Below are 57,671 nucleotides of genomic sequence, written 5' to 3' on the forward strand. Positions count from 1 at the left end.
ATGAATTCAACAGATTGACGGGTCTTCTTGTTTAATGTGAGTTAGAGAGCTGAAGATATTCGGTCTTCTTTTTCCAGGCAGCCCACTTTACCCATGATTACATAAAGGGCATGCTTAGGACAAAGGGGCCGGGAAAATTGTGTGTGAATTTTATGTCAATTGTTTCGAGTGGTAATTCACAAGAATAGCGTTGTTGGGTTTCAAAGCTCTTGGACCACAGTCCTCTTAAGGGACTGCATAAGAAAAAAGGAGGCGTTATATAATGTCTAGGGTTGGGTTCTTGCGTAAGTGTTTAGTTCTCATGTTGGTTGTTTTATTTTTAAGCAGCGCCATTGCGGCAAGCGCGAAAGCGCCGGAATACAAATGGCGTTTTGGGCAGACTTCAGTTCGTGCTTCTCAGGGAGAGTCCTACAAGCTTTTCTGCGAATTAATTGAGAAATATAGTGATGGCCGGATTCAGGTTGAATTTTTTCCTGACAACCAGCTTGGTACTCTTGAGGAGATTTTCCACGCTGTGCAGGATGGGGAAGTTGAAATATGCGGAGTTGCTCCTTATGTAAACTTGGTTCCCGGTGGGATGTTCAACTGGATGCCTTGGACAGTGGAGTCTTGGGAAGAGTGCAAGATGGCTTTCTCCCGTCCCAACGGATGCCTGTATGTGCCCATGGAAGAAGCAATGAACGAAGTTGGCATGCACGTTCTTTTCACCGTTTCCCAGGGATCTTACGGTATTGGAAACAATGTTCGCCCCATTAAGACTCCAGAAGATTTTAAAAATCTGAAACTGCGCGTTTCTTCTTCTCTTGGCTGTGTAAGAGGACTTCAGAACATGGCGGCCGGCACAGGCATGACTGTAGAAACTGTTCCATGGGGAGAGCTTTATAACGCTTTGTCTCGCGGTGTAGTTGATGGATGCTGGTCTATGTGGCCTTCTCTTGTTGAAGAGCGCCACTATGAAGTTTTGAAATATTACACCTCTCTCGACTGGATGTGGGATGCCAACCAGGTTGTCATCAATAAAGACATTTGGGACGGACTTTCTGATGATCTTAAGGCCGCTATAGAGAAAGCCGCTTTAGAGGCTGAAGAGCATCAGTATGCAATTCAGGAGCGTATGGCAGATGAATTCCAGGATTTCCTGAAAAAGCAGGCCAACTTTGAAATTTATTACCCCACAGACGAAGAGAGAACTGCATTCCGCGAAAAAGCGAACATGCTGAGCGTTTGGGAAGAACTTTGCACTCCTTGGCTTGACAAACATTATCCTGGCCAGAACATGACACAGAAAATTCTTGACGAACTTGCGGCAAACAGGGAAAAAGTTTTAGCTGGAAAGAAATAGATATAAAACAAGGAGGCGGCCCTCAGGCTGCCTCCTTGTTTCATCCATTGTTTACTTGCTGTAATTTTTTAGATCTGTTCCCCTCAGTGGAACCCCCTTTTTGTTCAGGGGGCAAGACTCTCTGCAATATTGGGGGGAATTGCACTTCGATAGAGAAGGAAGTGTTACCATGAAAAAATTTTTTTCGCACTTAGAGAAGGTAGAGTTTATCTTAGGTTCTATAGGGCTTTTGGCAGCAATAGTTCTTACTTTCTGTCAAGTAGTCAATCGGTACTGGTTGCATTTCGAAATTATGTGGATTGGTGATTTTGCGCTTTATATCTTCATTTTCACAATTTATATTGCTATCCCCTATGGTGCGGCTCTGAAAACACATATTGCTGTCGATATTCTCCCCGATCATTTTTGCGGGGATGACAGGGCGAAAAGGGCGATCTTCGATATCGTTAAGAGTTCTGTCACCATCCTTATGGTGCTTTCTATTAGTAGTCCTGTTCTGAGAGTTGCTAAAAGAGCGTATAGATACCCAGAGTATGCGACTCTTGTTCGCTGGTTCAATATGAGCTGGCTTATTTACGCAATGGCAGCAATGATCGTTTTGGTGATTCTCCATTATGGTTGGCATGTAGCTTGTGATGTTTACGAGTTAAAACAACTCCGCTGGATTTCAGTAAATGAAGGGGAGGCAAAATAGATGTTAGACCTTGGTACGGTGACCACGCTGATTGCTTTTCTTGTGGGGATCGTTCTGGGTTTCCCCATAGGGTGGCTTTTTATAGGTTCAACGGCTTTAGGCCTTTTTGTTATGGGGAGCCCTACGGTCTTTATGGCAAATGCTTTTTTCCATTCGTTAGACTCGTCTACGATTATGGCTATAGCGTTTTTTGTTTTTTCAGGAGCGTTGATCTCAGAGGCAGGATTGGCAGATCGCATTGTCAACTTTTCCTATTCACTGGTTGGGCGCCTCAGAGGTGGTCTTACGGGCGTAGGTATTGTTGCGACCCTATTCCTTAGTGCTTTAACAGGATCTTCTGTTCCTTGCATTGCGGCGCTGATTCCATTGCTGGTGCCGCGGCTGGAGAAGTTTGGCTACAGAAGGGTGTATACGACAGCTCTTCTTTGTTCTTCAAGCTATTTGGGATATTTGATTCCCCCCAGTGTCCCTGCAATGATCTATTGTCTTCTGGCGGGGCAGTCTGTGGCAGCCCTTTTTCTGGCCACTGTCTTTCCGGGGCTCTTGCTGGCTATTGGTTACGGGATACTGAACTACTTTATGGTGGGGCGCTATACGTTTGAAAGCACAGAGAAGCCTTTGCTCCCCACGACTTTTGAAGAGTCTCTTAAAGATATATTGTGCACAGGCAAGGCTGCCATTCCGGCGCTTGGTTGCCCAGTGCTGATCCTCGTTGGTATCTATGGCGGAATCTTTACTCCTAACGAAGCTGGCGGCATTGCCGCAGTATACTGTCTTTTGATAGGCTGGTTTGTCTACCGTGAGCTTACGAATGCCAAGCTGAAGAAGGCTCTATCCAGTACTGTAGGTACTTTTGGTATGACTACTTTGCTTCTTGCCGGCGGAACAATCCTTACTCGCTATCTCACTCGTCAAGGTGTAGCTCAAGAAGTAGCTGACATCATGTTGAACATGTTTGAAAACAAATATCTCATTCTCCTCATGTTAAATATCTTCCTTTTAATTCTGGGTATGTTTCTCGATGGCATTCCCATTTTGATCCTCGTTGTCCCCTTGGCACTTCCCCTTATGCAGGAGCTCGGCATAAACTTGGTGCACCTTGGAGCCATGATGGTTGTCAATGTGGGAATAGGAGTCATGACACCGCCCTTCGCTATGTCAATCTTTGTTGGTTCACGACTGGCAGAGGTACCAGCTGCAGAATTAACAAAAGCGATGATGCCATTTTTGTTCCTTGTTTCTATACCAGTATTGCTGCTGACTACATATATTCCAGCATTGTCATGCTGGCTTCCAGAAATTCTTTTGGGATCATCCATAGTGGGACCATGGTAATTCTGAGAATGGGAAATTTTGTTGAGGGGAGGTTCTATTTTGTTTGATATTTTAATTAAAAACGGTACCTGTTATGCAGGAGACGGAAAAACTGGTTTTGCTTCTGATGTGGCTATTGAGGCAGGTGTTATAGCGGCAATAGGCAATCTGCAAAATGTAGAAGCAAAGCGGGTGATCGATGCTCAGAATTTAGCAGTAGCCCCAGGATTTATCGACACCCATAGCCACTCTGATCTTGTTGCTCTTGTAGAACCTGAAATTGCAAATAAGACGACCCAGGGAATAACCACAGACATAATAGGACAGGATGGAATGTCTCTTGCCCCAGTTAAGACGGAGTATGTCGGAACATGGAAAAAAGTCATGGCTGGCCTGGAAGGGCAATATGAAGTGGAGTGGGATTGGCTTAGTTCTGCCGAATACCTCTCTCGGTTAGATGATCAGCCTCTTGGGCCCAATCTTGGTTATCTTGCTCCTTATGGAAATATACGTATGTGTGTTGTGGGTCTCGACAATCGTCCAGCTACAAAGGACGAAATCGTAAAAATGCAAAATCTTCTGGAAGAAGCCATATTAAATGGAGCGATGGGTTTATCTACAGGTTTGATCTATCCTCCCTGCAGTTACGCTTCAGAGGATGAAATAGCCGAGCTTACAAAGGTGCTTACTAAATATGGTCTTCCTCTGGTGATTCACCAGAGAAGCGAGGCAGATTATATATTGGAGTCCATGGACGAGGTAATAAGGATCAGCCGAAAATCTGGCTGTCCTATTCACTTCTCTCACTTTAAGCTCTGCGGCAAGAAGAATGCTCATCTCTTTGATGCTGTAATGGAGAAACTGGAAATAGCATCCAGAGAAATCTCAGTTTCCTTTGATCAGTACCCTTATACCGCTGGGAGCACGACGTTCAGCGTCATTCTTCCTCCTTGGGTTCATGACGGAGGCGCAGATAAGGCACTAGCTCGTTTGGCCGATCCCGTGGCCCGTGAACGGATGAAACGGGATATTCATAATGGCATTCCCGGATGGGATAACTTCATTGATTTTGCGGGAATGGAAAATATATCTGTAACTTTCGTTAAAACTGACAAAAATGCCGATGTAGTAGGCAAGAATATGATCGAGATCGGCAAGTTGAGAGGGAAAGATCCACTTGACGCGGCTTTTGATGTTCTTCTTGAGGAAGAAATGGTGGTAGGGCTGGTTGATTTTTACGGCTATGAGGAGCACATTGAAAAAATTCTCGCCCACCCCCTTCAAAACGTTTGCACCGATGGAATTCTTGGAGCCCACCCTCATCCCAGGGTATATGGTTCTTTCCCCAGAGTGTTGGGAAGTTATGTGCGGGAACGTAAGATTCTGGATCTTCCTACGGCGATTCACAAAATGACCGGACGCCCCGCTTCAATTTTCAAGATGAAAAATAGAGGTCTTCTCAAAGAAGGTTATGCGGCAGATATCACAGTCTTTGACCCCGAAACCGTTATCGACACCGCGACTTACGAAAATCCAAAGCAGTTTTCCAAAGGAATTCCTTACGTCATGGTAGGCGGAAAGCTCGCAGTTGATGATGAAGTAGTTATGAAGGGGAAATCGGGACGAGTGGTTAGGTTTGAAGGTTAGGCAACTGGTTCAATAGTTTTATCCCAGTTTCTGTGAGGAGGTAGTTTTTTAATGGCTATGGAGTGGCGTGAGTCCCTTGTTTCTTTATGTAGAGAAATGATACGCCGGCCCAGTCTTTCCGGGCAGGAAAAAGAAATGGCTGATTTTGTAGAACAGAGGATGATAGAACTAGGTTTTGACTCTGTAGAGCGGGATCATTATGGAAACGTTTCAGGGCGCATTGTTCTGGGCAGTGGCGGGCGTCGAATACTTTTTGAGGGACATATGGACCATGTTGATATAGTGGATCCCTCCAAGTGGACCCACGACCCCTTCGGTGCGGAAGTAGTTGATGGATGTATATATGGAAGGGCAACATCAGACATGAAGGGAAACCTTGCCGCTTCCATCATGGCGGCAGCCTTGATAAAAAAAGAAAAGGCAGACCTTAACGGTGAGATCATAGTTGCGGGCTCTGTCCATGAAGAGTGTTTTGAAGGGGTTGCTTCCGAGGCCATAGGCAAACGGTGGAATCCTGACTGTGTTGTTATCGGTGAGGCGTCCTCTCTAAATCTTAAAAGAGGGCAACGTGGCCGCGCAGAAGTTGTTTTGGAAACTTACGGCAAATCAGCCCACTCATCTAATCCAGAGGTAGGTTTGAATGCCGTCAAGGCTATGGTTCCTCTTCTTTCTGCTATTGAGCATGAGTTTGAGCCCAAAGAACAGCCGGTTCTTGGCAAGGGAATCCTTGAGTTGACAGATATCATCTCTTCTCCTTATCCTGGAGCCAGTGTGGTGCCGGAACGCTGCCGTGTAACCTATGACCGCCGGCTTCTGGTTGGCGAGACGGATACAGAGGTTTTGGCCCAGATCCAGAAGATTATTGATGAAGAGAAGGGGCGCAATCCCCAGCTCAAGGCAAACGTATCCCTTGCGGTTGGAAGGGAAACCTGTTATACAGGCGATTCTATAGAAGCCACTCGTTACGCACCAGGATGGCTTTTCCCTGAAGATAACTGGTTTGTGGCCGCAGCCATGCGCGGTTTGCGCGAGGCAGGTTTGAACCCAGAGCTTTCTCACTATGCTTTCTGTACCAATGGCAGCTACTATGCTGGAAAAGCGGGAATCCCAACCATAGGTTTTGGCGGTTCCTTGGAATCTCTGGCCCATGTGGTCGATGAGTATATAGAGATAGACCAGCTTGAGAAGGCCTGTCTCGGCTATATGGGAATTATCCGTTCTGTGTTGGGATAAAAATATAACCAAATCTACGGAAAGTAAAAGCATAGACGTGCGTTGACAAAACGCACGTCTATGCTTAATTGGGTATCCTGCCCAATCCTATAATGACGTTGTCTAATGTTTTGTAAGCTCTTCCTCGAAAATTTGGGATGAAAGCTATTGACCATCACGATTGGTATGATGGACAATATTCCTGTTATTATTGGCGGCCCTTTCTCCCTTTAATGGTAGATTTTCTGCCATCTCTTCTTGAATTTAATCCCCTATATCTGGAGAAGCGTCTTGCGCACTGCGGCCTCCAACTTTTTATGAAACCTCAGGTGTAAAAGAGAGGCGATGGCTGTGTATGACCTTGTCATCAAGAATGGGTTAATTGTAACCGAGCACGGCTGTTTTCAAGGGGACGTAGCTTTGTCCGGAGAGACTATTGCTGCCATAGGACAGGGCCTGGTGGGTCTTCGTGAAATTCCAGCGGAGGGAAAGCTTGTGCTCCCTGGGGGAATAGATATTCATACCCATATGGCACTGCCAGTTGCGGGGACTTGCTCCAGTGATGATTTTTATACAGGGACCATAGCGGCAGCCTGTGGAGGGATAACAACCATTGCTGATTTCACAGTGGGGAGTCCGGATACGACGTTACAGCGAGATTTGGAAACAAAAATGGAGCTGGCTCGTGATGCAGTGGTTGACTATACTCTTCATTGCGAAATAGTGGGTTGGCATAATAGCCGCATTGATGAAATGCGAGATGTTAACCTTCACGGAGTAGGAAGTTTTAAATTCTTTACAGCTTATGGGGATTCGGGACGGAGAACTGATAATGGGTCTCTTTTTGAAGCATTGCGGGTCATCTCATCCCTTGGCGGCGTAGCTTTTATTCATGCAGAGGATGACGAAATAATAGGGCGACTGGAAAAAAGACTTTCAAAAGAAGAGTGGGGGGAGATGAAAAGCCTCTTAAAAACTCGCCCAGATATTTGTGAGGGGTTGGCTATTTCTACAGTGTCCTGGTTGGGCAGACAGACAGGGGCACGTATTCATATAGTTCATTTGAGCTCTGCTCTGGGGCTTGAAGAAGTTATTCGGGCTAGAAGATGGGGTACGCGCATTTCCACAGAGACATGTCCCCAATATCTGATGCTTACAAAAGAAGTTTATGGGCGCTCTGATGGACATCTTTTTTCGGCGAGCCCAAGTTTGAAAACTGAACATGACCGCATAAGCCTTTGGAAGGGGCTTTTAGATGGAGATATAGACCTCATTGCTACAGATCATTGCCCCTTTACAATAGAGCAGAAAAAGTGGCGGGGCTCTTTTAAGACGTTGCCTTACGGTCTGCCGGGAGTTGAAACATCAAGAACCCTTTTGTATTCTGAAGGAGTACGAAAACAAGGCCTTTCCCTTTCTGACTTTGTTCGTTTAACGTCAGGAGCTCCGGCAAGGCTCATGGGACTTTTTCCTAGAAAGGGAATTCTTGCCCCTGGGGCAGATGGCGATGTTGTTATTTTTGATCCTGAAAAGAAGTGGGTTGTCTCAGCTGCCGATCTGCATATGGCGGTGAATTTCTCTCCTTATGAAGGTTTCCCTGTTGTTGGAAAAACATGGTGCACTATTTCCCGGGGGGAGATCATTGTGGAAAACTGCGAATATATGGGGATGAAAAAAAGAGGACATTTCCTTCAAAATAAGAGAGAGACGGGAGTGTGAGGGTATGGGGAAAAGGATTCTTGTCGCACTGGGAGGCAATGCAATTTTGCAGCCTGGTCAAAAAGGAACGGCGGCGGAACAGGTAACAAATATTGATAATACTGTAAAGCAGCTCATAGATGTTGTTGAAAAAGGGTATGAGTTAGTTTTGACCCATGGAAATGGCCCTCAGGTGGGGGCCATTTTGATACAGCACGAGATGGCAAAGGAGGCAATTCCTGCCATGCCTCTTGATTTCTGTGGGGCAGAAAGCCAGGGTCTTATCGGATACATGCTATGTCAGAGCATACGCAACGAATGTGCCGGGCGGGGACTCAAAAAAGAATCTGTTTGTATTATCACTCAAGTTGAAGTGGACCCTCACGATAAAGCATTCAGAAATCCTACGAAGCCTGTTGGCCCCTTTTATACTCAGGCGGAAGCGGAACAGCGTATAGCTGAGCGGGGTGAACGCTGGATCGAGGATGCTGGAAGGGGCTGGCGAAAGGTAGTCCCCTCCCCAGAGCCTAAGGGAATTGTAGAAAAAGAAGTGATACGCGATCTTGTAGACCAGGGAACGGTTGTAATTGCCTCTGGTGGCGGTGGCATCCCTGTCTGTCGTAACGATCAGGGGCAATTATATGGTGTTGAGGCTGTTATAGACAAAGATTTAGCTGGCGAGCGGCTTGCTCTGGATGTAGGTGCGGATATCTTCGTAATATTAACAGACGTTTCTCACGCAATTCTTCATTACAACACCCCCCAGCAGAAACCTTTGGAGAAGGTAACTCTGGAAGAAATGAAAAAATACATAGAGGAAGGGCATTTCCGAGCTGGTTCAATGGGACCGAAAGTGCGGGCTGCACTCAACTTTGTAAAAAAAGGGGGGGAGAGGGCTATCATTGCCAGATTAGATCAGGTCATTCCAGCCCTGAAAGGTGAAGTTGGCACCCAAATAGAGAGAGTATGCTCTAAAATAAATTATTCGTGCTAATATAGTGAGAGTTCAAAATATAATAAGGATGTGTGAAATAGACCCCTTTTAAAAACAATTTTTTGCTAAATCCATGTTGATGCCGACGCCATGGACTATAAAGCATAAAGGGGGTAGTGGTTATGTATTTCGATGTAATAATTAAAGGTGGACTTTGTTACCTTGGAGATGGCGGGGACCCGGTAAGAAGTGATGTGGGCATAGTAGGGGCTCGCATTGAGGCTATTGGAGATCTGAATGACGCGCAAACGGGTTTAAGTGTTGAAGCCGCTGGGAAAGTGGTTTGCCCTGGCTTTGTTGATACCCATAGCCATTCTGACCTTGTTGTTCTTAAGGAACCAGCCATAGAAAATAAGGTCATGCAGGGTGTAACGACAGAATTGATAGGGCAGGACGGGATGTCTCTGGCCCCTATAATTTCGGAATATAGGGAACCTTGGAAAAAAACCATGGGATCATTGGAAGGTCACTACGATGTGCCATGGGATTGGCAGACGGCTGAAGAATATTTTGAACGGATCGATAGTCAGGACTTGGGGCCAAACATAGCCTACCTTGTTCCCCATGGCAATATACGTCTGTGTGTTATGGGGCTGGATGATCGAGAAGCAACCGATGATGAGATGGCAAAAATGTCCAATTTGTTAGCCAAGATTCTCGAGGCGGGGGCTTATGGAATGTCTACGGGTATGATATACCCTCCCTGTTGTTATGCCCCGACCCAGGAATTTGTTGAGCTATGTAAGGTTCTTAAAGATGCAGATGGCCTCTTTGTGACCCACCAGCGGAATGAATCGGATTACATTCTTGAGGCTATGGATGAAATCTTTGAAATAGGGGCAAAATCAGGGTGCAGGGTTCATTTTTCCCATTTTAAAGTAGGGGGAAAGAGAAACTGGGACAAGCTGGATACAGTTTTGTCGAAATTAGATGAAGCCAATCTAAGTGGTATCCCTCTTTCTTTTGACCAGTATCCTTATATAGCAGGAAGTACAATGCTGGGAGTAATCTTGCCACCCTGGGTTCACAACGGCGGCACTGAAAAGGCATTAGAAAGATTAGCAGATAAAAACAAACGTGAACAAATGAAGGCGGATATCGCAAAGGGAATTCCCGGCTGGGATAACTTTGTAAGTGCAAACGGCGTCGAAAATATTTATGTTACTTTTGTCAAGACAGACAAGAATTCGAAGTACGTAGGAAAAACCCTTTTAGAAATAGGAAAAATGGCGAATAAAGATCCCCTTGACGCCACTTTCGACCTTTTGTACGATGAAGAAATGACGGCGGGCCTTGTGCATTTTTACGGGAAAGAAGAACACATTTCTAAAATAATGCAGAGGGAAGAGCAGAATTTTTGCACAGATGGCATCTTAGGTGCTCACCCCCATCCTAGGGTCTACGGTACGTACCCACGGGTGCTGGGTAAGTATGTTCGGGAAAATAAAGATCTAACCATGAGTCAGGCTATTCATAAAATGACAGGTAAACCTGCATCCGTATTAAGACTTGAGAAGAGGGGACTCCTTAAGGAAGGGTATTATGCCGATGTGGTTGTTTTTGACCCTGAAACGGTGATCGACAAGGCTACATATGATAATCCAAAGCAATATCCGGAAGGCATAGAGCATGTTTTTGTAAATGGCGTACAAGTTGTTGAAAAAGGAGTTTGCAAACCAGCCAAAGCGGGCAGACTCCTGAGAAAATAAAAGCTGATTTTTAAGATGTAAAAAGAGCGAGGGTGCACTTCATAACAAGGCGCCCTCGCTCTTTTGTCTTTATTTGGTGTTTATAAGTGGTTTAGATAAATTCGCATGCTTAAAGCGATGTTCAGTCGGTCTTCGTGATCGTCGAGGCTTAAGCCTGATAGTTTTTGGATAGTGTCCACCCTGTATTTTACGGTGTTATGGTGGGTGCCCAGAATTTTGGCTGTTCTTCTATAGTTCCAGTTATTTTCGACAAGCTTTGCCAACGTTTTAAGCAGGTCTAGGTTGTGTTTCTTATCGTAGTCTAAAACTTCCTCTAAATAATTGTTAAAGAAGGATCTGAGCTCATTCAAGGGGAGAGAGTGGAGTAATTTTTGTACTCCCAGTTCATCAAAAAAGACAATGGAAGAGTGGTGGCCCAAATTCAAGGCCTCTTGTGCCTCTTTATAGCTTTTTCTTATTTTGTCGGCGTCATCATAAACTCCGCCCACTCCCATTATCAGCTTTATGCCAAACTCTAACTCGATCTCATTAAAGAGTTGAGATAGTTGCTCTTCCAATTTTTTCCTAAGGTTTAAAGACAGCTCTTTTTCAGAGGACGAGATGGTAATTATAGAATGGGCCAGGGTTGCGCTGAAAGCGTTCCCATACAGTTCCTTTATATTCTTTGTGATTTTTAAGGAAACTACATTTGTTATGTTGTCAAAATCATCTTTAGAAGTGAGGGTCACGTCATTGCTTTCTACCCGAATAATAGACACGAAAAATTTATCCTCAGGTGTCCATTCAAAAAAGTTTTTAAGGAGCGTAGATACTTCTTTTATACTTGATCTGTTTAAGAGCAGGTCAAAAAAAAGTTCATCTTTATAACGTCGCTCGATATTGCGATTTGATACTTTTTGCTGAAGGTTGAGCTTAAGTATTGTGCAGCCATGTATAAGAGAGTTTTTTAGAAAAAGAGGCGTAGAATGGGTGTCTTTTTTAAAAGTGTTTTGAAAAAGGTACCCGTAGGTATTTCGCCCAAATTTTAATTCTTCACAGTTATAAAGGCGGAGATTTTCTTCTAAGGGTAATTTTGTTATGTTGTTTTTAAAGTTATCGTCTAAACTTGAATGGAAGCATTCATTATTAGATGGACTGACAAAGGCAAAATCAACATTTGTCATTATTTGAAGGGCGTCTATTATTTGCGAGATGCTGGCCCCATTGGCAACCATGTTTGTGAGTGACTTGTTAATCTTATAGCTTTTTAAAAGCTCAAGTTCTCTGTTTTTAAGTATAATCGATAAAGTAGGAATGAGGATATCAGCAAAACCATAATTAATAGGGTGAGTTATTATGGGTAAGGAAAGTTCGTCACTGACCTTTATCACATTGGAAGGAATGTGATAAAGAAATCGCCCAATTTTTATACATAGACACGCGGCATTATGGGTATAAAGTTTTCTTATGAAATATTCAAGCTCTTCTGGGTTATCCCTCCAGAAAAAACCAGAAGACAGCACCAGTTCTCCTCCATATAGCCAGTTTTCCCACCCGCTAAGGTTGTCTATGACTGTCACTGTTTTTATATCTCGTGTTATTCCGGATTTGCCAGCGACGAGCTTGAAGGAATTAAATTGAGTTATCTTTAAAAAAGATGCCACAGTAAAGGAGGATAATGTTTCGCTGCTGTTATTTAATAACAGTTAAAACAACTCCTTTCTAAACGAACTGTTTCGCTTTGGCATTATATCACAAACATTTTGAGATGTTTTGTGTTTGTTTACTATTGATAATTGAAAAGCTTCATATATCATAAAAGCACGTCGGCATTAACAAGTGGATCTTGCAAAAATTTAACATCTGCAAATATAAAGTAATCTTTACAAAAGAGCGGACAAAAGCATTTTCCCCTGAATGGTCAGGGGGTTCATCGTTCACATCATCGCATCTAAAGAGGTGGTCTTTAAAGGAGCCCTTTGTACGTTCCTCAAAGAGTACCAGGGGCGGGGCAATGTGGAGAAGAATGTAGAGAACGAAAAGGCACTTTCCCGCTTTTGCGCCAAAGTCCTTAGGCTCTGCAACAAATATTCCCCAACACATCAACTCCTAAAATCCATTAATGAAAAAACAAAAAATATTTGTAGCTTATTTGTTATTAAATACTAAATTTATTCATAATTATAAAAGCATGTTTTATAAGTAATTTTGTTATTATAACTAATATTATGGAGGTGGCAACGTGAGAAGGAATATTTTTTTAGGGGCGCTTGTTTTACTTTGTGTTTTTAGCCTTCTTGTTGGGGGCGAGGCTTTTGCCAAAGCTGAATATGAGTGGAGTTTCACACAGCCGTGGTCAAGGCCTCTGAGTAACAAGGGATATGAGTTTTTCTGCGATAAGGTAAAGGAGTATTCAGGCGGCCGGATTGAGATCAAATTTTATTCCGACGGACTTCTTGGCAATCACGACGAGTCATATCACGCCGTTCAGGAAGGCAGCATCGCCATGGGCGTTTTTTCACCCTACGTCAACCTGGTTCCTGGCGGCATGCTGAACTGGATGCCCTGGACAGTGGAGAACTTTGATGAAGCGAGATTGGCATACTCTCCAGCCGGCGGCATTTTGTTCAAGGTTATGGAGGATGCGTGGGCAGAAGTGGGTTTTAAAATTCTCTTCAATGTCGCTCAGGGTCCTTACGGCATAGCGAACAGCAAAAGACCCATTCGCACTCCCGAAGATTTCAAAAATTTGAAACTGCGCGTATCTTCTTCTCTTGGTTTCGTAAAATGCCTTGCGAACATGGGTGAGGGAACGGGCATGACCCTGGAAACTGTTCCATGGAGTGAGCTGTATAACGCCATGGCAAGAAAGGTTGTAGACGGCTGCTGGACCATGTGGCCCTCACTGGTTGACGAGAGACACTACGAAGTGGCTCCTTACTTTACAGACCTTAAATGGGCATGGGACGCTCAGAATATCGCTATGAACAAAAAACTCTGGGACTCTCTTCCTGACGATCTTAAGGAAGCTATAAAAAAGGCGGCTCTTGAGGCAGAAGAGTATCTTCTGCAGATTCAGGAAGCGGCTCAGGAAGATTATATAGCGACATTAGAGAAGCAGGAAGGTTTTGAGATCATACGTCTGACCAATGAAGAGCGGCAGGTCTTCAGAGATAAGGCCCGCATGTCTGGAATCTGGGAAGAGCTTTGCACACCGTGGCTTGAAAAGAAATACCCTGGACAGAATATGACCCAGGTCATTCTTGACGAACTTGATCGTATCCACGAAGAGGTTGCTGCGAAAGCAAAGAAATAGCCTTTCCTTAGCCTTGTTGATTTTGTAGTTCAGAGGAAGAGTTTTTTCGCTATAAAAAAGGGGGGATATAGAGCTGTTTTCTCCCCTTTTACTCCTTTAGCATAATGTTGTGTTGTTATCGTTTTTATAGAGAAGCTTTTTCTATAAGTTTAATGGGCACGGAGGGTAAGGATGATGAAGAATTTATACTTACGGTTTGTAAGTCTTATTGAAATATTCGAAAATACAATTTGTGCATCTGGACTTGTTCTCACTACAGTTCTTGTCTTTGCTCAAGTTATTAACCGTTATTGGCTGCATTTTGAAATAATGTGGCTGTCAGATTTGGCATTGTACTTTTTTACGTTTTTTATGTTGTTGGCTATCGCCCTTACTACAAGAGTGGAGGCTCATACATGTGTCGACGTCTTTCTAGAAACCCTTTTTAAGGGTGAACACATGGCAAAGTCAAGAGCCATATATATTATGATATTGAATTTAATATCGATTGTTATTATGTGCGCATTTTTCCCTGTTGTTCTGAAGTTTACGCTGCGCGCAATAACATATCCAGAGTATGGAACTCTGGTGCGGTGGTTTAACACAAGTTGGCTTGTAGAGTGTATGTTTATGATGCTTGTCCTTTCTATATTTCACTCCATACATAATGTTGTAGTTAAGTTCATAGATTATCGCCGTCAATACGCAATTCCGGTTTCACAGGAGGGGAAATAAATGGCATTAGGTCTAACTGTATCTTTAGTTTTTTTCTTCGTAGGTCTTTTTGGCGGAGTCACCCTAGGATGGCTGTTTATAGGAAGCTCTCTTATTGGGCTTTCAGTATCTGGAATGCCACTGTCTTTTACAGCAGGAACCTTTTACCACTCTCTATTTAGTGAAGTCCTAATGGCTATTGGGTTCTTTGTATATGCGGGAAGCCTTATTTCTGAAGCGGGGCTGGCTGACCGGATCGTACGTTTTTCCTATGCCCTTGTTGGTAGGATACGCGGGGGCATGGAAATCGTTTCCATTGTGGCGACCCTCTTTCTCAGCGCTTTGACAGGTTCGTCAGTTCCATGTATTTCTGCTCTTATCCCACTGCTGGTTCCTCGCCTTGCGAAGTATGGATACGAACCCAAATACACTACGGCAATCCTTTGTTCTTCAAGTTTCCTTGGCTACCTGATCCCCCCCAGTGTTCCAGCCCTCGTTTATTGTCTTGTCGCTCAGCAGTCCGTGACGGCTGTTTTTCTTGCAACAGTTATTCCTGGTCTTCTGATCGCTCTTGGGTATGGAATATTGAATTTCTTCTTGTGTCCCCAGTATATGGATATGAGCATTGCTACAGAACAGCCGCTGCCTCCGGCCGATTTTTCTGAAAGGATGAAAGAAATAACAAGCTCCGCATGGGGGGCTCTTCCCGCGTTGGGATGTCCGCTCGTTATCCTGGTCGGCATATATGGTGGTATCTTTACTCCTAACGAAGCGGGAGCTATAGCTACTATCTATTGTATTTTTGTGGGTCTTTTCGCATATAGGGAACTTACTAAAAAGGGTTTTTGGAACGCTACTCTCAGTTCCCTTGTTTCTATAGGAGTCATTGCGGTTCTAATAGCATCCGGGACCGTCTTCGCACGGTATTTGATCCGTCTTGGAGTGGCTCAGGAAGTTGCAAACTGGATGTTGGGGCTTTTCGAGAGCAAGATTATGATCATGCTCATGGTCAATGTTCTTCTTTTGATTATGGGGATGTTCATTGATGGAATTCCCATTCTGATTTTAGCAGTGCCCCTTATCCTGCCCCTGATGAAGGAGCTTGACGTTAACCTGGTTCATTTAGGCGCCATTGTCATTCTTAACGTTGGTCTTGGTGTAATAACCCCTCCCTTTGCCATGTCTATTTTTGTAGGGTCCCGGTTGTCAGGATGCTCTTATGGAGAGTTAGTGCCAATCATGATGAAATTTCTTCTATTTGTAGGCATTCCCGTTCTTCTTCTGACGACGTATATTCCAGCTCTTTCATGCTGGCTGCCAACTGTTATGTTAGGACCCAATGTGGTGGGGCCATGGTAGGTTTTTTATTAAAAAGATTTTTGCATGGGGAATTAGCATATAACAATTTTTAACTACACTTTAGAAGTTAAGGAGCGAGCCAGCAATGAACTTTGATGTCATTATTAGAAATGCCGTCGTAGTTGATGGTACAAACAGTCCCTGGTTTAAAGCTGATGTCGGTATATTAAACGGCCGCATTGATTTTGTAGGGAAAATACCTCTTGAAGCGACCGGAAAAGAGGAAGTAGATGCCAAAGGCAAGGTGCTATGCCCTGGGTTTATTGATGGTCATACCCATGCGGATTTTGTTCTGCTGCAGGATCCACTGATGCTTTCGAAACTTAAACAGGGAGTAACTACGCAAATAATAGGGCAGTGCGGCATAAGCCCGGCACCTGTGACTGATGACAAGGTAGAGATGCTTGATCAGTATGTTGGATTCTTTAAAGGCGGGACAACTCTTGACTGGACGTGGCGCAGTTTTGGGGGTTGGCTCGATAAGCTGGAAACATTGAATCTGGGAACAAATATAGGTGCATGTGTCGGGCAGGGTACGGTCAGGCTTGCTGTCATGGGCTTTGAAAATAGGCAGCCTACACAAGACGAGATGGAAAAAATGCGTGCCTATGTGGAAGAGGCTATCGATAGTGGAGCTTTTGGCCTTACCAGCGGCCTGATCTATCCTCCTGGAGTTTACTCGAGCCCTGAAGAGCTTTGTGCTCTAACGACTGCACTGAAGAAGAAAAATGCCCTGTATTTGTCTCATATGCGCAGTGAATCAGGAGCAGTTGTAGAAAGCGTTATGGAAACTATAGATATTGGGCATAAGAATAATATACCGGTACAAATTTCCCACCATAAAGCGGCTGGGAAGATGTACTGGGGACTTGTACGTACTACCTTGCAGAAGGTGGACGAGGCCCGTGCAAATGGAGTGGATGTGACGTTAGATCTGTATCCCTATGATTACAGCAGTACAACGTTGCGGGCTATATTGCCGGCATGGATCCAAGAGGGCGGTTTGCAGAAACTTAATGAGCGTCTGGCTGACCCTTCTGTGAGAAAACAAGTTATAGGAGAAATAAAAACAGATACAAGTTGGGATAACTACTACTTGCTTGGCGGCGGCAGTGAAGGTATAACATTGTTGTACACTCCAAAGACCCCAGAATGTGAAGGAAAAACCCTATCGGAAGTCGGGGAGCTTATGGGCAAATCTCCAATAGAAGCGGCTTTCGACATTATTGTGGCAAATGGAGGTTCTGACACAGTTTGTTACAATGCGATGTCTGAAGACGACGTACAGTATGTTATGAAACACCCGGCAGCCATGTTCGTATCAGACTCGATTTTTGGAGCAAGTGGAGGCAAGTCACATCCCAGGACCTTTGGGACGAACCCAAGGGTGCTCTGTAAATATGTAAGGGAAGAAAAGGTTTTGACCATTGAGCAGGCGGTATGGAAGATGACTGGGTTCCCGGCGGCTCGTTATGGTCTCCAAACCAAGGGAATAATTCGAGAAGGAATGGATGCGGATATTGTCATATTTGATCCAGAAACAGTAAAGGACAAGGCGACTATAGAGAATCCTCAGCAGGATCCGGAAGGGATAGAATACGTCTTTGTAAATGGAGTTAAGATCGTCGAGAAGGGCGTTTGCACTGGAAAAACTGCCGGTAGGGTTTTAAGAAAGAAATAAACAGCATAACGATGATATGGGTGGGAGGTGTTTAAGATGTCGTGGAGACCTACCAGACTGGAAGTTGACCTTGAGAAGGTCAGAAATAACTATCGGGCAATACGAAAGCATGTAGGAGAGGGCGTTAGGATTTTTGGCGTTGTGAAAGGTGATGCCTATAACCTCGGAGCAGATAAAATAGGCAGAGTTTTGGCAGATATGGGGGTAGACTTCTTTGCGGTTGCCACAGGTGATGAGGCCATTTCCTTAAGGGAATCAGGCATTGAAGCCCCTATATTGGTGTTGGGGCCATCTCCTTATGGCATTGCAGAAGAATATGTACGTTTAGGGATAAGAGCTGCCATTAATGATAAAGGAATAGCTAAGGCTCTATCAGATGCATCTGTCAAACTTCAGAAAACTGCATATGGCCATGTCAAGATAGATTCCGGCATGGGAAGAATAGGCTTTTTCCCTCATGAGGCGGCAGATGCGGTAGAAGAGATCTCTCATTTGCCAGGGCTTAACCTGGAGGGGATCTTTACCCATTTTGCTATTTCAGATGCAATGGATCTGACATACACTTATGAACAGCATTCCACCTTTGTAAAGGTTATTGACGAACTTGAAAAGCGGGGCATTACTTTTTCTATAAAACATTGCTGCAATTCTGGCGCTACTCTTGCGCTGCCTCAGTTTGTTATGGACGGCGTAAGGCCAGGACAGCTTGTAGTGGGTATGTACCCGTCAAAAGAAGTGGTACGTTCTATTGCCATAGAGCCTGTTTTCGAGTTTAAAACAGCCATATCAGCAATTCGCACCGTACCAGCTGGGAAAAAGCTCAGCTATGGTTTGACATATGAAACTACAGCAGAGGAAAGAATCGCTGTTATACCGGTGGGGTATCATGACGGCTATTCCAGAGAGCTCTCAGGAAAAGGTGCGGAAGTTTTGTTACACGGGAAACGGTGTCCCATAGTGGGGCGGATATGTATGGACCAGGCTCTGGTGGATGTAAGCGTTCTTCAGAATCCCCAAATAGGAGACGAAGTCGTCCTCCTTGGAAAGCAGGGAGAAGAAACGATCACAGGGGATGAGATCGCTGACAAGATCGGAACCATCTTCACAACTCTCCCCAACATGATAGGTAAAAGAGTGCCGAGAGTGTATTTGAACGAATAAAATTATAAGTTTATAGAAACAGCAATTATCGGGGCTGTCGTTACGATGGCCCCGATAATTTTGTGCTATTATGTGAAAAGTGCCTTTTATAATCCATTGTAATTGTTGCCACCTAAAAGGGCGTTTTCTACAAAATGAAGAAGGGGCTGAGTCTATTGGATCCTCAAAAAGATCTTAAAACCGTTCGGAATGCTCACTTCATCTTTGCGATTATCTTATTAGCTTATTTCATGTCTTATTTTTTCCGTATCGCGCCTGCGGTTGTCATGCCTCTCTATGCTGCCCCCTTAGGTCTTAGTGCGGCTATGACAGGTTTTATAGCGAGTTTTTATTTTTATGCCTATGGGGCAATGCAGCCTGTGTGTGGGGTGCTGCTTGATAAGTTCGGCCCCATGAGAGTTGCTTCTGCCGGGCTGTTTATTACCGCGTTGGGTGGATTTATGATGGTTTTCAAACCGACAGTTTTCACCCTTTCTCTGTGGCGGCTTCTTATGGGATTGGGCTTCTCACCCTTGTTCATGGGAGCTCTGGTCTTTCAGGCTGCTGCCTTTCCTTTGACTCTTTACGCTTTTTACTCGGGGATTACGTTAGCCACTGGCAATATGGGGACTGTGGTTGGCGTCGCTCCTTTAGGAACAGCTATTGATACGTGGGGTATGCCAGCCGTTTCAACTTTCCTCGCTATATTCTGCCTTTTCCTTTCCTCCTTGCTATTTTTGAAAAGAAAAGACGACCCTGTTTACTCAAAAGAGAGATCCCTTTCCCATAGTTTGCTGCAAAACTTTAAGGAAGCCTTCCGTTTTGTTACAGGTTCACCAGTTGGCCGCTCCATAAGCCTTTTATGGAGTCTCTCTATGGCATCCATCCTTTCTCTTCAGGCTCTATGGGCTGTTTCCTGGTTTGCTGCCGTCTATGAACGTCCTTTCGCCGATTGCCGAGGCTGGGCGAGTTTCATAGGAGTGGGAGTTGTCATAGGAACCCTTTTGTCTGGGTTTCTGGGTCGTTCTGAAAAGATCAGGAATTTTCTGCTTTATGCATTTTCGGCTGTTTTTTCTCTTTCCCTGGCCCTCATTACCGGGCTTCTTTTCTTTCATTTTCCCATATACCTTGCGGCTTCGGCAGGATTTATTTTAGGAATGTGTACGGGCGGAGGGGCGGTATGTTATGCGGCAAAGATCAATGAAGTGGCTCCATCTCATTTGCGGGGGGCAGTCATGGGCGTAGTTAATACCTTTATATATTTATCTGTAATTATTTATCAGTGGGGGACAGGAGCCATACTTGATTTTTTCCCTGGGGGTGTACCAGGATACTATGCAAAAGAAGGGTACGCCATGGCCTACGTTATCGTTTTTGGAGTAAGTACTCTTGTTTTCTACGCCCTTTGGGTTTTGCACCGTCATAAAGGGGAGCGTTAAACTCACAGGTTTAGAACGATCCGAAGAAGGGATCCGGCGGTAAGGGCTGAAAAAATCATTATAGCCAGGCTTGCAGCAAGTTTCTTGCCCCCAAGTTCCTTCCAGAGCACGATGAAGGTCGCTATACAAGGAAAGGTCATGGCCAGCGTTACAGTGGCCACTATGAGTTGCTGCGGCGTCAGATTTAGTGTGGAGAGCATTCCAACAGCAACGTCTTTTCTCAAGAGTCCCATAATAATGGGGCCGGCCGCTTCTGCCGGCAGACCAAGAAGTCCTGTGAAAACAGGCCTGAAAAAGCGTGTAATTCCGTTAATTACGCCTGTCATATAAAGCAGGTTAATAAGAAGCACTCCCCCCATGACCAGGGGGATGGCCTCCATAATGAATCCTTTCAGACGAAACCAGAGTTTAAAGAACAGGTCTCGGGCCGAAGGGATCCGGTAAGGGGGGATTTCCACTATGAGCTCAGGACTATGCCCTGGCAAAAGAGCATGGAGGATCCTCCCTATAACAACCCAGGCCGAAAAGAGGACTCCATAGGTTATGATCACATATTTGCCACCGAGATGTCCTATTACCCCTACGATCATTGCCTGCAGGCCGGCGCAGGGGATGGCTATCGAAATAAGGGTGGCGGCAATAAATCTTTCCCGCTCTGATTCGAGAACCCTCGTGGCTAAAATGCCAGGAACGTTGCAGCCCAGCCCAAGAAGGGCTGGCACTATTGCATAGCCATGGAGGCCTAGATGGTGGAACAGGGCGTCAAAAAGAACGGCAAAGCGCGGCAAATACCCAACATCTTCCAAAAAGCTGAGAGCCAGGTAAAAGGACAGCACATAGGGCAGTACCATAACAAGGGGTACGTAAAGTCCTGTAGAAAGCAAACCGAAACTTTGCTCCATATCCACAGTCCCATGGATGAGGGTTCCTATAAGAAGCTGATGCAGTATAGGGTGTTCGCTTAAAAGAGGAGAGAACTTCATCAGGGCTGGTATCCAAAGTCTCTCTGTTATCGGGTTGAGCAATGTGTTGATAAGCCCTTCTCCAATAAGGCGTATAACATAAAAGCTTAGGGCGATGACCAGAACTCCTATTACGCCTCCCCAGAATGAATCCACTGAAAGATCTTCAAGTTTGTCTCTCAGGGTATGATGGCGATGGGTTAGTTTTTGAGTTTGTTCTATAATTAGGCCGATTCGTTTCCATCGTTCCTCACTCGTAAGGGGAGGGATATGCCCTTTTCGGGCTTCGGGAATACGCTGGATGATGCGATTTATTCCCTGTCCGGACAAGGCGACAGTAGGAATGACAGGTACCCCTAAAAGTTTTTCAAGTTTTTCAACGTCTATGCTGATGCCTCGATGCCGGGCCTCATCCACCATATTAAGGGCCACGATAGTATGGATGCCTCGCTCCATGGCTTGAAAGGCCAGATAGAGGTTTCGTTCGAGAGCTGTGGCATCAAGTACTATAATCGCCAGATCCGCCCCTTCATCTACCATGCGGCGGGCAACTTGTTCTGCCTCATTCGTGGGATCAAGAGTGTAGGCTCCAGGAACGTCTATAATCCTGTAAACTTCGGAATTGTAACGAAGCCATCCCTCCAAAAAGCCCACTGTGGTTCCTGGATAATTAGATGAAATGGCCCGTACTCCGGTCAAGCGAGAAAAAATAACACTTTTCCCTACATTGGGGTTTCCAATGAGAAGAAGGGTTTTTTGTGCAGGGTTCTCAGGCCCCATTGTCAAACTCCTTGAGAGGTTTAACTATCACCCGTGACGAGATACGCCACCCTATGGCAATCTGCCTACCGTCTACGATAACGGTAATGGGGCCATGAAAAGGCATGCCCGAAACCTTTTCAATGATCTTTCCCTCCCGAAGCCCAAGAGCCTCTAGGCGACAGCGGCATTCTCCGCTAGGCATTTGAACGATCTGGGCAGTAACTCCATTCTGCAGATCTTTGAGGTTATAGTTATAAACGTGAGTTTTTTTCATTTTGTCTTCGTAACTGACCACATGCGGCATTGATATCAGATCCTTTTTCCCGACGGATTTCATATTCAATGTTCAGTTCACTGAGGATCTTCCCAAAGGCCTTGATGCGTTCCTGGGAAGAACGCCTATATGTAGCATCTATAGGGTTATAAGGGATAAGGTTCACGTAAATAGAAAGCCCATTCATAAGGGCAGCAAGCTCATATGCCTGTTCCGTATTATCGTTTACCCTATCGATCATCACGTATTCGATGGTAATGCGATCACCAGTTTTTTGCTGATAATCACGAAGGACATCCATAAGGGATCCCAAGGGATACTGTTGATTGATAGGCATAAGCTTATTCCTCAACATGTCATTTGTGCCATGAAGAGAAACAGAAAGCCTCACAGGGATTTCCAGCTCTGCAAGAGCCCTTATACCGGGAACAATGCCGGCGGTAGAAATTGTCATGTGCCGGGCGCCGAGCCCTCTCATCTTAGGGTGGTTTAAAATCTTTATGCTCTTGAAAAGGGCTTCTTGGTTAAGGAGGGGTTCCCCCATGCCCATAAAGACTATATTGGTAATGTTCTGCCCAGCGGCTTTTTCCATGGCCAGAAATTGGCCAACGATCTCTCCGGGAGTAAGGTTTCTTACAAAACCACCCTTTCCCGTGGCGCAGAAGGCACAAGCCAAAGGGCAACCAACCTGACTCGATATACAGGCGGTGTTGTGATTTCCGTGAGATAGGAGCACGGATTCTATTCTCTGACCGTCTTGAAGCTGCCATAAAAATTTTCGTGTGCCATCTTTTGATGTTTCCTGTTTCACGAGGCTTGGCGGTAAAATTAAAATTTTATAAGCAAGATCCTCCCGAAGATCCTTTCCGAGATTCGTCATATCGTAGATATTAAAGACCTTTTTTTCATATATCCACTGACAGATCTGATCAGTTCTGTATCTTTGAAGCCCGAGTTTTTCTGTACAAAACTCAAGCCACTCGTCATAGTTCATTTCAAGAGCAACAACAGCTTCGCTCATTTCTTAATCCTCCTGACTGAAAAACAGTTCATATTATATAGCCGTTCGCTTATAATGGCACGTTTAGTCAAAAAATGTCAAGAAGTAATAGCATGGGCTCTGTAGGCCCTCACTCTCTTTTTGCGGATCAGTCTCCTTCCGATTTATTTACTCCTCGGGCCCTCGGGAAGCTTTTAAGAGTTTATTAACATTTCCGTTTTGGAAAAATATAAATTAATTAACAATTATGAAAATATATTTTGCAAATACTTCAAAAATTGTGTATTATAATTAATGTTGCAATTTACTAAATGTGGAGGTGGCAAAGTGAAAAAGGTCGTACTTTTTTGGGCGCTTATTCTCTGTGTTTTTAGCCTTCTTATTGGAGGCGAGGCTTTTGCCAAAGCTGAATATGAATGGAGTTTCACACAGCCGTGGTCAAGACCTCTGAGTAACAAGGGATATGAATTTTTCTGCGATAAGGTCAAGGAGTATTCAGGCGGTCGGATTGAGATCAAATTTTATCCCGATGGACTTCTTGGCAACCACGACGAGTCATATCACGCCGTTCAGGAAGGCAGCATCGCCATTGGCACTTTCTCTCCCTATGTCAATCTGGTGCCGGGCGGCATGCTGAACTGGATGCCCTGGACAGTGGAGAACTTTGATGAGGCGAGACTGGCATACTCTCCAGCCGGCGGCATTTTGTTCAAGGTTATGGAGGATGCGTGGGAAGAAGTGGGTTTCCACGTCCTTTTCAACGTTGCCCAGGGCCCTTACGGCATAGCGAACAGCAAAAGGCCCATTCGCACTCCCGAAGACTTCAAGAACTTGAAACTGCGCGTATCTTCTTCTCTTGGTTTCGTAAGATGCCTTGCGAACATGGGAGAAGGAACGGGCATGACCCTGGAAACAATTCCATGGAGCGAACTATATAACGCCATGGCAAGAAAGGTTGTAGACGGCTGCTGGACCATGTGGCCCTCACTGGTTGACGAGAGACACTACGAAGTGGCTCCCTACTATACAGACCTTCAATTTGCATGGGATGCTCAGAATATCGTCATGAACAAGAAGCTCTGGGACTCTCTTCCTGACGATCTCAAAGAAGCCGTAAGCAAGGCAGCTCTTGAGGCCGATGAGTATCTTCTGCAGATTCAGGAAGCGGCTCAAAAAGATTATATAGCGACATTAGAGAAGCAGGAAGGCTTTGAGATCATACGTCTGACCAATGAAGAGCGGCAGGTCTTCAGAGATAAGGCCCGCATGTCTGGAATCTGGGAAGAGCTTTGCACGCCATGGCTTGAAAAGAAATACCCTGGACAGAATATGACCCAGGTCATTCTTGACGAACTTGATCGTATCCACGAAGAGGTTGCTGCGAAAAATAAGTAGTAATTACCACCGTATAATCAGAGGTATATAGTTTTTTGCTAAATAAAGAGGGGAAGAAAGCTTTAAAGCTTTCTTCCCCTCTTTATCATCTATTTAGGGATAGCGAGACTTACAGTATTCTAGTGATAGTATGCCATTAGAGAGTAAAATACGATCTAAGCAGCGCGAAGAGCTTTTCTTTTGTCATGTGGCCGTATATTTCTCCTTTAAATTCAACTACAGGAGAAACGGTACAGGCTCCGAGGCAGGAAACAAGTTTTATATGAACGTTGTCTTCTAATGCAAGTTCATGAATGACATCTTCTGCAATAGAAACAAAGTTTCTGCTGCACGGTCCGCAAATGTAGAGAGTTTCTTCAGCGGCCTGGACTGGTAAAGAAGGAACGAAAAAAAATACTCCCAATATGAATAAAAAAAGAAATTTCTTCATTCTATGTGCCTTCTTTCTTGAGTAGTATTATTATATATAATGATATTTTCTATTTTTTTACAGCGGACTTTTTACTGGAACAAGAATCCGCAATATTCATGAGAAATGGAGTGGTAAAGAAGTGGGTGACTTTTTTGCATCCGCCGGCCCTATTGTACAAACCTTAATGGGAACATTCTTCACATGGGGATTGACGGCTTTGGGAGCGGCAGCTGTTTTTGTTCGAAAAGATCCGAGTAAAAAAATGCTTGATGTCATGTTGGGGTTTGCTGCAGGAGTAATGATAGCTGCGAGTTACTGGTCCCTCCTTGCCCCTGCCATCGAGATGTCCGCCGAAATGGGCATGTGGCCCTGGTTTCCTCCAGCGGTAGGTTTTCTTTTGGGGGGAGTTTTTCTCCGGATTGTTGACCGAATATTGCCCCACCTCCATTTAGGGCAGTTGCGAGAAGAGGCTGAAGGGATCGAAACGACCTGGAAAAGAACAACATTACTTGTCTTGGCTATCACTCTCCATAACATTCCAGAGGGAATGGCCGTGGGCGTTGCCTTTGGGGCTGTGGCTTCTGGCATTCCTTCTGCATCTTTAGCTGGCGCAATGGCCCTTGTTTTAGGTATAGGCATCCAGAACTTCCCTGAAGGCATGGCTGTGTCCTTGCCCCTTCGCAGAGATGGCGTCTCTCCCATGAGAAGCTTCTGGTATGGTCAGCTTTCAGGGATAGTTGAGCCCATTTCCGGGGTAATAGGGGCTGTAGCTGTGGTTATGGCACGCCCCATTCTGCCTTATGCTTTAGCCTTCGCGGCAGGGGCCATGATTTTCGTAGTGGTGGAAGAGGTGATACCTGAATCCCAGCAGGGAGGGTACGGCGACCAGGCCACCATGGGAGTTATATTGGGTTTTATAGTAATGATGATATTAGATGTGGCTTTAGGATAGAATAGTATAAGCCATTTTTCGAAGGGATGGAATTCCATGTCTGTGATCGAACTTTTTTTAACAGCAGCGGCTCTTTCCATGGATGCCTTTGCTGTCTCTCTTGGCGTAGGGGCCTGTTTGCCTCTTTTAACCCCTGGGCCGGCTTTTCGAATGGGAATTGCCTGCGGAAGTTTTCAGTTCCTTATGCCTCTTGCGGGGTGGATGGCGGGCATACGTTTACTCTCTCTAATAGAAGCCTATGATCATTGGGTTGCCTTTCTGCTTCTTTTTTTCCTGGGCGTAAACATGATCAGGGAATCCAGAAAAGAAGAAGCCTGCGAGAGAAAAGACAACACATGGGGACTGACCCTTCTTTCTCTGGCTGTCGCGACTTCTATTGATGCGCTGGCAGCAGGCATTGGGGTGGCTGCGCTGAAAGGTTCAGTCATGCTTTTAGCTGTTCCTGCCGGTATCATTACGGCGTGTCTTTCTACTGCAGGCGTATGTCTGGGATTCCGGGCAGGCCGATTCCTTGGAAAGTATGTTGAAATTGCAGGCGGAGTTGTCTTATGTTTTATAGGGTTGAAAATCCTTCTTGTGTCCATTATATGAAACAATTGCAGATAGTTGTAACGGGAAGCCGGGGAAAGAGCAGTGTGGTCAGGTTGCTCTTCTATGCCCTTTCTGCTTGTGGGATAAAAACCTGGGCCAGAATAACAGGCGTTATTCCAAGGGAATTGTCTCCTGGGGGAGAGAAAACAATTCTAAGAAGTGCCGGAGGGCATGTGGAAGAAATGAAATGGTGGCTTCGTGTCATACCTGTTGACGCAGAGGCTGTGGTACTTGAAAATAGCGCTGTGGCGCCAGACCTCCAGGAACTCCCTTCCAAGTGGCTCAAAGATTCCATATTTGTTATCACTAATGTACGCCCAGATCATCAGGATGCCTGGGGGCCTGGTGAAGAGGGTGCAGTAGGTGCCATTATGAGGGGGATACCTCAACGTTCTACTGTTTTTATTCCTGAAACTACTGCATCGTCTCTTGCCCTGCTTGATGGGTTAGAGAAAAAACAATGTAAGGTCCACGTTGCCCCTCTTTCCTCCAAAGGGTATTCTGTATGGAGAGATGAGAATATGGCGGTAGTGAGAGAGATACTGAACTTCATGGGCCTTGATAGCAAAAAGGGCGAAGATGCTGCTTCCTCTCTTGTTTCTGATGTTGCGGATTTTCAGGTTATTCCTCTTGGGGATTCCGAATTAGCTGCGGCTTTTTCTGCCAATGACCTTGCGACGACTAAGTTGCTATTTGCCAGTCTGAAATGGAAAATGGAGGAAACCACCATACTTTTCAACTCTCGTCGTGACAGACCTGAACGACTGAAGGCCTTTCTTCCATGGCTTCGCCAGCCAGGATGGAAAAGAGTGCTCTTTATGGGTGCAAGGCCCCTTTATCCCCATAAGGGGATGAAATATATTTCCATCTCTTCCATAGCAGATGTGGAAGAATTGCTCAAGAGAGAAAAAAAAATTTTCGGGTGCGGAAATGTGGCAGGTATGCCTCTTGCATTTCTTATCGACTGTGCTTTAAAGGGAGGTAACCATGCATAGCGTTCAATTAGGGACCATTGGTCTTGGTATAGTCTTGGGAATGTTTTTTTATAACCGCACTGGCCGTTCCTGCGGCGGAATTATTACCCCAGGATTTATTGCCCTTCAAATAGGGAACCCGTTGTCTATTGCAATGGCGCTGGCCTCTGCGGTTGTGCTTTCCTTCGTTCTTGAAGGAGTTGTTCGTATAACGGGTATCTATGGCCGCCAGCGTATAGCGCTGGCTATGCTTTTGGCCCTGGGCTGCAAGTTTATGCTTGACCTTTTTTTTCCTGTGAGCTCCCTTTGGCTTGGGTGGGTTCTTCCAGGTCTTGTGGCGGCTGATATGCAACGTCAGGGACTGGTTGAAACCCTGACTGGAACAGTTATTGTAAGTTTGCTTACGGTGATGTCTCTTGAGGTACTGGTTTTTTTGGGGCATTTTGTTGGAAGGTAGATAGCAAATGGAAGAAAAACATATAACTTCATTGATAGAATATCAGAAGAAACAACGTGAATTTGTGCGGAAAGGCAGATTTCGTCTTGTCTTTCTCGCGATAGCCCTCTTTTGTTTGTGGTTAATTCCGAGACAAAGGGGGTTTTCAGCTGAAGAAGGCCGGTTATGGGACGATGTACGGCAGGCGGAGATTTTTCTCTGGGAATGGAGAGAGGAGAGGGGTGACAGCTCAGGTATTGATGCCGATCCATGGAAGCTTGGGCTCATCGGTCTGGAATGGAGCCCCCTTACCACGACTCTAGGAAGTCTTGAGGCAAAACGCACAGCCTGTCATCCTAGCTGGTCTGTCGCTATACTCAGGGAGTTCGATGCTATGGGATTAAAAGAGGGCGATTCCGTGGCTATTCTATCCTCTTCTTCTTTTCCCGGGTTATTGCTCAATACGTTAAAGGCGGCGGAGTACAGACGCCTTAAGGTTCTTCTTATCCTTTCGCTAGGGTCCTCTACATGGGGGGCGAATGTCCCAGGCGCACCATGGCCGGTTTTGGCTGAACAACTGAGGGAGAGAGGTTTATTACATACGAAAGCCGACTATTACACCCTTGGTGGAGACGATGAAAATGGCGGGGGAATTGCCCCTGAAGGGATTGCTTTAATGATAGACATGGCTAAAGGAGAAGGGGTCCCCCTTTTGAGAGAGGAGACTCTCGAAGGGATGATCAGTAAAAAGATGGAAATAGTACAAAAGTTTTCTCCCAGACTTGTTATGAGTATAGGCGGTTCCCACGCTAATATGGGAGAAGATGAGAGTATTCTGGCCCTCCCAGGCGGGCTTCATTTCCCATCAGCAGATGAGGTTTCAGGAGACGGGGTCATTGGACAGGCGCTCTCTGCAGGTTACCCGGTTTTCCATCTCCTTAATATTCATGATCTAAGTCTCAGATATGGTATCCCCTACAATGCAAACCCTTCAAAGGCAATATCATCGAGAAAGAGTTTAATTTCTTCTGTGGCGGGCATCTTTCTTTCAGGGTGGATTCTCTTGTCTCATAGACGCTGGATGTTCTGTTGCGGCGGGGAAGGATCGAAGTTGTGACATTGCATATAGGAGTTATTGATGATGATCGTAAAGTGCTCTATCAGCTTGAAAAAATGGCAGAGGCCGAGGAATGGCGCTTTCTTGCAACAGTTGACCCTGAAGAAGTGCTTGGATGGGTGCGTGATGACGAGATCGATATTTTGCTTGTAGATGTATGGATGCCTGTAGTGAGTGGCTATCAGCTTGTCCAGAAGGCAAGGAATATTTCTGAAAAGATCGTTCTCATAGCTTTGGCGGAGAACGAAAGAGAAGATACGGCGTCAAGGCTTTTTTTAGCCGGAGCTGATGATTTTGTGGTTAAGCCATTGCAGCTCCTAGATTTCAGAGCCCGTCTGCGTCTCCATGAAAAACTAGCAAACTACAGAGAGCAGCTCAATTGGGATGTTCGTAAAAAGGGTATCAGCGTGGATACCATGAGAGAAGTTATCTATTGTATTAAACGGCATCAGGGAGCTATGGATTGCGATGAAGTAGCCGCTAAAACAGGTTTAGCCTATGTGACAGCTCATAGATATCTTGATTTTCTTGCCTCCCGAGGTATGGTAGTGCGCTTGTCCGCTGCCCTTGACGGTCGTCCAGGGCGTCCAAAGACTTTTTATGAGTGGAAGGGAGGACTTAAGACCCCATGACTTTTTGCTGCACCTTTGCTTCTGGCCGCAGAACAATCGATCTTTTACTGGATAGGCGGGTTATAACAGCAGAAATATCAAAAGAAACGCCGTTGCCCAACAGGCCAGAAGACGCCCTCGCTGCCCCCTGTGAGAGTCCATTATTACGTTTTTTGGCCAGGCAAGTTTCAGATATCGTTGTAATTTTGCCTGATGCCACGCGAGCTTGGCAAAATGTGCCCTTTATGGCGCAGGCATTGAGGCGGGAAATTCGAGAAGGCGGCCGTATGTCTGTGAAATGGGTCATTGGCGGGGGACAGCATCGATTGCCCACTGCTAAGGAGATCAAAATGCTTCTTGAAGATATTCCCTTAAGGGGGGATTCAATTCTTTGCCACAATAGCGCAGAAGGGGTTAGAACTAAAGAGATTACATCTCGTGGAACGCCTGTCATCCTTCATCAGGCAGTGGCAAGGGCAGATTTGATTGTCTCTGCGGGCGGTATTGCCTATCACGATCTTGCCGGCTTCAGCGGAGGACGCAAATCCATTCTTCCCGGGGCGTCCGGCAGCGAGGCTATTCAGCATAACCATGCCCTTTCTCTTAAAGGCAGCAATTTTGATCCTGCCGTAGGATGTGGTTATTTAAAAGGAAATCCTGTGGCAGAGGATATGGCCGAATACCAATCCCTTGTTCTTGCTGAAAGAAAAGGATTTCTGCTCAATGTTATCCCTGACGGCAAGGGGAATCCTTATTGCTATACAGCAGGAGATCCTGTAAGGGCGTGGCTTCAGGGTACAGTTTGGGCTCAGGAGCTTCAGACCCTATGGGTTTCAGAGAAGGCTTCGTTAGTAGCAGTATCCTGTGGCGGATACCCCTATGATATTGACCTTTACCAGGCAACAAAGTCCATATCGGCAGTCCTTCATGCCCTTGAACCAAAGGGTGGATTGCTCCTTTTCGCAGAACTTGAGGACGGCGCGGGCCCGGGAAGCTTTGGAGAAGATTTCAGACTCGCTATAGAACAGCCGGAAGCAGCCCTTGGGAAACTGCAAGATGATTTCACTATCCCCGCATATATCGCGACAAAGATGGCAAGCGATTTGAAAAGTCACCCTGCTGCTCTCGTGACTGATCGTACCGATATGGTCTTCCCCGGAAAGATTTTTGCTGATGGCTCCAAAGCTTTACAATGGCTGAAAAAACAGATTCCACCAGGGCCTGTTTTATGTGTGCCTGCAGGAAATTGCGTAACCATAAAAGCAAAAGAGAGAAACACCATATAATGTCTCTCTCTTCTGTTTTTCTTAAATGTCATTCTTTTTGTGATGCTCTTTTATTTAAACCATTTGTTGCGCAGTGTTTCCAGCTCCCCGGATTTTTGCATTTCATCAAGTACGCTGCTTATCGCCTCAGCAAATGCTTTTTCTTCGAGATTCATGGCGAGAGCTTTGCCTGCCCCGGTAATTTCTTGTTCGAAAGCGACGGCTATTTTGCCGTCAAAGTCTTTTTGTTCGAGGAATTTCTTGGCCACAGGAATATCCATAAGAGAAGCGTCTGCCCGTCCCAGCATGACTTCTCGTACGCAGTCATCGAATTTTTGGAAGGTCTTGACATTTGCGCCTTCTACCGTGCGTGAGAAAGTCTCTTGAACAGTGCCAAGCTGAACGGCGATAGTCTTGCTTTTCATGTCATCCAGCGATTTTAACGCTGTATTGTCTTTTTTGACAATGAAAGCACTCATTGATACTTCATAGGGAGTAGAGAAAGCGACTCGTTTCGCCCGTTCTGGAGTAGCGCTCATCCCCGCGGCGACTATATCAATCTTCTGGGCCAATAGGGCTGGGATAAGGCTGTCAAAGGGCATGTCGACCCATTCAAGTTCTTTGCCGAGCTTTTCGGCAATGGTTTTCATAAGTTCAATGTCGAAACCCTGAAGGTTGTTTTTTTCGTCACGAAACTCATAAGGTGGATAAGTGCTTTCTGTACCGACGATTATTGTGCCTTTGTTCAGCACGCCAGCGTAGACAGACGAAGAAAGAGCCATAAAAAGGCAAAGAAGCAACAGGAAACCAGTAATTTTTTTCATTTTTAAAGACCTCCGTTCTAAACAGTAGTTTATATAATCGCAAAATTATGTTTCAGAGTTTATAGGGAGTATGGTAGCAGAAAAGCCTTACATGTCAAGAAAATCTGTATTGAGGTGATGGTAATGTTTTGGGAATCTCTTTTAAATGCTCGCGCTCACAGATTGCAACCCTCAGGGATACAGGAAATGATGGTTTATGCTTCCCGCCCCGGTGCGATATCCTTTGCGGCAGGCCAGCCATCTGAAGATCTCTATCCCATAGAAGAGATAACTCATGGCTTCGAAGAGGCCATGAAGGATACCTCGGTTCTTGCTTATCCTTATACAGAAGGAGACTCCATGCTTCGCCAGTGGATTTCGAACTGGATGGTAGAGGAAGGCCTCGCATCTTCAGCTCCTGGATCGGAACGTATTCTCCTCACCACAGGCTCTCAGGAAGGACTAAACATCATCTCCCAGCTTTTCTTGAAGGACGGGGATGTGGTGGTTGTTGAAAACCCTTCCTACCCGGAAGCCATGTTGACCTTCGGAAAAGAAGGGGTTCGGTTTGTCACTGTTTCAATGGATGAAGAAGGGCCTGTCGTTTCTGAACTTGAAGCAGCTTTAGCGAAAGAAAAAGTGGCTTTTTTCTACACCATCCCTACCTTTCAAAACCCATCGGGACACAGCACTTCTCTGGCGAGAAAAAAAGAGATATTGTCTCTCTTAAAAAAATACAACGTTGTGTTGGTGGAAGATGAACCTTACAGACAGCTATGGTTTGATGAGAAGCCGGCAAAAACATATTTTAGCTTGGCTAAAGAAGAGCCGGTTCTTTATCTAGGAAGCTTCTCTAAGATTATAGCGCCGGGGCTCCGTTGTGGATGGATGGTTTTGCCCCCCATCATTATGGAAAAGGCAGTACAACTTCGCCTGACCTTTGAGCTGGGAGTATCAGCCCTTTTGCAGAGGATGATCTTCTATGTAGTGTCACGGCGTAATTTTGAAGCTCATCTCAGCCACCTTCGCCATGAGTATAGAGAGCGAAGGGATGCTATGGCAGAAGCCATTTCAAAGCACTTGGCACCCTTGGGCTTTTCTTTTCCCACCCCCAAGGGAGGTTTCTTTTTTTGGGGAAGCCGGGATGGGTTGAATGGCACAGATTTTGCGCGCTTTGCGGCAAAAAATTTTGGCGTAGCCCTTATTCCAGGGGAAATCTTTTTTGCTCTTCCTCAGAAAGGACAGAACTTTGTTCGTTTTTCTTTTGCCAAGGTTGACAGGGAGGAAACGAATAAGGGGATGGAAAAGCTGGCAAAAGCTTTTAGAGAATTCTGTTAAAATAATCAATTCAGACATTATGTTGACGTTCTAAAGGGTGTTCGCTATAATACTACGCAATTATTAATTGAAAAGGCGATGAAGCAGGGTGCGGAATCAGCGCATCGTGATATCAGGGAGGAACGTTCAACAGACTGTAAAACGTTCTTATCACGGCTGAGAAGCTTAAAACCTGCTGAGCTGGGGCGGAAAGGATCTGTTTCCGGAGTACGTTTCCCGGGTGGCTTCCGTTATAAGGCCAGAGTGGGATACAAAAGTATCCAAGCAGGGTGGTACCGCGAGTTTTAAAGCTCGCCCCTTCGGGGGCGGGCTTTTTCTGTATTTAGAGGAGGAAGCAGGATGGGTTCATCGAAACATTTATTTTGGGATGGCTGCGACACGGTCCAGTTGGCGCAAAACTACGGAACACCGCTCTATGTGCTTTCTGAAACAGCAGTACGAGAACGGTGCCGTGAGGTAAAAAAAGATTTTCTTTGCAAGTATCCCGACACAAGAGCAGTTTATGCCAGTAAGGCATTCCTCACCATGGCAATGGTCCGCATTATAGCCAGTGAGGGGCTGGGGCTTGATGTAGTCTCTGGCGGGGAGATCTACACCGCCTATAGAGCTGGATTTCCTATGGAAAAAACAATTTTTCACGGTAATAACAAGACTCTGGAAGAACTGCAGCTGGCATTGGAAACTGGCGTGGGGAGAATCGTAGCTGATAGCGAATCCGAATTGGACATTATTGAAGATGCGGCCAGACGCAGAGGAAAGAGAGCAACGCTCCTTCTTCGTGTGGCACCAGGGGTTGATGCTGCGACCCATCAATATATGGCCACAGGGCATACAGCCTCGAAGTTTGGATTTCCTCTTGCTGGAGAATCAATAAGCCGGACGATACAACGCATTAAGGGCTCAGAAAATCTTGTTCTGAAGGGTTTTCACTTTCATGTGGGCTCTCAGCTTCAAAGCAACCGTTCCCATTGTCTAGCTGTAGATGCTTTGATAAAAGAAATGGTTTTGTTTTCCAGCGACCTTGGTTTTGTCACGGAAGAGTTGAATGTGGGGGGGGGCTATGGTGTTCCTGAGCATGAGGGAGAAGAACGCAAGCCGCTGAAATATTTTACCGAGGGTATCATGGAACGAGTGATAGCAGGATGCGAACAAGCTGGTATTCCTGTCCCCGCAATTATTATTGAGCCGGGCAGATGGATTGTTTCCGAGGCGGGCATTACTCTTTACAAGGTTGGAAGCATCAAGGAAATTCCAGGGGTTATGACTTATGTAAGCGTTGATGGGGGAATGACAGATAATCCAAGGCCTGCCCTTTACGGAGCGAAATATTGGGGAGTTGTAGCAAATAGAGCAGATGAGTTTGCTGGGAAGAAAGTGACAATAGTGGGGAAATGCTGTGAGTCTGGAGATGTGTTGATGAAAGATGTCATGGTTACAGATCAAATAACCCGTGGTGATATCCTTGCCGTTTTTAACACGGGCGCCTATAACTTCTCAATGGCAAACAATTATAACCGTTTGCCTAGGCCAGCGGTTGTCCTTGTTAGAGAGGGCAACGCCTATGTGATAGTGAATCGTCAAAACTATGATGACCTTCTTTCAGGGGAAATGATTCCAGATCACTTGCGGTAATTTTTAAGTGATGTTTATCATTTGCAAGGGGAGGTATGGTCATGTATGGGAGACGCAGCGGTAAAAAAATTCTGAACCTGACTATAATAGTGACATTAAGTCTGCTGGTTATGACAGGAATAGCCTGGGCGACTGAAGGAGAGGCCAAACCAGATTTCGGCATTCTCTCTCTGTTGCCGCCGCTCATTGCCATAGGGCTCTGCATCTTTACGAAGGAGGTTATTCCATCGCTGTTTATTGGAGCGTGGTTTGCCGGAACCATGGTGGCAGGGTGGAATCCCATCTTAGGATTTGGAAAGGCAGTAGGGCTGGTGGCAGATAACCTGGGAGATCCCTGGGGGGCTCGGATAGTTCTCACAAGCCTTGTCATGGGCGGTCTGGTAGGTATTATGCAGATTGGTGGAGGGATCGAGGCCATAGTCCGTTGGATCACTAAAAAGATTCAGAGCGTCAGAGGTGCAATGTTCGTTACAGAACTGGCAGGATTCATTATTTTCTTTGAAGACTACGTAAATAGCCTCGTGGTGGGCACGACCATGAGCCCCATAACAGATCGTTACCGCATTTCTAAAGAAAAACTTTCATATATTGTCGATTCTACTTCAGCGCCCATTGCCTGTATTGCCGGCATTTCTTCGTGGGTTGCCTATATGGTGGGACAAATTGGCACTCAGTTCAATGCTCTTGGAATAGGTTACTCACCCTATCTCGCCTATCTGCGGTCTATTCCCTACGTTTTCTATAATATTATTGCTCTCGTTCTTTTAACCTTCGTAATCTATACGGAAAGGGATATGGGCCCCATGCTCCATGCAGAGCGAAGAGCCAGACAAACAGGCAAGGTGCTGCGAGAAGGGGCGAAACCCCTCATCGTTACAAGCCATGCGAATTTTGAGCCCAGTGAGGAAACGCCGAGACGTGTCATCAACTTTTTAGTTCCTCTCGGATTTATGGTGGGGTTAATCTTCCTCATGCTTGTAGTTACGGGAGGATGGCCCAGTGTTTCTTTAGCCACAGCTATTGGAGAGGGAGATAGCTCTCAGGCTTTGGTATTGGGATCTTTCGGTTCGGTATTCCTCACTCTAGTTTTCTTCAGGGCTCAGAAGCTTGCTACATGGAACCGTCTCTTTGCCGGATTCATGCAGGGTATGAACTCAATATTCTTTGGCACCCTGATTCTGATCTTTGCCTGGGCCATAGGGTCAGCTATAAAAGAAGTGGGAACTGCTCAATATATTGTCAGGATAGCTGGGAATGTTCTCTCTCCTGCGTGGATTCCCTTGCTTACATTCTTTACAGGGGCAATAATTTCCTTCTGTACAGGGACATCCTATGGGACCATGGGAGTCCTCATGCCCATAGTTATTCCTCTTGTCTACAATGTTACCTCGGTTCACGATGCGGGGTTCATCGAAATACTCCTGCCCACCATCGGAGCCGTTTTTGCGGGAGCCGTTTGGGGAGACCATTGCAGTCCGATATCCGATACGACTATCATGAGTTCCATGTTCAGCGGCGCTGATCACGTAGACCACGTTAATTCACAGATGCCTTATGCCGTTGTAGCAGCTGCAGGTACTGTGGCGGGCTATATCTTTATTGGTTTTGGCCTTCCAGTGCTTTTCTCCCTTATTCTTGGTGCTATTACTACATGCCTCCTCTTTTACTTTGTTTCTCAACCAATAGAAGTGAAAGCCTGAGTTTTTACTGACGCTAACGATTGAAAGGTACGATACAATAAAGGCAGGGGCATTTTGCCCCTGCCTTTTTAATGCAAAATACGAGGTGTAGATTATGTTAGAATTTACTAAAATGCAGGGGAACGGCAATGATTTTATTGTTATTGATAACAGGGGCGGGAGCATGACGTCCTCCGATCTTTCCAGATTAGCGGCGAGCATCTGTGAACGCCGCCAGTCTGTAGGTGCAGACGGACTGCTCGTCGTAGAAAGGTCTGAGCGGGAAAATTTTACAATGCGGCTTTTTAATAAGGACGGTTCCGAGGGAGAAATGTGCGGCAATGGAGCTCGTTGTATTGCTCGCTACGCATGGGAAAAGAAAATAGCAGGAGAGAAAATGTCCTTTCAAACCCTGGCGGGACCTATTTACGGGGTGGTGACCGCTCCTTTTGTGGAGCTTGATATGGGAGAAACCAATCTATCTCAGGGTTTTTGGGGACAAAGCCTGAAAGTAGAAGGAGAAACATTCCCTTTCGTTTACCTTGTAGTAGGTGTGCCCCACTGTATCTTGTTTGTTGACAACCTTGAAGACTTTTCCCAGGACTCATTACGGGATATTGGGAGAACTGTTCGATATGATACCCATCGTTTTCCCAAAGGAACAAACGTGAATTTTGTTCAAAGGTCAGGGGAAAGGACTCTCAAAGTTGTGACCTACGAGCGGGGAGTGGAAGATTTGACCCTTTCATGCGGCACAGGGTCGACTGCATCTGCCATAGCTGCATCCATAGTTTGGGAAATGGCAGCTCCTATACAAGTACAGAACCCAGGGGGGGATAATTGGGTTACCGTTTCATTTGATGAAACGCGAAGTATCTGCAAAACCTATCTAAAAGGGAAGACCGTCATGATAGCAGAAGGGAGGCTTTATGACGAAGCCTTGCCCAAGGATATAGAGTGAATGTTTTGTACTTCTTCGAGGGAGGTGTAATGAATGAAACGAAGCAGAAAAATGACCCTCGCGCTTTTTATAGCTATTGGTATCGTAGGGTTGCTTCTTATTATAGGAAGTATGAATGTAGGTGGAGATATAGTAAGACGGGAGGCTGCCAAAGCTGTTGCCGAGGTGCTTGGGGCTGATCTGACGATCCAGGGTGTGACAGGAAATCCTATACGGGGATATCGGCTCTCTGATATCTCCCTTAAAAAGAAAGAAGATGTATTGCTTTCTGCTGGCGCCCTTGGTGTGAAAGTAAATCTCATGTCGGTTTTTTCTGGGAAACCCCGTCTTTCCCAGGTGATCATCGACGGTGTAGAAGCAGATGGTGAAAAACTTGCCAGGGAAATCGCAGCCCTTGATTTGAAAGGAGAGGGAGGTGAGATTCCTGTTGAGGCAGTAGCCATTAGGGGTGGAAAGGTCCGAACCCCCTGGGGGGAAGCGTCTATTGCGAAAACAGACCTGGCCCTTAAAGCAGATAGTGTAAAAGCTGATCTTGATATTGCTATGAACAATGTCCCCATTAAAGGGCCAATCAATCTTAGGAAAGGTAAAGACGATCTTGAGTTGAAAGGTCTGGACCTTAAAGTTGGTGACGGCAGGATTAGCGCTAAAGGAACGATCCTACCCAGTCTTTCTTTGAAAGGAGAAATGGAGAAACTGGATGTGGGGCAGGTTGTCCAGTTTTGGCCCAAATTGCCTATGGATGGCTATAAAGGCCTCTTCTCCAGCACAATTTCTGTTGGGGGCCTATGGAATGATCCAGTTCTGGAAGGACACCTTTCCTTTTCCGGAACTTCTTTAGCGGGCTACCCGGTTCAGGCTATTGATAGCGACTGGAAGTACGGAGCCTTTAGACTGAGCCTCGAAAATTTAAAAGCAAAGGCCCTAGCTCTACCCCTTAGCGGTCGGGCAGCATTCGCTTTTGCTCCGGGAAAAGTCCCATCTATGGATATACTTATGGAGGGAAAGGATGCGTCCCTGGAGGAGCTTAAAGGTACAGTTCCTGCCTTGGCTTCAGTAAAAGGAAAGGTCGATTCTTTTTCAGTAGCGGTGAAAGGAACTCTTGCCGCCCTTTCCGGGAATATAGATTTGAAAGCCGATCAGGTCGAGGCTTATGGTCAGCAGCTCAAAAACACAGTCGCTCATGTGGCCTTTAAGGGGAGTGGCGCTACCATACAGGGGAGTTCATCACTTGAAGGCGGCTCTCTCGCCCTCAGTGGTTCTGTTGACCAGTTGCAGCGGGACCCTCGCCTTAACGTTCTTCTCAAAGCGCGGAGCATTGATGTGGGGAAATTTATAGCCTCTTTGCCTAAGCCGCCGAAGAGCACCCCTAAAGGTTCTGTCAGCGCTGATATAGGAGTGAAGGGATCTATGGCCGATCCGCGTGTTGACGGAACAGTTTGGTCAGATCGTATGGCCTATGGAGAAGAGGCTCTTAACGATCTTAATACCGCCTTTGTCTTCCACAAAGACAGGCTTACCCTATCTTCTGCCCGGGGTAGATGGAGAGATATCCCTATTACAGGGAAAGGAACCGTAGCAGGTGTGTCGAAGGCTGCCCCCTCATTAGATCTTTCTCTCCAGGCGGCAGGTGTGAACCCAGAAAATTTTGAATCCTTCTTCCCTGATCTCAAGAGCTATGAATTGCGCGGCAGCATTACTGCAGTTGCACAGGTAGGAGGTACTACAGCTGCTCCTGAGATAAAGCTCTCCATTCAATCTCCTCGCCTTAACTTTATGGAGCAGGGCCATGTGGCAAACCTCTCGCTGAGCACCGACCTTGCTCTAAAGGAAGGTGTGCCCAAAGAAGTGAACCTTGCCCTGAAAGCCGCAACTGCTGGATTCGCCGGTGTTGGGGCGGAAAATCTAACGGCGCGTATCGATGCCACAAAGGATGTTGTGACCCTTTCCCAGGCGAGAGCAAGTCTTGGAAAAGGCGAGATTGCTGGAACTGGAACGGTGAAGCTTCATCCCGAGGCTTCCGCAGATCTCGATCTTTCCTTTGAGATAAAAGAAGGAGACCTTGCCGCCATTGCCAAAGCAGGAAAACTGCCCTATAGCCTCGGTGGTTCCCTTAGCGGAAAAGCTTCAGTAAAGGGCAAATCTGACAATCCTTCAATTTCAGCTGACTTTTCTTCTCCTAAGGCAGTATTTTCAGGATTCACCTTCTCAAATCTAAGTGGAGCTTTGGAAGGGAATATGGAGAGGATGGCTCTAAAGAATTTCACAGCATCAGCTGGCGGAGGGACTATTACAACGTCAGGTTCCTTCAACCTGAAAAAAGAAGCCCCAGAAGCAATCTTATCTCTGACGGGGAAGGGGCTTGATGTTGCTTCTTTGACAGCGGGGCTTCCGGAAGCGGCTAAATTTAAGCCATCGGGAGCTTTTGATGTTAACTTCGATGGAACTATCGCAGGATCAGCTAGTGAGGGGAAGGGCGCCGTAACAGCTTCATCTCTTTCTATAGCTGGTCTTAAGATGACAAACATTTTCTATCCCTTTACCTTACAGGGGATGAATCTCTCTATTGCCAATGCTCATGCCAGCCTCTATGGAGGGACTGTGGCGGGGAAAGGGGACATGAACCTTGCTAAAGGAGCCTTTAGCCAGAATGTTACTGTAGAGAACGTGGATATGGACCCTCTGCTTCAGGATGCTACAGGAGGGCTTGAGGGGCACATCATGGGCAAGGCAAAGGGCAATATCTCCCTTACAGGCACCATGGCGAAGGGATTTGCCTTTAGTGGCAAGGGTGAGTTGCATGTGGGTGAAGGGGCTGTAACAGATTTCAAGGCAGTTAAAACAGCGGCATCTCTTTATGGACAGTCTTCCATTCGTTTTGCATCTGTGGAGGCTCCCTTCAGACTTGAAACAAAGCGAGTTATTCTAGAAAATGGAAAGGCTACTGCATTTCCGGAAGATTCCCTGTACAAATTCCTCAAGGCCTCTGGTCCTATAGGATTCGATACTACATTGGCCCTTCAGTGTCAGGGTAATGTCAATATCCAGGTATTGAATGCCCTCTTCGGGGGAGTGGCTGGAGCCCTTGGGGCAGGAACTGCCACATCCCTTGAAGACATACTTAAAGGGGCCCTTACCGGGGCAAAATCCGGCCTGGAAAAGGCTGATTTCAGGGATGTATCTTTTAACATGGGTGGAACCATTGAGAAGCCGTCTGTTTCCAATGTTAAAATAGCACCGGCACCTCAGGACATACAACAGACAACTCCTTCAGGCACTGCACCGACAGCGGTGGAAGAAGCGACGGCTCCTCCCAAGGAAGCGACAGGCGAAACTCAGAAAAAGCCCGAAAACTTACTGGAAGGCGTTATTCAAGAGGGCCTGAAAAATATATTGAAAAAGGAATAAGAAATGATCTTGAATATATAGCAGGACAAGAGGCGATAGAACCTTCTATCGCCTCTTGTTTTCAAGGGTTCGATGGTAGAGATCCTGATAGAGTTGTGAAGAAACTTTCCAGGAGAAATCCTTGGACATTCCACGTTTTACGATGCCATCCCAACGAAAAGGGTCACGGTAGGCGTTGATGGCCCTTCGCACTCCTTTCAGAAGAGCTTCTGTAGTATAGGGTATAAAGGTAAAGCCATAGCCATCAGGGTGATCATCAGCATCTCGTACGGTATCAGCCAGTCCTCCTGTTTCTCTTACAACAGGTACTGTTCCGTATTGGAGAGCGATGAGCTGTGTTAAGCCGCAGGGTTCAAAAAGGGATGGCATAATGAGCATATCTGATCCTGCATAGGCAAGATGGGAAAATTCTTCATGGAACCCGTGTTTAAAGGCAAAATTGTCTGGGTGGCTATCTGCTGCTTCGTAAAGAGCTGATGTAAAAATTGGATTGCCACTTCCAATGAAGAGGAAGCGGATCCCTATTTCCCGCAAAGCGTCAAGGGCTGGCAGCAGAATATCGTAACCCTTCTGCATAGTCAGTCGGCTTATGGAAAGAAAAATGGGAGCCATGTTATCTTTCCATCCTAAATGTTGTAGAAGCACGGAGCGGCAGTGTTTCTTCCCTTCTAAGTTCTCTGCTGAAAAGGGAAAGGGAATATAAGGATCGTGGACGGGAGACCAGCCTGGGTCAAGGCCGTTCAGAACGCAGTGAAGCTTGCTTTTTTCCTTTCGGAGAACGCCATCAAGACCATACCCCATCTCCGGGGTCAGTATTTCTTTCCCATATCTGGAACTAACGGTTGTGATACAGTCTGACGTTATAAGAGCCCCTTTTAGAAGATTTACATGGCCGTAAAATTCCAGCCCGTCGATAGTAAAGGACCGCGTGTCGATGCCCCACTCATCAAGAACATGAAAAGGAAAGATGCCCTGATGAGCTACATTGTGGATTGTAAAAAACGTCATTGGGCGAGGATTTTTATCCCTATAGAATCTATGCCACTTCAGACTGATTGGGACCAGCGCGGAAGGCCAATCGTGACAATGAATAATATCTGGGGCCCATCGGTTCTTTTGCTCCAGGTCCAGGGCTGAAAAAGAAAAAAATGCGAAGGGCAGAGCGCTTTCACCTGTGAGTTCTTCTGGGTATATGGGCAGGTTCTCGAAGAGATCACTGTTTTCTAAAATATAAATAGGAACATCATCAATAATTGTCTTCCATATCTTGCTGCTCATAACGTGCCATTGTAGGGAAATATGCAGAAGTGGAGGAAGACGGACCAGATTGCTCCCCAGTTCATTCGCTTTATCAAGAACTCCAGGCCAGGCTGGGGTTACGATCCTGGCATCGATACCAAGCTTGCGGAGGGCTTTGGGCAAAGAACCGGCTACATCTCCCAGGCCTCCGACTTTAGATAGGGGAGCTACTTCACTGGCAACATGCAACACTTTCATGTGGAAGGCACCTCCTTCATCCTATGGAAGATGGTTATATCCCACGAAATTTGACTCCATAAGCCTTTTCGCAATATTCTGCTACAACTCGGTGAGTATGAAAATAACTTCCATTCATAGCAATGGCGTTTTTCATCATAGTATGCCAGTGTCCCCTGTCGTTGTAGTAGGCGGGGATTATTTTTTTCTCAAGTTTTTCGTAAAGGTCAAGGGCATCTTTTGATTCATCGTAGGAATGAAGATCGGTATCGCTGGGAGTGGGGCCGATAGCCCACCCTGTTACATCTTCAATCCATCCTTCAATCCACCAGCCATCAAGCACAGAAAAATTCATTACGCCATTGATAGTGCATTTCATTCCGCTCGTTCCCGACGCTTCTCGCGGCCTGAGAGGGGTGTTAAGCCAGACATCTACCCCTTGGGTAATAAGCCGACCAAGTTCCATGGTCTGGTTTTCTAGGTATACCATGGGTATAGAGTCTTTGATTTTATCTGACGTATTAATGATCTTTTGAATGAGGGCTTTCCCACCATCATCTTTAGGATGGGCTTTTCCTGAAAACACAAGTTGTATTTTGCCCCCTCCAATTTCTATAAGTTTCTTAAGATTCGAGAAAATAAGGTCCGCTCGTTTGTAAGTAGCTGCCCGTCTGGCAAAACCTATGGTCAGGACATCAGATTGCAGCGGAACTCCCGTTTCTTCCAGAATGTAGGCAAAGAGTCTCATCTTTGAGGCCTGATGTACAGCCCATAGATCTTCAGAGGGGAGGGAGAGAGCCTGAATAAGACGAGCTGGATCATTTTCCCAGCCGGGGATATGCCGGGATAGAAGTTTTCTCATCCCCGGGCTGACCCATGTGGTAGGGTGAATTCCATTAGTGACGCTTTGAATAGTAGGCGCGCTGAAAAGTTTACGGCTCACTTCGGCATGTTTTTTAGAAACACCATTTACAAAGCGGCTGTATCGAAGTCCAAGTTCAGTCATGGAAACCCCTTCAGAAGGAATCATTCGTTTCAGTGTTGCCAAAGCATCGGAGGACATGATCTTTTCTATGAGGTCGTATTTAAAAAAATCGTGCCCAGCCGCGACAGGAGTATGGGTGGTAAACACCACATGTTCTCTCACTTTTTCAGGATCGTAGTACCCCATCTCCCTCATTAGCTCCAGCGTAAGAAAACCAGCATGGCCTTCGTTGAGATGAAAAGTTTCAATATTGTTATATCCCAGGTCTCTGAGCATTCGAAGGCCTCCAACTCCAAGAACAATTTCCTGGCAAAGGCGATAGAGGTTATCCCCTCCGTAGAGATACCAGGAGAGCTGACGATCTTCGGGGTGGTTGGACTCTATGTCTGTGTCTAGAAAGTAAATGGGGATGGAATATCCTGAAAGACCTGAAAGTTCATAGACCCATGTCCGTATATGCACATCCCTGTTTTTGATAGCGACAGAAACTTTGTTGGGAAGAAGGGTGAGTTCCTGTTCTGGTTGCCATAGGGCAGGTTTCTCTATTTGCCACTTTTCTTTGTTAAACTCCTGTTCAAAATACCCCTTTCTATAGAGGAGAGTGGTTCCGATCATGGGAACACCCAGATCAGCAGCGCTTTTAAGGATATCACCTGCCAGAATCCCCAGCCCCCCTGCATATGTGGGTATGGAGGTTTTAATGCCCACTTCCATAGAAAAATAAGCAACGGTACGAAAAGAGGGATCTTGTTCTAGAAGGTCTTGAAGTGACCTCCCTAAACTGCTCTGGGGGTGAAATAGCATGGTAAATCACCTTCTTCCTTCATAATCTTCCATAAGTTTTCATAAGAGAATGAAGAGATGAAGCAAGATCTTCAGTAAGCGCCTTTTCATCAGCCATCCATTGCCAGTTCCCTTCTAATGTGGAAGGTTTGTTGATCCGCCCCTCGCCTCCAATGTTGAGATAGTCCTGAAGAGGTATTACGGCTCGTTCTGCCACTGACATAAGGGCCATTCTGGTCAGGACAGTCGCGGCATTATCTCGGGTAAAAGGCATGTTCATATAGCGGCTTACCCTTTCCTTATCCTGGGGAGACCCTTCATCGTCGAACCATCCCCGTACAGTGTTGTTATCATGGGTTCCAGTATAAACAATGTTGCGAGGCTCGTGGTTATGTAAAATGTAAGGATTACGGGGCATTGATTCATCAAAGGCGAAAAGTAGAACGAGCATGCCGGGAAGATCGTATTTCTTCATGGCGCGGGTTATATCTGGCGTAATAATACCAAGATTCTCTGCGAGAAAAGGCATTGAAGGAAAGTTTTTTTCAAGGGCTGAGAAAAAGGAATCGCCAGGGCCTTCCTCCCATCTTCCATAAATAGCGGTCTTTTCTGTATAAGGAATTGCCCAATACTCCAAAAAACCTCGAAAATGATCAAGACGTATCATGTCATATAATTGCAGGGAGTGAGCGATCCTTTTAAGCCACCAGTGAAATTCCATTCCTTTGGCATAATCCCATCGGTAGAGGGGGTTTCCCCACCGTTGTCCGGTAGAACTAAAATAATCAGGGGGGACGCCCGCAACAGCCTTGGGTGTCAGATCTCTGTCTAGTTGAAACATTTCAGGGTGACTCCACACATCAGCACTTTCATAGCTGACATAAATGGGAAGGTCGCCGATGAGCTGTATTCCACGATCCAGGCTATGTTTCCGCAACCGCTGAATCTGAGTAAAGGCTTCATATTGAATAAAGACGGTAAAGAGAATATGATCTTTTTCTTCTGATCTAACAGTGTCAAGAGCGACTTTATCCCTAATCTTAAGGGATGAGGGCCACGTGTTCCACCTATCGTCACCCATGCGGCAGCTTATAGCTGAAAAAAGAGAAAAATCATCAAGCCACCATGCCTGTCCTTCCCAAAAACGATAGAGAGGGTCTGTATTTGTTCTACTCATAAAACGTTGAAAGGCCTTTTTTAGAAGGGGCATCTTGATTTTTTTAGCAGCAGAATAATCAACTCTCCCAGAAGAAACTCTGTTAAGGGAGGAGATTTCCTTGTTGCTTATGAGTTCTTCTTCTGCTAAATCTTCAATGCTGATGAGAAGGGGGGAGCATGCGAAGGCAGAAATGCTGTCATAAGGCGAGTTTCCGAGAATTTCTTTAGTACACGTCAATGGAAGCATTTGCCAACAGTTTTGTCCGGCAGCTGCGAGCCAGTCAACAAAATTTCTGGCCCTTACTCCGATGTCACCAATAGCCCATGGGGAAGGAAGAGAAAAAACCGGCAGTAAAATTCCGCTTTGTCTGATCATCTCTTCCCCTCCTTTTTTATTTTCTGGTATGGACATTCTACACCACAGAAGGTCGAGATTGTTATAATTGAAGAAATTATTTCTATTCACCTTGCAAAGGAGGCGTGTTATGAAGAACTTTAAAGTTTGTCCGTCTCTTTTTTCAGATCTTGACACGTACCTCTTTAAAGAGGGGACCCATCTCAAATTGTACGAAAAAATGGGTGCTCATCCGTTATGCAGTGGCGAAACACAAGGGGTTTACTTTGCTCTCTGGGCTCCTAACGCATCCCAGGTTTCTGTTATCGGTGATTTTAATCTGTGGAATCCTGAGGCAGCCCCGTTGTCTTGCCGGCCTGATGAAAGCGGTATTTGGGAAGGATTTGTTTCGTCCGCTTTTATAGGGGACCGTTATAAATACCGTGTTGTTTCAAAGAGAGGGGAAGCTTTTGATAAAGGAGATCCCTTTGCTTTCGCCTGGGAGGAACTTCCAGGCACGGCATCTATTATTGCATCCCTTCATTATCAATGGAACGATCATTTATGGGCAGAAAAAAGGAAGAAGACGAATTGGTTTTCTTACCCTCTTTCTATATACGAAGTTCATTTAGGTTCCTGGATGAGAAAAGAAGGAAAGTTCCTTTCCTATCGGGAAATAGCAGAACAGTTGACCTCTTATTTGAAAAAAATGGGATTTACAGCCGTAGAGATCATGCCTCTGATGGAGCACCCTTTTTATGGCTCCTGGGGGTATCAGATAACAGGTTTTTTTGCTCCTACAAGCCGTTACGGTTCTCCTCAGGATCTCATGTTCCTTATCGACACTCTTCATCAGGCCGATATCGCTGTTTTTCTTGATTGGGTGCCCTCCCATTTCCCCTCAGATGAGCATGGTCTTGCTTATTTAGATGGAACGGCTTTATTCGAACATGCTGATCCGCGCCAGAAGATACATCCTGAATGGCGAAGCTATATCTTCAATTATGGTCGTACGGAAGTCCGTGAGTTTCTCATCAATAGCGCCCTTTTCTGGCTTGACTACTATCATGTGGATGGCCTTCGCTTTGATGGTGTGGCCTCTATGCTCTACCTTGATTATGCAAGAAAAGAGGGGGAGTGGGTACCCAACAGGTACGGAGGCCGTGAAAACATAGAGGCCGTGTCTTTTCTCAGGCGCCTCAACGAAGCGGCACATCTCTGTTTCCCCCATATCGTTACAATAGCGGAGGAATCCTCTGCATGGCCGCTTGTTACCCGCCCCTCCTACGTGGGCGGACTGGGATTTGGGATGAAGTGGAATATGGGCTGGATGCACGATATATTGAAATACATGGAACTTGATCCATTGTACCGTCAGTATCATCATAACGATCTTACTTTTAGTCTTATGTACGCTTTTTCTGAGAACTATGTCTTGCCTTTTTCTCATGATGAGGTGGTGTATGGGAAAAGATCATTGCTTGAGAAAATGCCAGGGACTCTATGGCAGAAATTTGCACAGCTTCGTTTGCTTCTAGGCTTTATGTACGCCCATCCAGGGAAAAAACTCTTGTTTATGGGAAGTGACATTGCTCAGAGGGCGGAATGGAATCACGAGGAGTCTCTTCACTGGAATCTTCTTAAAGACCCTTTTCATAGTGGAATGCAGCTGTGGGTCCGGGATATAAATAGAGTATATTTCGAGGAGAAGGCTCTTCATGAAAAAGATTTTTCATCAGAAGGGTTTCAATGGATTGATTGCTCAGACAGTAAAGCAAGTGTTTTGGGTTTTATTCGAAGAGATGGAGAAGAGGGGAAGGTGCTGGCTGTTTTCAACTTTACCCCTGTAGTTCGCCACAACTACCTTGTTGGTGTTCCTGAAGCGGGCTATTGGCGCGAATTGCTTAATAGTGACGGAGAAATATATGGAGGAATGGGAGAAGGGAATATGGGAGGGAAAGAAGCGATGGAGGAACCTTTGCAGCGTCAGCCCTGCTGTCTGTCGTTGACCCTTCCGTCTTTTGGCGCCCTTTTTTTCAGAAAAGAGGGATAGGACAATGAAATACGTTTGTGTGCACGGTCATTTTTATCAGCCGCCAAGGGAAAATCCGTGGCTTGGAGATGTGGAGCTTCAGGAATCAGCAGCTCCCTGGCATGATTGGAATGAACGGATTACAGCGGAGTGCTATGCTCCAAATATGGCGGCGAGAATTCTTGGCGAAGATGGAAAGATTGTCAAAATCATCTCGAATTATGAGCGAATGAGCTTTAATGTTGGGCCAACACTTTTGCAGTGGATGGAAAGGCACGCTCCTGAAACATATGATGGATTGCTTGAAGCTGACCATCGGGGGAAGGAACGGTTTTCAAATCACGGACCGGCTTTGGCCCAAGTCTACAACCATATGATTATGCCCCTGGCATCGAAGAGGGACAAAATTACCCAGGTCCTTTGGGGACTTCAGGATTTTTCCAGCCGTTTTGGCAGATTCCCTGAAGGGATGTGGCTCCCAGAAACCGCAGTGGATATAGAAACGTTAGAAGTGCTGGCTTCAGAAGGCCTTCGCTTCACCATATTGGCCCCCCACCAGGCGAAAGCATGGAAAATGATCAGCGAGTCCTGGTGGCATGAAACGGACCAGAGGCCTATGGAGACGTGTTATCCTTATCTTTGCAACCTCCCTTCAGGGCGAAGTTTGGCAATCTTTTTCTACGATGACCTTTTGGCCAGGGACATAGCTTTTGGCCCTCTCCTGAAGAACGGAGCCCTTTTGGCTCAGCGGCTGCTTTTGTCCATAGAGAAAAACAGTGAAGAAAACCCTCTTGCCCATGTTGCAACAGATGGAGAAACCTTTGGACATCACCATAAATATGGCGATATGGCTTTAGCCTGGTGTCTCGATCATATAGAACACGGGGAGAATGCAAGGCTTACAGTCTACGGAGAATACCTTGAAAAATTTCCGCCCCGACGGGAAGTGCAGATTCGGCAAAACACGTCGTGGAGTTGCGTCCACGGCGTTAAGCGATGGTATGAGGATTGCGGCTGCCATAGCGGCCTCCATCCCGGCTGGAATCAAAAATGGCGTCAGCCTTTGCGGACTGCCCTGGACTGGCTGCGAGAAAAGATTGATGGTTTTTATGAAAAGGAAGGGGCTTTCCTTTTTTCTGATCCCTGGGAAACAAGGGATCTTTATGTACAGTGCTTTTTCTATGATTCCACGACGGGACGCCATGAGTTTCTTAGGTCATCTTCTCTCCGGAATTTGTCCACTGAAGAAAAAGTGAGGGCTTTGAAGCTCCTTGAGATGGAGAGAAGCGCCATGTTTATGTATACTAGCTGTGGCTGGTTCTTCGATGAGATATCCGGGCTGGAGGCCCTTCAAATTCTTTTATATGCGTACCATGCCTTGACCAGTCTGGAAGAATTGTCAGGAGAAAAGATCAAAGACGATTTTATTGACCTCCTTGAAAGGGCACCAAGCAACATCGAGGAATTCAAAAACGGGGGCAGGATCTTTGATTTCTTCGTGGCCCCTTCCCATGTTGACTTTTTGAGGGTTGGAGGCCATTATGCTGTACAGGCTCTTTTTCAGGAAAAGGTAACAGAGAGTGAATCTTTTTCCCTTTACAACTACCGGATTAAACCTGAACGATCGTTATTTCTTGAAGAAGGCAGAGAAAACCTTGTTATGGGAGAAGCCTTTCTTTCTCATGTTTTGACAGGGGAAGATAAGCGTGTTTTCTTTTCCGCCTGTCATAGAGGGGGCCATAAAGTTCTCTGCGGAGTGAGGGCTGCTTCTGACCAGGAAGAGATATCAACATGGAAACGGTCTATTCAAACTCATTTTCCTCAAGAGATAGAAAGTGTTTTCGTAGAACTCTTTGGCCATAGGACCTATTCTCTTCGCCACCTTTTTAAAGACGGACAACGTCAGATCATGCATTTTGTCATGGAGAGAGATGTGGCCCGCATTGAAAATTACCTGAAAAGCGTTGTGCGTGATTACGACGACCTCCTTTCCTTTATGGGTCTTATACGCATGCCGCTGCCCGAAGCATTATCAGGGGCGGCGGAAGTTGTCCTGAACGGGGATTTGCGAAGAATCATCTGGGAAGCCGAACCAGATCTGGAGCAGGTAGAAAAACGTCTTGACCAGGCTTTTGCCTGGCAGGTAGAGATCAATATAGGTGAGCTTCAGCACCATCTCCGCGGCAGGATAGAGAAAGAAATGGCTTTTCTATCAGAGCAGGCGGAGAGGAATTTGCAACAAGGATACCTGGTACGAATCGAGAAGATGCTGGGATTCATACGGCGTCGTCATTGGGATGTAAACCTCTGGAAGGCTCAGAATATCTATGCTTCAATTTCTGACCCCAACATACTTGAACACCCTGTTTTCAAACATATAGGCAACCTTCTCAATATGAGGCTTGGGTTGCATAAGTAAGCTAGATAGCACGAGTATTGGAAGGTGAATAATGATGGTGAGGAGAGAGCGTTTGAAGTTTTGTAAACGTGTTGTTATAAAGGTAGGGACAAGCACAGTTACCCACTCCACAGGAAAACTGAATCTGCTTCGTATGGAGACCCTGGCGCGGGAGATTGCAGATCTGCAAAGCAGCGGTCGTGAAGTGTGTCTCATCAGTTCAGGGGCCGTTGGAGCTGGTGTTGGCAAAATCAATTTCCCCGACAGGCCCAAGACCCTTCCGGAAAAGCAGGCTCTCGCCGCCATTGGACAGGGCCGGCTTGTCCACATGTATGAAAAGTTCTTTTCAGAATATGGGAAGACTGTTGCTCAGGTCTTGCTGACCAGGGATGTTTTTTCAAATCGCCTTCGGTATCTTCATGCCCGTCATACGTTGTCGACCCTTTTTGATTTTGGGGTCATTCCTATAATCAACGAGAATGATACAGTGGCAGTCGATGAAATAAAGTTTGGAGATAACGATACACTTTCAGCAATGCTTGCCTGTCTTATTGATGCGGATCTTTTGATCATCCTCTCTGATATTGACGGCCTTTTTAGTGACGATCCTAGAATTAATCCTGAAGCAAGACTTCTCCCTTTGGTGGAAGAAGTGTCTAAGGATCTCCTCGCCCGCTCACGCACCAAGGGGAGCAAACTCTCCAGCGGTGGGATGTTCACAAAACTTGCAGCTGCACGTATCGTTATGACTTCTGGTATTCCTATGATCATTGCCAACAACAAGGAGCCCAATATTTTACGTCGGCTTCTTGATGGTGAAGAGCTTGGGACACTCTTTATCCCATCCGGGTCGCCCGTTCAGGCGAGAAAACAGTGGATTGCCTTTGGCAGCTCTCCCCACGGCCGAATTGTCATCGATGATGGGGCAGCAGAGGCTATTCGAAAAAGGGGCAAAAGCCTTCTGCCGTCAGGTATCGTGAAGGTGGAGGGAAAGTTCTCCCGTGGTGAGGTTGTTTCAATTGTGGATCGAGACGAGGTCGAGATAGCTCGTGGAATGGTGAATTTTTCTTCAGACGAGATAGGGATCATTGCCGGCCATCATACTGATGAAATAGAAAAGCTTCTGGGAAGTACTGACTATGATGAAGTTGTCCATCGTAATAATTTAGCCCTGGTATAGAGGAGGAATAGAAGGAATGAACATAAAAGAAAAAGTGCGGCAGATGGGGATCCAGGCCAAAAAAGTATCTCGTTTTTTGGCTGTAGCTTCTTCAGAGCAGAAAAACAAGGCCCTTTATGCCATGGCCAGAGCTCTTCGTGATCACTGCAAAGAAATATTGGAAGTTAATGAGAAAGATCTGGAAGAGGGACGTCAGGCTGGGCTATCCTATGCCCTTCTTGAACGTCTCACCCTTAATGAAAAACGAGTTGAAGCTATGGCCGTCGGTCTTGAGGAAATAGCGGCCTTCCGCGACCCCGTGGGAGAAGTGTTGGGAATGTGGTCAGGACAGGGTGGAATTCGTATAGGTCGTGTCAGGGTTCCCCTTGGTGTTATTGGCATCATTTACGAATCCCGTCCCAATGTTACCGCAGATGCTGCCGGTCTTTGCCTTAAGGCAGGGAACAGTGTTATCCTTCGCGGAGGAAAAGAGGCCCTCCACTCGAACAGAGTCATTGCCCAAGTGATCTCCGAAGGCGCGACAGGAGCAGGGATTCCGGAAGGGGCAATTAATATTATCGATAGCCCTGACAGGGAAGCAACAATGGCCCTGATGAAAATGAATGACTATCTCGATGTTCTCATTCCAAGAGGTGGCAAAAGTCTTAAAAAAGCTGTTCAGGAAAATGCGACAGTTCCCTTTATTATGACGGGCATGGGAAATTGCCATATTTTCGTAGACGAAACAGCCGATATGGAAAAGGCTGTTCCTATTATTCTGAATGCTAAAACCCAGCGTCCATCCACTTGTAATTCAGTGGAAACCCTGTTGGTCCACTCCAACATAGCCTCTCAATTCATTCCTCAGGCAATGGCGGCTCTTCACGAAAAAGGAGTGGAGATACGAGGGGATAAAACCGTGTGTGCCCTTGATGCTCAAGCCCTTCCAGCTACAGATGAAGACTGGGCTACAGAATACAGCGATCTTATTTTGGCTGTTAAAATAGCGGAGAGCCTCGACGAAGCCATGGATCATATAGCTGCCTACAGCACTGGTCATAGTGACGCCATCCTTACAGAGAGCTACAGTAATGCTCAGAAATTTCTCAACGGGGTGGATTCTGCAGCAGTCTACGTGAATGCGTCAACTCGTTTTACTGACGGTGGAGTCTTTGGGTTTGGTGCGGAAATCGGCATTAGCACACAAAAACTTCATGCTAGAGGCCCAATGGGCGTTGAGCAGCTGACGTCAACTAAATTTATTATTTATGGAAACGGACAGATCAGGGAATAATTAAAAATTATGAAGCATGGCGACATTATGATTATGGCAACTAGAACTGGGCATATTCCCTTGTTGCGAATAAGCCTTTTATGGCTCTGCCCAACTCTTGTTGCGTTAGTTTTTTATTAATGAACAAAGAAACTCCCGAGAATTGCTGCAATAATAAGAGCCGGGAGCATATTGGTCACTTTAAAGCGCTTGATCTCAAGAAGAGAAAGACCTAGGGCAATAAGCATAAGCCCTCCCGCCGCCGATATTTCGTTAATAACGCTTTCAGACAGAATTGGCTGTAGAGAGCTGGCAAGAAGAGTAAGTCCTCCCTGGTAAAAAAGAACGGAAAAGGCGGAAAGCAATACTCCTCCCCCAAGGGAAGTGGCGAGGGCAAGGGAAGATACTCCGTCGAGCAGAGATTTGGTTATGAGGAGGTTGGGGTAAAGCCCCAACCCCTCTTCTATTGCTCCGAGTATAGCCATTGAGCCTATGCAGAAGAGGAGAGTGGAGGTAAGAAATCCTTCAGCGAAGCTCTGACCGCTCGTCTTGAATCTCTGGCTCACCTTTTCTGAGAAGCGGCTAAAACGGCCATCGAGGTCAAGGGCTTCCCCGATCATTCCTCCCCCAACCATGCTAAAAACGAGAATGAGAAAATTTGCGGTTTTCTGTGCCATGAGAAATCCAAGAAAAAGAGTGAATAGGCCAAGGACCTGAAAAGCCATATTTATATAGCGTTGAGGAAGCCTGGACCTGAATAAAAGTCCTAGGGTACTTCCAACGATGACAGCCAGACAGTTGACAATACTTCCAGATGCAGGAATGTTACCAATAAAAAAATTCACAGAGATTCCCCCTCGTTGAAAAGTTGAAAATAGCTTATGTTTAATCTCCTAATCTCTCTCTTCCCGAAAGAAGGGTTGTCCGAGGGAGGCTGGAGCTCCAAAAAGAATTCCTTTTCCCTGGCTTACAGAGATAAAAAAGAGAACTAGAATCGTCATTATATAGGGCAACATCATGAGAAGAGGAGTCGGGATGCTTGTGCCAGCGGCTTGCAGACGAAGCTGAAAAGCTTCTACTCCTCCAAAAAGGTAAGCTCCGAAGGCTGCACGGAAGGGGTTCCAGATGGCAAAAATAACAAGGGCTACAGAAATCCAGCCTCGGCCCGCTGTCATGAGCTCCGCCCACATCTTTGTATAGGCAATGGACATGTATGCTCCTCCAACAGCAACAATCCCTCCGCCAATGAGGGTATATATATAACGGGTGCGGTCTACGTTTATCCCCATGGCATCCGCTGCCCGGGGATTGTCCCCTACAGCTCTGAGATACAGCCCGTTTCGAGTTCGCGAGAAGAACATATAAAGCAGAAGTACGAGCACAAAAGATACATAAATAAGGGCGTCGTTATTAAAAAGAACAGGCCCTATGACAGGTATATCCGAGAGTATCGGCAGGGGGATTTTGTCAAGCCCTTTAATGGTAAAGCCAATATAAGACCGCCCCAGGAGGGAACTGGCTCCTGTCCCGAACATTGTTAGGGCGAGACCGCTTACCACCTGGTTGCCTTTTAATGTAATGGTTATAAAGGCATGGATCGCGGCCATTAGGCCCCCGATAAGAAAAGCGGCAATGACACCGATCCAGGGGTTGCCAGTTTTATAGGTGGCGGCAAAACCAGTATAGGCTCCCACAAGCATGATCCCTTCAAGTCCCAGATTTAGAATACCAGCTTTTTCTGTAATGATCTCTCCAAGGGTTGCGTAGAGGATGGGAGTGCCACTTCGTACGGCTGCTGCAAGGATAGGTATGAGCATTTCCATGTCAGTTGTCCCCTCTCCAGATAATTCGAATTCGGTATCGTCTAAAGAACTCTCCGCCTAACACAAAAAAGAGGAGCAGCCCCTGGAGTACTAAAATGCTTGAAAGGGGGAGGCGCATTACAATTTGCAGCGTATCTCCGCCCACAAACAAAGCTCCAATAAGAAAAGCGACAAAGAGAACAGTAAGGGGATTAAGGCGCGCCAGCCAGGCTACAATAATGGCGGTATAACCGTATCCAGCAGAGCTGCCATGCTGAAGGCGTCCCTGGAGTCCCGCTATTTCGCACATGCCGGCAAGACCGGCTATTGCCCCGGAAACAAACATGACCATTACTGCGTTGCGCAAGTAGTTCATTCCCGCAAAAGTTGCGGCCTTGGGATTTTCCCCGATGACTCGGATCTCATAGCCCCACCGTGTCCATTTAAGAAGGGCCCAGAAGAAGAAGGCTAGAAAGATTGCCAAAAAAAGCCCTGTGTGAATGCGGGTATCGCCAAGAAGAGGAAGGCGGGCTGCATTGGGAAAGGGGGCTGTCATGGGGAAGCCCAGGCTTGCCGGATCCCTCCACGGACCATAGACGAAGTAATCGACCATATTGAGAACGATATAGTTCAGCATAAGAGTCGTGATGATCTCGTTTACATTCCACCTGGCCTTGAGATATCCGGCGAAGGCGGCCCATATTCCGCCAGCAGCGGCTGCCGCGGCAAACATGATCCAGAACATAATGAAAGGCTGGTCAACAAAAAAATAGCGTACAGCGGCCGATGTTGCCAGAGCACCCATGAGTATTTGGCCTTCTGCGCCAATGTTCCATATTAGCATTTTGAAAGAAAGGGTTACTGCAATGCCAGCCATGGCCAGGGGGATTGATTTGACAATTGTTTCGGTGAGACCGTAAGTATCCCCGAAAGAGGCTTTAAACATAGATGTGTATGTCTGAAGAGGTGAAACCCCCATAAAGTATAAAAAGACAGCACCTGTAACAAGGGCCAGTATAATGGCAAAAAGAGGAATAGCCACGGTAAACCAGGCTGGTGTGATAAGACGCCTCTCCACTTTTAAGTATTTCATCTCGCTATAGCCCCTTCCTTTATAGATGAGAGGGGCGTCCCTGCCATCATGAGACCCAGCATTTCAGGCGTTGCTTCTTCTGGATGGTCGAGGATGCCCATAATTTCCCCCTTGAATATAACAGCGAGTCTATCGCTTAAAGAAAGCAGTTCTTCTAAATCTTCCGAAACAAGAAAAACAGCAGCTCCCCGGTCACGTTCCAGAAGAAGCTGTTCTCGCACAAACTGAGTTGCTGCCACATCGAGGCCCCAGGTTGGGTGAACGGCTATAAGTGCTTTAGGAGCATCGCAAAGCTCTCTTCCCAGCATCAGCTTTTGCAGATTGCCCCCTGAAAGGTTCTTTACTGGGGTTTCAATGGACGGTGTGCTGACACTATATTTTTTTACGAGGTTGAGGGCATGGGAAAAAACGACCTTCCAGTCGATCATTGGCCCTCTGGCCACAGGTTTGTTCCAATATTTTTTTAGTATAGAGTTCTCTTTAATATCCATATTTGGTACGAGACCAGTCCCTTTCCGATCTGCGGGTATATAACGAACGCCCCTGGCGATGAATTGTTTTGGGGGCTGATGGGTCAATTCTTCGTCATCAATCATAATGTGCCCTTCCTTTAGAGGGCGAAGTCCTGCCAGGGCTTCACAGAGCTCCTGCTGTCCATTTCCGGCAATGCCCGCAAGACCCAGGATTTCCCGTTCCCGAACATCTATGGAAAGGTCCTTTACCACTGTAATGCCTCTGTCACCTAAAACTGTTATTTTTTTAGACTGGAGAATCTGTTTTCCGGGGGCAGAGCTTTTTCTGGCAACAGTAAATGAAACCTTTCTCCCCATCATGAGTTCTGCAAGCTGTTCCTTTGATGTGGCGGGTGTTTGTACAGTTCCGGTCTTCTCTCCTTTTCGAAGAATGCTGATGCGATCTGATAGGGAGAGAACTTCGTCAAGTTTATGAGAAATAAAGACGATGCCGTGACCTTCTGCTGTCATTTGCTGAATGGTACTGAAAAGGCGAAGTGCCTCCTGAGGAGTTAGTACAGCAGTAGGTTCATCAAGAATCAAAACCTGGGCTTTTCGATAGAGCATCTGTAAAATAGCTACACGTTGCTGTTCTCCGATTGAAAGCTGCCATATTTTGGCATCCGGATCAACTTCCAGTCCATATTGCCTGGAAATATCAACGATCTGCTGACGTATTTCTTTTTTGGGAAGAAGCTGAGGCAGACCCTCTAGGCCAAGGATCATATTTTCCCAGACGGTTTGGCTTGGAATCAGCATAAAATGCTGATGAACCATTCCTATACCAGCAGCAATGGCATCTTTCGGTGAAGAGAAGGAAACTTTCTTCCCATCAATCAGTATGTGTCCTCTGTCCGGGTTATATAAACCATATAAGATGTTCATGAGCGTCGATTTCCCTGCGCCGTTTTCACCAAGGAGGGCATGGACTTCTCCGCGGTTAACGTCAAAATCTATGTTATGGTTTGCGACGATGCCTGCAAACTCTTTTGTGATTTCCTGCATCTGTACAAGTGGCGATGCTGCTTTTGCTTTTTCCATAGCAACGTTTCCTTTCACTGCGATCTTTTTCAAAAAAAAGAGGGCGCAAAAGCGCCCTCCTGGTCTTTTCTCTGGGTGCTTATTTAGGAATGTCCCCTTTCACACCTTCTACAAACCAGTTCATAGAGAGCTTATCTCCATCTGAAAGCGATTGTCCAGCTTCAACCTTTATTGTACCGCTTTGATCTTTAATAGGGCCATCGAAAACATCCCATTCGCCAGAAATAATTCTTGTTTTCTCTTCTTCAACAAGCTTTTTCACTTCTTCCGGTACATCTTTCCCATACTTAGATAAACCGACCATTCCTTCTTTCAATCCCCACCAAATATCCTCAGATTTCCATGTTCCCATGGTGACTTGCTCTATAACACGTTTATAGACAATACCCCAGTCCCAGATGGGGGCGGTGAGGTGTTTTGTAGGAGCATACTGGCTCATGTCGTTATTATAACCGACTACATAGACTCCGGCTTCTTCTGCAGTTTGTGGGGCGGCACCGCTGTCTGCATGCATGGAGATGACATCCGCTCCAGAATCGATGAGAGCTTTAGTCGCTTCTTTTTCTTTCCCTGGATCGAACCATGAGAAAAGCCAGACGACTTTGACTTCGGCCTCAGGGTTGGCTTTCCTGACTCCCTGGGTAAAAGCATTGATACCACGGATAACTTCAGGAATTGGATGAGCAGCTACAAAGCCGATGACGTTATTTTTTGTCATTTTCCCGGCAACGAGGCCGGAAAGATATCGTGCCTGATACATTCTTCCGAAGTAGATGCCCACGTTGTCTGCTCTTTTATAGCCGGAGCAGTGCATAAAGACCACGTCAGGATAGCGT

Annotated in this window: 45 protein-coding genes (1 of these 45 running past the window's edge); 31 read left to right on the plus strand and 14 right to left on the minus strand. The window is 46.0% G+C overall.

Features of this window, described 5'->3' with window-relative positions; all coding sequences use genetic code 11:
- The first annotated feature begins 262 nt into the window (after positions 1 to 262).
- The 8 genes from B2U56_RS02220 (at position 263) to B2U56_RS02255 (ending at position 10,610) form a co-directional block, all read left to right on the plus strand.
- On the plus strand, positions 263 to 1,342 hold the full coding sequence (locus B2U56_RS02220) for a TRAP transporter substrate-binding protein (RefSeq protein ID WP_286951989.1): 1,080 nt from the start codon (positions 263 to 265) through the stop codon (positions 1,340 to 1,342).
- A gap of 169 nt (positions 1,343 to 1,511) precedes the next feature.
- Entirely contained in the window at positions 1,512 to 2,036 is a 525-nt protein-coding gene (locus B2U56_RS02225; protein WP_273015536.1) for a TRAP transporter small permease, read from the plus strand.
- On the plus strand, positions 2,037 to 3,371 hold the full coding sequence (locus B2U56_RS02230) for a TRAP transporter large permease (protein WP_286951992.1): 1,335 nt from the start codon (positions 2,037 to 2,039) through the stop codon (positions 3,369 to 3,371). It begins immediately after the preceding gene.
- 39 nt (positions 3,372 to 3,410) lie between these two features.
- Positions 3,411 to 4,997, plus strand: coding sequence for an N-acyl-D-amino-acid deacylase family protein (locus B2U56_RS02235; protein WP_286951994.1), 1,587 nt, complete (start codon positions 3,411 to 3,413; stop codon positions 4,995 to 4,997).
- Positions 4,998 to 5,048: 51 nt separating this feature from the next.
- Positions 5,049 to 6,230 carry a YgeY family selenium metabolism-linked hydrolase gene (locus B2U56_RS02240; protein ID WP_286951996.1) on the plus strand — a complete coding sequence of 394 codons (1,182 nt, stop codon included), beginning with the start codon at positions 5,049 to 5,051 and terminating at the stop codon, positions 6,228 to 6,230.
- A 324-nt stretch (positions 6,231 to 6,554) separates the two neighbouring features.
- Positions 6,555 to 7,928: a dihydropyrimidinase gene (hydA, locus tag B2U56_RS02245; RefSeq protein ID WP_286951998.1), complete on the plus strand. Its 1,374-nt coding sequence runs from the start codon at positions 6,555 to 6,557 to the stop codon at positions 7,926 to 7,928.
- 4 nt (positions 7,929 to 7,932) lie between these two features.
- Positions 7,933 to 8,901: a carbamate kinase gene (arcC, locus tag B2U56_RS02250; RefSeq protein ID WP_286952000.1), complete on the plus strand. Its 969-nt coding sequence runs from the start codon at positions 7,933 to 7,935 to the stop codon at positions 8,899 to 8,901.
- A gap of 122 nt (positions 8,902 to 9,023) precedes the next feature.
- Positions 9,024 to 10,610: an N-acyl-D-amino-acid deacylase family protein gene (locus B2U56_RS02255; protein WP_286952002.1), complete on the plus strand. Its 1,587-nt coding sequence runs from the start codon at positions 9,024 to 9,026 to the stop codon at positions 10,608 to 10,610.
- Positions 10,611 to 10,690: 80 nt separating this feature from the next.
- Here B2U56_RS02255 and B2U56_RS02260 read toward each other — a convergent pair whose 3' ends face one another.
- Complete coding sequence (locus B2U56_RS02260) at positions 10,691 to 12,253, minus strand: PucR family transcriptional regulator (protein ID WP_286952004.1); 1,563 nt, start codon at positions 12,251 to 12,253, stop codon at positions 10,691 to 10,693.
- A 578-nt stretch (positions 12,254 to 12,831) separates the two neighbouring features.
- Here B2U56_RS02260 and B2U56_RS02265 point away from each other — a divergent pair.
- The 6 genes from B2U56_RS02265 to B2U56_RS02290 all read left to right on the plus strand — a co-directional run bounded on the left by B2U56_RS02265 (position 12,832) and on the right by B2U56_RS02290 (position 20,217).
- Positions 12,832 to 13,905 (plus strand): TRAP transporter substrate-binding protein, encoded by a 1,074-nt coding sequence (locus B2U56_RS02265; protein WP_286952005.1) that lies wholly within the window; start codon positions 12,832 to 12,834, stop codon positions 13,903 to 13,905.
- A 171-nt stretch (positions 13,906 to 14,076) separates the two neighbouring features.
- A complete protein-coding gene (locus B2U56_RS02270) occupies positions 14,077 to 14,619 on the plus strand; it encodes a TRAP transporter small permease (protein WP_286952007.1) in 543 nt (180 codons plus the stop codon).
- Positions 14,620 to 15,957, plus strand: a complete 1,338-nt coding sequence (locus B2U56_RS02275; protein WP_286952008.1) for a TRAP transporter large permease — start codon at positions 14,620 to 14,622, stop codon at positions 15,955 to 15,957.
- Between the two features lie 85 nt (positions 15,958 to 16,042).
- Complete coding sequence (locus B2U56_RS02280) at positions 16,043 to 17,638, plus strand: N-acyl-D-amino-acid deacylase family protein (RefSeq protein WP_286952009.1); 1,596 nt, start codon at positions 16,043 to 16,045, stop codon at positions 17,636 to 17,638.
- A 36-nt stretch (positions 17,639 to 17,674) separates the two neighbouring features.
- Entirely contained in the window at positions 17,675 to 18,799 is a 1,125-nt protein-coding gene (alr, locus tag B2U56_RS02285) for an alanine racemase (protein WP_286952011.1), read from the plus strand.
- Between the two features lie 155 nt (positions 18,800 to 18,954).
- Positions 18,955 to 20,217: an MFS transporter gene (locus tag B2U56_RS02290; RefSeq protein ID WP_286952013.1), complete on the plus strand. Its 1,263-nt coding sequence runs from the start codon at positions 18,955 to 18,957 to the stop codon at positions 20,215 to 20,217.
- A gap of 2 nt (positions 20,218 to 20,219) precedes the next feature.
- Here B2U56_RS02290 and B2U56_RS02295 read toward each other — a convergent pair whose 3' ends face one another.
- Genes B2U56_RS02295 through rlmN form a run of 3 tightly spaced genes read right to left on the minus strand, consistent with a single transcriptional unit; the run spans position 20,220 to position 23,236 of the window.
- Complete coding sequence (locus B2U56_RS02295) at positions 20,220 to 21,959, minus strand: ferrous iron transporter B (RefSeq protein ID WP_286952014.1); 1,740 nt, start codon at positions 21,957 to 21,959, stop codon at positions 20,220 to 20,222.
- Positions 21,949 to 22,215, minus strand: coding sequence for a FeoA family protein (locus B2U56_RS02300; protein ID WP_286952016.1), 267 nt, complete (start codon positions 22,213 to 22,215; stop codon positions 21,949 to 21,951). Before B2U56_RS02300 ends, B2U56_RS02295 begins: the two co-directional genes overlap by 11 nt.
- The gene (rlmN, locus tag B2U56_RS02305; protein WP_286952017.1) at positions 22,193 to 23,236 is read right to left on the minus strand and encodes a 23S rRNA (adenine(2503)-C(2))-methyltransferase RlmN; all 1,044 of its coding nucleotides are present in this window, start codon (positions 23,234 to 23,236) and stop codon (positions 22,193 to 22,195) included. The genes B2U56_RS02300 and rlmN overlap by 23 nt, the downstream gene beginning before the upstream one ends.
- 306 nt (positions 23,237 to 23,542) lie before the next feature.
- On the opposite strand from rlmN, the gene B2U56_RS02310 reads away from it, so the two are divergent.
- Positions 23,543 to 24,610, plus strand: coding sequence for a TRAP transporter substrate-binding protein (locus B2U56_RS02310; RefSeq protein WP_286952018.1), 1,068 nt, complete (start codon positions 23,543 to 23,545; stop codon positions 24,608 to 24,610).
- 136 nt (positions 24,611 to 24,746) lie between these two features.
- Here the strand turns inward: B2U56_RS02310 and B2U56_RS02315 are convergent, their stop codons facing one another.
- On the minus strand, positions 24,747 to 25,040 hold the full coding sequence (locus B2U56_RS02315) for an NAD(P)H-dependent oxidoreductase subunit E (protein ID WP_286952019.1): 294 nt from the start codon (positions 25,038 to 25,040) through the stop codon (positions 24,747 to 24,749).
- Positions 25,041 to 25,161: 121 nt separating this feature from the next.
- Between B2U56_RS02315 and B2U56_RS02320 the strand changes: the two genes are divergently transcribed.
- From B2U56_RS02320 to B2U56_RS02350, 7 genes are read left to right on the plus strand one after another with little or no spacing between them, the layout of a single operon-like run.
- A complete protein-coding gene (locus tag B2U56_RS02320) occupies positions 25,162 to 25,974 on the plus strand; it encodes a ZIP family metal transporter (RefSeq protein ID WP_286952021.1) in 813 nt (270 codons plus the stop codon).
- A gap of 36 nt (positions 25,975 to 26,010) precedes the next feature.
- Positions 26,011 to 26,565 (plus strand): manganese efflux pump MntP family protein, encoded by a 555-nt coding sequence (locus B2U56_RS02325; protein ID WP_286952023.1) that lies wholly within the window; start codon positions 26,011 to 26,013, stop codon positions 26,563 to 26,565.
- Positions 26,523 to 27,560, plus strand: coding sequence for a Mur ligase family protein (locus B2U56_RS02330; protein WP_286952025.1), 1,038 nt, complete (start codon positions 26,523 to 26,525; stop codon positions 27,558 to 27,560). The genes B2U56_RS02325 and B2U56_RS02330 overlap by 43 nt, the downstream gene beginning before the upstream one ends.
- Positions 27,553 to 27,996 (plus strand): poly-gamma-glutamate biosynthesis protein PgsC/CapC, encoded by a 444-nt coding sequence (locus B2U56_RS02335; RefSeq protein WP_286952027.1) that lies wholly within the window; start codon positions 27,553 to 27,555, stop codon positions 27,994 to 27,996. The genes B2U56_RS02330 and B2U56_RS02335 overlap by 8 nt, the downstream gene beginning before the upstream one ends.
- A gap of 7 nt (positions 27,997 to 28,003) precedes the next feature.
- A complete protein-coding gene (gene pgsW / locus B2U56_RS02340) occupies positions 28,004 to 29,092 on the plus strand; it encodes a poly-gamma-glutamate system protein (RefSeq protein WP_213700332.1) in 1,089 nt (362 codons plus the stop codon).
- The gene (locus B2U56_RS02345; RefSeq protein ID WP_013047636.1) at positions 29,089 to 29,724 is read left to right on the plus strand and encodes a response regulator; all 636 of its coding nucleotides are present in this window, start codon (positions 29,089 to 29,091) and stop codon (positions 29,722 to 29,724) included. The genes pgsW and B2U56_RS02345 overlap by 4 nt, the downstream gene beginning before the upstream one ends.
- Positions 29,721 to 30,989 carry a nickel-dependent lactate racemase gene (locus B2U56_RS02350; protein ID WP_213700331.1) on the plus strand — a complete coding sequence of 423 codons (1,269 nt, stop codon included), beginning with the start codon at positions 29,721 to 29,723 and terminating at the stop codon, positions 30,987 to 30,989. The genes B2U56_RS02345 and B2U56_RS02350 overlap by 4 nt, the downstream gene beginning before the upstream one ends.
- Positions 30,990 to 31,039: 50 nt before the next feature.
- Here B2U56_RS02350 and B2U56_RS02355 read toward each other — a convergent pair whose 3' ends face one another.
- Positions 31,040 to 31,792 carry a transporter substrate-binding domain-containing protein gene (locus B2U56_RS02355; RefSeq protein WP_213700330.1) on the minus strand — a complete coding sequence of 251 codons (753 nt, stop codon included), beginning with the start codon at positions 31,790 to 31,792 and terminating at the stop codon, positions 31,040 to 31,042.
- Between the two features lie 186 nt (positions 31,793 to 31,978).
- Here B2U56_RS02355 and B2U56_RS02360 point away from each other — a divergent pair, with 186 nt between their 5' ends.
- The 5 genes from B2U56_RS02360 (at position 31,979) to B2U56_RS02380 (ending at position 40,789) form a co-directional block, all read left to right on the plus strand.
- Positions 31,979 to 33,109 (plus strand): PLP-dependent aminotransferase family protein, encoded by a 1,131-nt coding sequence (locus tag B2U56_RS02360; RefSeq protein WP_213700329.1) that lies wholly within the window; start codon positions 31,979 to 31,981, stop codon positions 33,107 to 33,109.
- 339 nt (positions 33,110 to 33,448) lie between these two features.
- The gene (gene lysA, locus B2U56_RS02365) at positions 33,449 to 34,741 is read left to right on the plus strand and encodes a diaminopimelate decarboxylase (RefSeq protein WP_286952032.1); all 1,293 of its coding nucleotides are present in this window, start codon (positions 33,449 to 33,451) and stop codon (positions 34,739 to 34,741) included.
- A gap of 41 nt (positions 34,742 to 34,782) precedes the next feature.
- A complete protein-coding gene (locus B2U56_RS02370; protein ID WP_286952033.1) occupies positions 34,783 to 36,441 on the plus strand; it encodes a Na+/H+ antiporter NhaC family protein in 1,659 nt (552 codons plus the stop codon).
- 94 nt (positions 36,442 to 36,535) lie between these two features.
- Entirely contained in the window at positions 36,536 to 37,381 is an 846-nt protein-coding gene (gene dapF / locus B2U56_RS02375; protein WP_286952035.1) for a diaminopimelate epimerase, read from the plus strand.
- A gap of 33 nt (positions 37,382 to 37,414) precedes the next feature.
- Complete coding sequence (locus tag B2U56_RS02380) at positions 37,415 to 40,789, plus strand: hypothetical protein (protein ID WP_286952037.1); 3,375 nt, start codon at positions 37,415 to 37,417, stop codon at positions 40,787 to 40,789.
- 45 nt (positions 40,790 to 40,834) lie between these two features.
- On the opposite strand, the gene B2U56_RS02385 is transcribed toward B2U56_RS02380, so the two are convergent.
- Genes B2U56_RS02385 through malQ form a run of 3 tightly spaced genes read right to left on the minus strand, consistent with a single transcriptional unit; the run spans position 40,835 to position 45,567 of the window.
- Positions 40,835 to 42,286, minus strand: coding sequence for a glycogen synthase (locus tag B2U56_RS02385; protein WP_286952038.1), 1,452 nt, complete (start codon positions 42,284 to 42,286; stop codon positions 40,835 to 40,837).
- A 34-nt stretch (positions 42,287 to 42,320) separates the two neighbouring features.
- The gene (glgP, locus tag B2U56_RS02390; protein ID WP_286952040.1) at positions 42,321 to 44,054 is read right to left on the minus strand and encodes an alpha-glucan family phosphorylase; all 1,734 of its coding nucleotides are present in this window, start codon (positions 44,052 to 44,054) and stop codon (positions 42,321 to 42,323) included.
- A 19-nt stretch (positions 44,055 to 44,073) separates the two neighbouring features.
- Entirely contained in the window at positions 44,074 to 45,567 is a 1,494-nt protein-coding gene (gene malQ, locus B2U56_RS02395) for a 4-alpha-glucanotransferase (RefSeq protein ID WP_286952042.1), read from the minus strand.
- 109 nt (positions 45,568 to 45,676) lie between these two features.
- Here malQ and glgB point away from each other — a divergent pair, with 109 nt between their 5' ends.
- The 4 genes from glgB to B2U56_RS02415 are packed head-to-tail and all read left to right on the plus strand — an operon-like array spanning position 45,677 to position 52,408.
- Positions 45,677 to 47,578, plus strand: a complete 1,902-nt coding sequence (gene glgB, locus B2U56_RS02400; protein WP_286952044.1) for a 1,4-alpha-glucan branching protein GlgB — start codon at positions 45,677 to 45,679, stop codon at positions 47,576 to 47,578.
- A 4-nt stretch (positions 47,579 to 47,582) separates the two neighbouring features.
- Positions 47,583 to 49,976, plus strand: a complete 2,394-nt coding sequence (locus tag B2U56_RS02405; protein WP_286952046.1) for a DUF3536 domain-containing protein — start codon at positions 47,583 to 47,585, stop codon at positions 49,974 to 49,976.
- Between the two features lie 31 nt (positions 49,977 to 50,007).
- Entirely contained in the window at positions 50,008 to 51,135 is a 1,128-nt protein-coding gene (proB, locus tag B2U56_RS02410; protein WP_286952048.1) for a glutamate 5-kinase, read from the plus strand.
- 16 nt (positions 51,136 to 51,151) lie between these two features.
- The gene (locus tag B2U56_RS02415; protein WP_286952050.1) at positions 51,152 to 52,408 is read left to right on the plus strand and encodes a glutamate-5-semialdehyde dehydrogenase; all 1,257 of its coding nucleotides are present in this window, start codon (positions 51,152 to 51,154) and stop codon (positions 52,406 to 52,408) included.
- A 116-nt stretch (positions 52,409 to 52,524) separates the two neighbouring features.
- On the opposite strand, the gene B2U56_RS02420 is transcribed toward B2U56_RS02415, so the two are convergent.
- The 5 genes from B2U56_RS02420 to B2U56_RS02440 form a co-directional block, all read right to left on the minus strand.
- Positions 52,525 to 53,232: a DUF554 domain-containing protein gene (locus tag B2U56_RS02420; RefSeq protein ID WP_286952051.1), complete on the minus strand. Its 708-nt coding sequence runs from the start codon at positions 53,230 to 53,232 to the stop codon at positions 52,525 to 52,527.
- Between the two features lie 48 nt (positions 53,233 to 53,280).
- A complete protein-coding gene (locus B2U56_RS02425; RefSeq protein WP_013047652.1) occupies positions 53,281 to 54,210 on the minus strand; it encodes an ABC transporter permease in 930 nt (309 codons plus the stop codon).
- Between the two features lies 1 nt (position 54,211).
- Complete coding sequence (locus tag B2U56_RS02430; protein ID WP_286952054.1) at positions 54,212 to 55,282, minus strand: ABC transporter permease; 1,071 nt, start codon at positions 55,280 to 55,282, stop codon at positions 54,212 to 54,214.
- A complete protein-coding gene (locus tag B2U56_RS02435) occupies positions 55,279 to 56,835 on the minus strand; it encodes an ABC transporter ATP-binding protein (protein WP_286952056.1) in 1,557 nt (518 codons plus the stop codon). The genes B2U56_RS02430 and B2U56_RS02435 overlap by 4 nt, the downstream gene beginning before the upstream one ends.
- Before the next feature lie 79 nt (positions 56,836 to 56,914).
- A protein-coding gene (locus B2U56_RS02440) for a BMP family ABC transporter substrate-binding protein (protein WP_013047655.1) crosses the window boundary here: on the minus strand, positions 56,915 to 57,671 show its 3' portion. Its footprint extends 326 nt past the window's final position; the window shows 757 of its 1,083 coding nt (coding positions 327–1,083); the start codon falls outside the window, past its right edge — the gene reads right to left on this strand; it ends in the stop codon at positions 56,915 to 56,917.

This window comes from Aminobacterium sp. UBA4987 (assembly GCF_002396985.1).
GTDB classification, from domain to species: domain Bacteria; phylum Synergistota; class Synergistia; order Synergistales; family Aminobacteriaceae; genus Aminobacterium; species Aminobacterium colombiense.

Bases quoted from the DNA above. Each gene is read 5' to 3' on its own strand.
- B2U56_RS02335 (WP_286952027.1), top strand. From the start codon at position 27,553: ATGCATAGCGTTCAATTAGGGACCATTGGTCTTGGTATAGTCTTGGGA.
- B2U56_RS02300 (WP_286952016.1), bottom strand. From the start codon at position 22,215: ATGAAAAAAACTCACGTTTATAACTATAACCTCAAAGATCTGCAGAAT.
- B2U56_RS02295 (WP_286952014.1), bottom strand. From the start codon at position 21,959: ATGGGGCCTGAGAACCCTGCACAAAAAACCCTTCTTCTCATTGGAAAC.
- proB (WP_286952048.1), top strand. From the start codon at position 50,008: ATGATGGTGAGGAGAGAGCGTTTGAAGTTTTGTAAACGTGTTGTTATA.
- alr (WP_286952011.1), top strand. From the start codon at position 17,675: ATGTCGTGGAGACCTACCAGACTGGAAGTTGACCTTGAGAAGGTCAGA.
- B2U56_RS02315 (WP_286952019.1), bottom strand. From the start codon at position 25,040: ATGAAGAAATTTCTTTTTTTATTCATATTGGGAGTATTTTTTTTCGTT.
- B2U56_RS02435 (WP_286952056.1), bottom strand. From the start codon at position 56,835: ATGGAAAAAGCAAAAGCAGCATCGCCACTTGTACAGATGCAGGAAATC.
- B2U56_RS02330 (WP_286952025.1), top strand. From the start codon at position 26,523: ATGTTTTATAGGGTTGAAAATCCTTCTTGTGTCCATTATATGAAACAA.
- B2U56_RS02230 (WP_286951992.1), top strand. From the start codon at position 2,037: ATGTTAGACCTTGGTACGGTGACCACGCTGATTGCTTTTCTTGTGGGG.
- hydA (WP_286951998.1), top strand. From the start codon at position 6,555: ATGGCTGTGTATGACCTTGTCATCAAGAATGGGTTAATTGTAACCGAG.
- B2U56_RS02430 (WP_286952054.1), bottom strand. From the start codon at position 55,282: ATGAAATACTTAAAAGTGGAGAGGCGTCTTATCACACCAGCCTGGTTT.
- B2U56_RS02370 (WP_286952033.1), top strand. From the start codon at position 34,783: ATGTATGGGAGACGCAGCGGTAAAAAAATTCTGAACCTGACTATAATA.
- dapF (WP_286952035.1), top strand. From the start codon at position 36,536: ATGTTAGAATTTACTAAAATGCAGGGGAACGGCAATGATTTTATTGTT.
- rlmN (WP_286952017.1), bottom strand. From the start codon at position 23,236: ATGAGCGAAGCTGTTGTTGCTCTTGAAATGAACTATGACGAGTGGCTT.
- glgB (WP_286952044.1), top strand. From the start codon at position 45,677: ATGAAGAACTTTAAAGTTTGTCCGTCTCTTTTTTCAGATCTTGACACG.
- B2U56_RS02360 (WP_213700329.1), top strand. From the start codon at position 31,979: ATGATGGTTTATGCTTCCCGCCCCGGTGCGATATCCTTTGCGGCAGGC.
- B2U56_RS02380 (WP_286952037.1), top strand. From the start codon at position 37,415: ATGAAACGAAGCAGAAAAATGACCCTCGCGCTTTTTATAGCTATTGGT.
- B2U56_RS02415 (WP_286952050.1), top strand. From the start codon at position 51,152: ATGAACATAAAAGAAAAAGTGCGGCAGATGGGGATCCAGGCCAAAAAA.
- lysA (WP_286952032.1), top strand. From the start codon at position 33,449: ATGGGTTCATCGAAACATTTATTTTGGGATGGCTGCGACACGGTCCAG.
- B2U56_RS02275 (WP_286952008.1), top strand. From the start codon at position 14,620: ATGGCATTAGGTCTAACTGTATCTTTAGTTTTTTTCTTCGTAGGTCTT.
- B2U56_RS02355 (WP_213700330.1), bottom strand. From the start codon at position 31,792: ATGAAAAAAATTACTGGTTTCCTGTTGCTTCTTTGCCTTTTTATGGCT.
- glgP (WP_286952040.1), bottom strand. From the start codon at position 44,054: ATGCTATTTCACCCCCAGAGCAGTTTAGGGAGGTCACTTCAAGACCTT.
- pgsW (WP_213700332.1), top strand. From the start codon at position 28,004: ATGGAAGAAAAACATATAACTTCATTGATAGAATATCAGAAGAAACAA.
- B2U56_RS02270 (WP_286952007.1), top strand. From the start codon at position 14,077: ATGATGAAGAATTTATACTTACGGTTTGTAAGTCTTATTGAAATATTC.
- B2U56_RS02240 (WP_286951996.1), top strand. From the start codon at position 5,049: ATGGCTATGGAGTGGCGTGAGTCCCTTGTTTCTTTATGTAGAGAAATG.
- B2U56_RS02325 (WP_286952023.1), top strand. From the start codon at position 26,011: ATGTCTGTGATCGAACTTTTTTTAACAGCAGCGGCTCTTTCCATGGAT.
- B2U56_RS02220 (WP_286951989.1), top strand. From the start codon at position 263: ATGTCTAGGGTTGGGTTCTTGCGTAAGTGTTTAGTTCTCATGTTGGTT.
- B2U56_RS02225 (WP_273015536.1), top strand. From the start codon at position 1,512: ATGAAAAAATTTTTTTCGCACTTAGAGAAGGTAGAGTTTATCTTAGGT.
- arcC (WP_286952000.1), top strand. From the start codon at position 7,933: ATGGGGAAAAGGATTCTTGTCGCACTGGGAGGCAATGCAATTTTGCAG.
- B2U56_RS02350 (WP_213700331.1), top strand. From the start codon at position 29,721: ATGACTTTTTGCTGCACCTTTGCTTCTGGCCGCAGAACAATCGATCTT.
- B2U56_RS02255 (WP_286952002.1), top strand. From the start codon at position 9,024: ATGTATTTCGATGTAATAATTAAAGGTGGACTTTGTTACCTTGGAGAT.
- B2U56_RS02280 (WP_286952009.1), top strand. From the start codon at position 16,043: ATGAACTTTGATGTCATTATTAGAAATGCCGTCGTAGTTGATGGTACA.
- B2U56_RS02425 (WP_013047652.1), bottom strand. From the start codon at position 54,210: ATGGAAATGCTCATACCTATCCTTGCAGCAGCCGTACGAAGTGGCACT.
- B2U56_RS02385 (WP_286952038.1), bottom strand. From the start codon at position 42,286: ATGAAAGTGTTGCATGTTGCCAGTGAAGTAGCTCCCCTATCTAAAGTC.
- malQ (WP_286952042.1), bottom strand. From the start codon at position 45,567: ATGATCAGACAAAGCGGAATTTTACTGCCGGTTTTTTCTCTTCCTTCC.
- B2U56_RS02405 (WP_286952046.1), top strand. From the start codon at position 47,583: ATGAAATACGTTTGTGTGCACGGTCATTTTTATCAGCCGCCAAGGGAA.